Annotated in this window: 52 protein-coding genes and 1 pseudogene (1 of these 53 cut by a window edge); 28 read left to right on the top strand and 25 right to left on the bottom strand. The window is 73.9% G+C overall.

Annotated features, from left to right (window positions below):
- Positions 1-156 precede the first annotated feature (156 nt).
- The 7 genes and pseudogenes from NX794_RS26990 to mgrA form a co-directional block, all read right to left on the bottom strand.
- The gene (locus NX794_RS26990) at positions 157-330 is read right to left on the bottom strand and encodes a CsbD family protein (RefSeq protein WP_258781639.1); all 174 of its coding nucleotides are present in this window, start codon (positions 328-330) and stop codon (positions 157-159) included.
- A gap of 6 nt (positions 331-336) precedes the next feature.
- A pseudogene (locus tag NX794_RS26995) lies at positions 337-1,109 on the bottom strand (endonuclease/exonuclease/phosphatase family protein); the annotation flags it as partial.
- A 364-nt stretch (positions 1,110-1,473) separates the two neighbouring features.
- Positions 1,474-2,094: a DedA family protein gene (locus NX794_RS27000; protein WP_258781640.1), complete on the bottom strand. Its 621-nt coding sequence runs from the start codon at positions 2,092-2,094 to the stop codon at positions 1,474-1,476.
- 23 nt (positions 2,095-2,117) lie between these two features.
- A complete protein-coding gene (locus tag NX794_RS27005; RefSeq protein ID WP_258781642.1) occupies positions 2,118-3,347 on the bottom strand; it encodes a cation:proton antiporter in 1,230 nt (409 codons plus the stop codon).
- Positions 3,348-3,352: 5 nt separating this feature from the next.
- The gene (locus NX794_RS27010) at positions 3,353-3,838 is read right to left on the bottom strand and encodes a cation:proton antiporter regulatory subunit (RefSeq protein ID WP_258781643.1); all 486 of its coding nucleotides are present in this window, start codon (positions 3,836-3,838) and stop codon (positions 3,353-3,355) included.
- A 69-nt stretch (positions 3,839-3,907) separates the two neighbouring features.
- Positions 3,908-4,090 carry a hypothetical protein gene (locus NX794_RS27015; protein WP_258781645.1) on the bottom strand — a complete coding sequence of 61 codons (183 nt, stop codon included), beginning with the start codon at positions 4,088-4,090 and terminating at the stop codon, positions 3,908-3,910.
- 116 nt (positions 4,091-4,206) lie between these two features.
- Positions 4,207-5,250, bottom strand: coding sequence for an L-glyceraldehyde 3-phosphate reductase (gene mgrA, locus NX794_RS27020; protein WP_258781646.1), 1,044 nt, complete (start codon positions 5,248-5,250; stop codon positions 4,207-4,209).
- 180 nt (positions 5,251-5,430) lie between these two features.
- On the opposite strand from mgrA, the gene proP reads away from it, so the two are divergent.
- From proP to pgm, 3 genes are all read left to right on the top strand, one after another.
- The gene (gene proP, locus NX794_RS27025) at positions 5,431-6,969 is read left to right on the top strand and encodes a glycine betaine/L-proline transporter ProP (protein ID WP_428985965.1); all 1,539 of its coding nucleotides are present in this window, start codon (positions 5,431-5,433) and stop codon (positions 6,967-6,969) included.
- 135 nt (positions 6,970-7,104) lie between these two features.
- Complete coding sequence (locus NX794_RS27030; protein WP_258781648.1) at positions 7,105-7,944, top strand: chitosanase; 840 nt, start codon at positions 7,105-7,107, stop codon at positions 7,942-7,944.
- A 138-nt stretch (positions 7,945-8,082) separates the two neighbouring features.
- Positions 8,083-9,723, top strand: a complete 1,641-nt coding sequence (pgm, locus tag NX794_RS27035; protein ID WP_258781649.1) for a phosphoglucomutase (alpha-D-glucose-1,6-bisphosphate-dependent) — start codon at positions 8,083-8,085, stop codon at positions 9,721-9,723.
- A 52-nt stretch (positions 9,724-9,775) separates the two neighbouring features.
- Here pgm and NX794_RS27040 read toward each other — a convergent pair whose 3' ends face one another.
- Together NX794_RS27040 and NX794_RS27045 are read right to left on the bottom strand one after the other, a co-directional pair.
- Complete coding sequence (locus NX794_RS27040) at positions 9,776-10,687, bottom strand: SGNH/GDSL hydrolase family protein (protein ID WP_258781650.1); 912 nt, start codon at positions 10,685-10,687, stop codon at positions 9,776-9,778.
- 141 nt (positions 10,688-10,828) lie between these two features.
- A complete protein-coding gene (locus NX794_RS27045) occupies positions 10,829-11,098 on the bottom strand; it encodes a DUF5133 domain-containing protein (RefSeq protein WP_258781651.1) in 270 nt (89 codons plus the stop codon).
- A gap of 220 nt (positions 11,099-11,318) precedes the next feature.
- Here NX794_RS27045 and NX794_RS27050 point away from each other — a divergent pair, with 220 nt between their 5' ends.
- The 14 genes from NX794_RS27050 (at position 11,319) to NX794_RS27115 (ending at position 29,646) form a co-directional block, all read left to right on the top strand.
- The gene (locus NX794_RS27050) at positions 11,319-12,938 is read left to right on the top strand and encodes an adenosine deaminase family protein (RefSeq protein ID WP_258781653.1); all 1,620 of its coding nucleotides are present in this window, start codon (positions 11,319-11,321) and stop codon (positions 12,936-12,938) included.
- Positions 12,939-13,248: 310 nt separating this feature from the next.
- Positions 13,249-13,773, top strand: a complete 525-nt coding sequence (locus tag NX794_RS27055) for a hypothetical protein (RefSeq protein WP_258781654.1) — start codon at positions 13,249-13,251, stop codon at positions 13,771-13,773.
- Between the two features lie 397 nt (positions 13,774-14,170).
- A complete protein-coding gene (locus tag NX794_RS27060; protein ID WP_258781655.1) occupies positions 14,171-16,300 on the top strand; it encodes a hypothetical protein in 2,130 nt (709 codons plus the stop codon).
- Positions 16,301-16,443: 143 nt separating this feature from the next.
- Entirely contained in the window at positions 16,444-17,955 is a 1,512-nt protein-coding gene (gene pelF / locus NX794_RS27065; RefSeq protein WP_258781656.1) for a GT4 family glycosyltransferase PelF, read from the top strand.
- Complete coding sequence (locus NX794_RS27070) at positions 17,952-19,349, top strand: hypothetical protein (protein WP_258781658.1); 1,398 nt, start codon at positions 17,952-17,954, stop codon at positions 19,347-19,349. Before pelF ends, NX794_RS27070 begins: the two co-directional genes overlap by 4 nt.
- A 34-nt stretch (positions 19,350-19,383) precedes the next feature.
- Positions 19,384-20,385, top strand: coding sequence for a GDP-mannose 4,6-dehydratase (locus NX794_RS27075; RefSeq protein WP_258781659.1), 1,002 nt, complete (start codon positions 19,384-19,386; stop codon positions 20,383-20,385).
- Positions 20,386-20,515: 130 nt separating this feature from the next.
- The gene (locus tag NX794_RS27080; protein WP_258781660.1) at positions 20,516-21,229 is read left to right on the top strand and encodes a nucleotidyltransferase family protein; all 714 of its coding nucleotides are present in this window, start codon (positions 20,516-20,518) and stop codon (positions 21,227-21,229) included.
- Between the two features lie 7 nt (positions 21,230-21,236).
- On the top strand, positions 21,237-22,142 hold the full coding sequence (locus NX794_RS27085) for an NAD-dependent epimerase/dehydratase family protein (protein WP_258781662.1): 906 nt from the start codon (positions 21,237-21,239) through the stop codon (positions 22,140-22,142).
- Entirely contained in the window at positions 22,139-22,810 is a 672-nt protein-coding gene (locus NX794_RS27090) for a spherulation-specific family 4 protein (protein WP_258781675.1), read from the top strand. The genes NX794_RS27085 and NX794_RS27090 overlap by 4 nt, the downstream gene beginning before the upstream one ends.
- Before the next feature lie 41 nt (positions 22,811-22,851).
- The gene (locus tag NX794_RS27095; protein ID WP_258781676.1) at positions 22,852-23,511 is read left to right on the top strand and encodes a maltokinase N-terminal cap-like domain-containing protein; all 660 of its coding nucleotides are present in this window, start codon (positions 22,852-22,854) and stop codon (positions 23,509-23,511) included.
- 844 nt (positions 23,512-24,355) lie between these two features.
- Positions 24,356-26,212, top strand: a complete 1,857-nt coding sequence (locus tag NX794_RS27100) for a M1 family aminopeptidase (RefSeq protein ID WP_258781677.1) — start codon at positions 24,356-24,358, stop codon at positions 26,210-26,212.
- Between the two features lie 110 nt (positions 26,213-26,322).
- Positions 26,323-27,279, top strand: coding sequence for a lysozyme (locus tag NX794_RS27105; RefSeq protein WP_258781679.1), 957 nt, complete (start codon positions 26,323-26,325; stop codon positions 27,277-27,279).
- A 7-nt stretch (positions 27,280-27,286) separates the two neighbouring features.
- Positions 27,287-28,462, top strand: a complete 1,176-nt coding sequence (locus NX794_RS27110; RefSeq protein ID WP_258781681.1) for a PP2C family protein-serine/threonine phosphatase — start codon at positions 27,287-27,289, stop codon at positions 28,460-28,462.
- Positions 28,463-29,145: 683 nt separating this feature from the next.
- The gene (locus NX794_RS27115) at positions 29,146-29,646 is read left to right on the top strand and encodes a molybdenum cofactor biosysynthesis protein (protein WP_258781682.1); all 501 of its coding nucleotides are present in this window, start codon (positions 29,146-29,148) and stop codon (positions 29,644-29,646) included.
- A gap of 8 nt (positions 29,647-29,654) precedes the next feature.
- On the opposite strand, the gene NX794_RS27120 is transcribed toward NX794_RS27115, so the two are convergent.
- Complete coding sequence (locus tag NX794_RS27120) at positions 29,655-30,785, bottom strand: FUSC family protein (RefSeq protein ID WP_258781683.1); 1,131 nt, start codon at positions 30,783-30,785, stop codon at positions 29,655-29,657.
- A gap of 99 nt (positions 30,786-30,884) precedes the next feature.
- Positions 30,885-32,057, bottom strand: a complete 1,173-nt coding sequence (locus tag NX794_RS27125) for an AI-2E family transporter (protein WP_258781684.1) — start codon at positions 32,055-32,057, stop codon at positions 30,885-30,887.
- Between the two features lie 285 nt (positions 32,058-32,342).
- Between NX794_RS27125 and NX794_RS27130 the strand changes: the two genes are divergently transcribed.
- The 8 genes from NX794_RS27130 (at position 32,343) to hypE (ending at position 40,033) form a co-directional block, all read left to right on the top strand.
- Entirely contained in the window at positions 32,343-32,492 is a 150-nt protein-coding gene (locus NX794_RS27130) for a hypothetical protein (RefSeq protein ID WP_258781685.1), read from the top strand.
- 198 nt (positions 32,493-32,690) lie between these two features.
- Positions 32,691-33,428 carry an MgtC/SapB family protein gene (locus NX794_RS27135; RefSeq protein WP_258781686.1) on the top strand — a complete coding sequence of 246 codons (738 nt, stop codon included), beginning with the start codon at positions 32,691-32,693 and terminating at the stop codon, positions 33,426-33,428.
- Positions 33,429-33,733: 305 nt separating this feature from the next.
- Entirely contained in the window at positions 33,734-34,360 is a 627-nt protein-coding gene (locus NX794_RS27140; protein WP_258781688.1) for a hydrogenase maturation protease, read from the top strand.
- Positions 34,361-34,421: 61 nt separating this feature from the next.
- The gene (gene hypB / locus NX794_RS27145) at positions 34,422-35,180 is read left to right on the top strand and encodes a hydrogenase nickel incorporation protein HypB (RefSeq protein WP_258781690.1); all 759 of its coding nucleotides are present in this window, start codon (positions 34,422-34,424) and stop codon (positions 35,178-35,180) included.
- Positions 35,177-37,525 carry a carbamoyltransferase HypF gene (hypF, locus tag NX794_RS27150; RefSeq protein ID WP_258781692.1) on the top strand — a complete coding sequence of 783 codons (2,349 nt, stop codon included), beginning with the start codon at positions 35,177-35,179 and terminating at the stop codon, positions 37,523-37,525. The genes hypB and hypF overlap by 4 nt, the downstream gene beginning before the upstream one ends.
- 3 nt (positions 37,526-37,528) lie before the next feature.
- On the top strand, positions 37,529-37,819 hold the full coding sequence (locus NX794_RS27155; protein WP_258781693.1) for a HypC/HybG/HupF family hydrogenase formation chaperone: 291 nt from the start codon (positions 37,529-37,531) through the stop codon (positions 37,817-37,819).
- Positions 37,816-38,958, top strand: a complete 1,143-nt coding sequence (gene hypD / locus NX794_RS27160) for a hydrogenase formation protein HypD (RefSeq protein WP_258781695.1) — start codon at positions 37,816-37,818, stop codon at positions 38,956-38,958. The genes NX794_RS27155 and hypD overlap by 4 nt, the downstream gene beginning before the upstream one ends.
- The gene (gene hypE / locus NX794_RS27165; RefSeq protein WP_309506030.1) at positions 38,951-40,033 is read left to right on the top strand and encodes a hydrogenase expression/formation protein HypE; all 1,083 of its coding nucleotides are present in this window, start codon (positions 38,951-38,953) and stop codon (positions 40,031-40,033) included. The genes hypD and hypE overlap by 8 nt, the downstream gene beginning before the upstream one ends.
- A gap of 25 nt (positions 40,034-40,058) precedes the next feature.
- On the opposite strand, the gene hypA is transcribed toward hypE, so the two are convergent.
- The 9 genes from hypA to NX794_RS27210 form a co-directional block, all read right to left on the bottom strand.
- Positions 40,059-40,415, bottom strand: a complete 357-nt coding sequence (hypA, locus tag NX794_RS27170; RefSeq protein WP_258781697.1) for a hydrogenase maturation nickel metallochaperone HypA — start codon at positions 40,413-40,415, stop codon at positions 40,059-40,061.
- 8 nt (positions 40,416-40,423) lie between these two features.
- Positions 40,424-40,621, bottom strand: a complete 198-nt coding sequence (locus NX794_RS27175; protein WP_258781698.1) for a hypothetical protein — start codon at positions 40,619-40,621, stop codon at positions 40,424-40,426.
- A gap of 11 nt (positions 40,622-40,632) precedes the next feature.
- Positions 40,633-40,839 carry a hypothetical protein gene (locus tag NX794_RS27180; protein ID WP_258781700.1) on the bottom strand — a complete coding sequence of 69 codons (207 nt, stop codon included), beginning with the start codon at positions 40,837-40,839 and terminating at the stop codon, positions 40,633-40,635.
- A 21-nt stretch (positions 40,840-40,860) separates the two neighbouring features.
- Positions 40,861-41,457 carry a DUF5947 family protein gene (locus NX794_RS27185; protein ID WP_258781702.1) on the bottom strand — a complete coding sequence of 199 codons (597 nt, stop codon included), beginning with the start codon at positions 41,455-41,457 and terminating at the stop codon, positions 40,861-40,863.
- Positions 41,454-42,023 carry a NifU family protein gene (locus NX794_RS27190; RefSeq protein ID WP_258781703.1) on the bottom strand — a complete coding sequence of 190 codons (570 nt, stop codon included), beginning with the start codon at positions 42,021-42,023 and terminating at the stop codon, positions 41,454-41,456. The genes NX794_RS27185 and NX794_RS27190 overlap by 4 nt, the downstream gene beginning before the upstream one ends.
- Complete coding sequence (locus NX794_RS27195; protein WP_258781705.1) at positions 42,016-43,797, bottom strand: nickel-dependent hydrogenase large subunit; 1,782 nt, start codon at positions 43,795-43,797, stop codon at positions 42,016-42,018. The genes NX794_RS27190 and NX794_RS27195 overlap by 8 nt, the downstream gene beginning before the upstream one ends.
- A gap of 102 nt (positions 43,798-43,899) precedes the next feature.
- A complete protein-coding gene (locus NX794_RS27200) occupies positions 43,900-44,988 on the bottom strand; it encodes an NADH-quinone oxidoreductase subunit B family protein (RefSeq protein WP_258781706.1) in 1,089 nt (362 codons plus the stop codon).
- Between the two features lie 93 nt (positions 44,989-45,081).
- Positions 45,082-46,614 carry a hypothetical protein gene (locus NX794_RS27205; protein WP_258781708.1) on the bottom strand — a complete coding sequence of 511 codons (1,533 nt, stop codon included), beginning with the start codon at positions 46,612-46,614 and terminating at the stop codon, positions 45,082-45,084.
- 187 nt (positions 46,615-46,801) lie between these two features.
- On the bottom strand, positions 46,802-47,698 hold the full coding sequence (locus tag NX794_RS27210; protein ID WP_258781709.1) for a LysR family transcriptional regulator: 897 nt from the start codon (positions 47,696-47,698) through the stop codon (positions 46,802-46,804).
- Positions 47,699-47,795: 97 nt separating this feature from the next.
- Here NX794_RS27210 and NX794_RS27215 point away from each other — a divergent pair, with 97 nt between their 5' ends.
- Entirely contained in the window at positions 47,796-48,146 is a 351-nt protein-coding gene (locus tag NX794_RS27215; RefSeq protein WP_258781710.1) for a DoxX family protein, read from the top strand.
- Here the strand turns inward: NX794_RS27215 and NX794_RS27220 are convergent.
- The 4 genes from NX794_RS27220 to NX794_RS27235 form a co-directional block, all read right to left on the bottom strand.
- A complete protein-coding gene (locus NX794_RS27220; protein ID WP_258781712.1) occupies positions 48,098-49,333 on the bottom strand; it encodes a PP2C family protein-serine/threonine phosphatase in 1,236 nt (411 codons plus the stop codon). The two genes, NX794_RS27215 and NX794_RS27220, sit on opposite strands and share 49 nt — an antisense overlap.
- Complete coding sequence (locus tag NX794_RS27225; protein WP_258781713.1) at positions 49,330-50,460, bottom strand: aromatic acid exporter family protein; 1,131 nt, start codon at positions 50,458-50,460, stop codon at positions 49,330-49,332. Before NX794_RS27225 ends, NX794_RS27220 begins: the two co-directional genes overlap by 4 nt.
- A gap of 215 nt (positions 50,461-50,675) precedes the next feature.
- Complete coding sequence (locus NX794_RS27230; RefSeq protein ID WP_258781714.1) at positions 50,676-51,968, bottom strand: hypothetical protein; 1,293 nt, start codon at positions 51,966-51,968, stop codon at positions 50,676-50,678.
- Positions 51,969-52,094: 126 nt separating this feature from the next.
- The gene (locus NX794_RS27235) at positions 52,095-52,691 is read right to left on the bottom strand and encodes a TetR/AcrR family transcriptional regulator (protein ID WP_258781715.1); all 597 of its coding nucleotides are present in this window, start codon (positions 52,689-52,691) and stop codon (positions 52,095-52,097) included.
- Between the two features lie 104 nt (positions 52,692-52,795).
- Between NX794_RS27235 and NX794_RS27240 the strand changes: the two genes are divergently transcribed.
- Both NX794_RS27240 and NX794_RS27245 read left to right on the top strand, forming a co-directional pair.
- Entirely contained in the window at positions 52,796-53,221 is a 426-nt protein-coding gene (locus NX794_RS27240; protein ID WP_258781717.1) for a nuclear transport factor 2 family protein, read from the top strand.
- Complete coding sequence (locus tag NX794_RS27245; protein WP_258781718.1) at positions 53,218-54,054, top strand: NAD(P)H-binding protein; 837 nt, start codon at positions 53,218-53,220, stop codon at positions 54,052-54,054. Before NX794_RS27240 ends, NX794_RS27245 begins: the two co-directional genes overlap by 4 nt.
- Here NX794_RS27245 and NX794_RS27250 read toward each other — a convergent pair.
- Positions 54,002-56,594: the 3' portion of a molybdopterin-dependent oxidoreductase gene (locus NX794_RS27250; RefSeq protein WP_258781719.1), read on the bottom strand. 176 nt of this gene lie beyond the right edge of the window; the window shows 2,593 of its 2,769 coding nt (coding positions 177-2,769); its start codon lies off the right edge, out of view; its stop codon occupies positions 54,002-54,004. The two genes, NX794_RS27245 and NX794_RS27250, sit on opposite strands and share 53 nt — an antisense overlap.

Here is a 56,594-nt window from a genome sequence, read left to right on the forward strand (position 1 = left end):
GTCCGCGAGGATTCCTCCGGTTGCACGGGAACTCGAACCGGCGGTACGGGGTCCGGCGGCGGTGCGCCGCGCGATGTCGCCCGTACACAGCGGAACGGGTCCGGGAAATCAGCTTCCGCTGCATTTCCCGGACCCGTTCGCAATCCGGCGGACAATTCAGTGCTTGAAGGTGTCCTTGGCCTTCTCCTTGGCCTGGCGGGCGTCACCGCGCGCGCCTTCCATACGGCCCTCGGCCTCCATGCGCTCATTTCCTACGGTGCGGCCCGCGGCCTCCTTGGCCTTGCCCTTGGCCTGCTCCACCTTGCCCTTGGCCTTCTGGTCGCCTGCCATCGGGTTTCACATCCCAACGTCGTCGTGGTCATCGTTCCACCATTCGACTTGCCGTCCTCGCGCCGCCCAAACGCAGTGGCGGAAATGACTCCGGGAAGAGCGGGCCCGCCTCACGTCAGCCGACGGGTCGTCCGGGTAGCGGCCCCGGGCGATGGAATTCTCCCGTGTGTCGAACGAGTAGGGGTGCCCGGTGCGGGCGTCGGCGCCGACGAGCCCGCCGTCGGCCAGCATCGAGGCGTACTCGGCGCTCCGGGAATCGACGTTGAGGTCACCCGCGAGCAGTACCTCCTCGTCCGCCGGGATGTTCTTCGCGTCGAGGAAGGCGTCGATCGCCTTGAACTGCCGGCTGCGGTCCCGCGCCGCCTCGCCCGCGGCGCACCCCGAGTCGGTGGACTGCGTGTGCGTGCCGACGACGTGCACCTTGACGCCGCCGACGTTCAGCACGACGTAGGCGAACCCCTTGTTCGACCACCAGTCCGAGCCGCACGCGTCCTGGTAGACGTACTGCTCCTGGTGCACGATCGGCCACTTGCTCAGCACGGTGACCCCGCCGTCCTCCGGCGTGGTCGACGCGTACGCCCCACCGGTCGCGTCCCAGCCGGTGCGACCGCGCCCCACCAACGGCGTCTGGTACGGGTACCGGTCCGCCTTCGGTATCTCGGCGGCCCGGGGCTCCGGCTCATCAGGAACGTGTTGTACGTCAGTACCCTGAGCGCCGGCGTGGGAAGGGCGAGTGCCGCGGCGGGCAGGGCGACGGCGGGCACGGCGGCCGCGAGGGCGCGGAGTGGCGCCGCACATCAAACCATCCGGGATTACCCGCAGGTAACACCGAGGAGCGCCCAGGGGAGGGGGAGGGGAAGAGAAGCGGAGGCCCGAAGACTCCCCCAGCACTTGGCCGAACCGGGGGAGCCCCGCACCGTCGGCCCCGCAGGTCCGGCGGTCCGTCTCGCGGGGCGGGCCCGCTGACCGTCGAGTACCACGGCACCGCCGGATCGCACCTACGGGATCCGCCCGGTGGGTTCCCGGGCAGGCGCCGGACGCCGGTGCGGGGCGGTCGGGGTGTCCCGTACGGGCAGCCGAGTGACGGGTCTGGCGGCCAGGGGTCTCCCGTAGGGGCGGCCGAGTGACGGTCCGCGGCCGGGGTCAGCGCTCGTGGCGGCGCCGCAGCAGGTGCCGGGTCACGAGGGCGGCCAGGAGGGCGGCCACGGATGCGACGACGTAGAGCTGGTAGTGCTTGATCTCGTCGTAGACGGTCGTGATGTGGTCGCCCGCCAGATAGGCCAGCGTCGCCCAGACGCCGACCCACAGGGCGGCGCCGAGGGCGTTGAAGGCGAGGAAGCGGCGCCAGCGCATGCCCGAGGTGCCGGCGATGATGCCGTTGGCCTGGCGCAGCCCCTCCACGAACCGGGCCACGGTGACGATCTTGCCGCCGTGCCGGCCGAAGAACGCCTCGGCCGCCGCGAACCGCTTCGGCGTCAGGAAGACGTACCGGCCCCAGCGGTGCACGAAGGCGCGCCCGCCGGCCCGGCCGACCAGATAGCCGATGTTGTCGCCGACGACCGCCGCGGCGAACGCGACGGCCGCCACGGCCACGATGTCCAGCCGTCCCGCGCCCGCGTACACCCCGGCCGCGAGCAGGATCGTCTCGCCGGGCGCGGGCACCCCGAAGTCCTCGACGAGGACCACGGCACCCACGGCCCAGTAGCCGTAGTGGCCGAGCAGCGGCGCCAAGTGCTCCAGCGGTCCCGGCAGCGGAGTGGACATGCCCCCACGGTACGGCGGCCGGATCAGGGCAGGCCGACCGTGTCCTCCTCGCGCAGCACGGCCTCACCGTCGCCGGCCGGTACGGCCCGACGGGTACGCCGGCCGGTCAGGCGCCGCGCGAGCGGCTCGGTGTAGCGGGCGGTGAGCGGGCCGAGAACGACCAGGATCAGCACGTACGCCGTGGCCAGCGGACCGAGGTCGGAGTCGACGCCGGAGGTGACGGCGAGCCCGGCGATGACGATGGAGAACTCGCCGCGCGCCACCAGGGTGCCGCCGGCCCGCCAGCGGCCCTTGGCCGAGATCCCGGCGCGGCGGGCCGCCCAGTAACCGGTGGCGATCTTGGTGAGCGCGGTGACGACGGCCAGCGCCAGCGCGGGCAGCAGGACCGGCGGGATGCTCGCGGGGTCGGTGTGCAGCCCGAAGAAGACGAAGAACACCGCCGCGAACAGGTCGCGCAGCGGGGCCAGCAGGTTGTGGGCGCCCTCGGCGACCTCCCCGGACAGCGCGATGCCGACCAGGAACGCGCCGACCGCCGCCGACACCTGGAGCTGCTGCGCGACCCCGGCGACCAGCAGGGTCAGGCCGAGCACCACCAGCAGCAGCTTCTCGGGGTCGTCGGAGGAGACGAAGCGGGAGATGTGGCGGCCGTAGCGCACCGCCAGCAGCAGGACCAGGCCGGCCACGCCGAGCGCGATGGCCAGCGTGACGCTGCCGGCGGCGAGCCCGGTCCCGGCCAGCAGTGCCGTGACGACCGGCAGGTAGACCGCCATCGACAGGTCCTCCAGCACCAGGATGCTGAGGATCACCGGGGTCTCGCGGTTGCCGATCCGGCCGAGGTCGCCGAGCACCTTGGCGATGACACCGGAGGAGGAGATCCAGGTGATGCCGGCCAGGACGACGGCCGCGATCGGCCCCCAGCCCAGCAGCAGCGCCGCCACGGCACCGGGCAGCGCGTTGAGGGTGGCGTCGACGATGCCGGCCGGGTACTGCGTCCTGAGGTTGGAGACCAGGTCGCTGGCCGTGTACTCCAGGCCCAGCATGAGCAGCAGCAGGACGACGCCGATCTCGGCGCCGATCGCGACGAACTCCTCGCTGGCGCCGAGCGGCAGCAGCCCGCCCTCGCCGAAGGCCAGGCCGGCGAGCAGATACAGCGGGATGGGGGAGAAGCTCAGCCGGGCGGCGAGCCGGCCCAGCAGGCCGAGGCCCAGGATGATGGCGCCGAACTCGATGAGGAAGACTGCGGAGGAATGCATCCGCGTCACTCCCGGCCGAGTATCGCGGCGGCGGCGTCGACGCCCTCGCGGGTGCCGATCACGATGAGGGTGTCCCCGCCGGCCAGCCGGAAGTCGGGGCCGGGGGACGGGATGGCTTCCGCCCGGCGCAGCACGGCCACGATGGACACGCCCGTCTCGGTGCGCATCCGGGTCTCTCCGAGCAGCCGGCCGTTCCAGTGGGAGGCCGCGGACAGCTTGATCCGCTCGGCGACCAGGCCCAGTTCCGTCGTGGACAGCAGGGTGGGACTGTGGTGCGTCGGCTTGAGCACGTCTACCAGCGCCTCCGCCTCCCCGCCGGTGAGCCGCAGCGACAGCGCGCAGGCGTCGGGGTCGTCGCCCCGGTAGGCGCTGAGGGTGCGTGACCCGTCCCGGTGCGCCACCACCGACAGACGGCGGTCCTCGCGCGTGGTGAGGTCGTAACGGACGCCGATCCCCGGCAACGGCGTACTACTCGTGCGCACGGCACCCATGGCCGCCCCCCTGCCCGACTTGAAGGTTTCTTGGTGGAACCATTACCGGAACCCTACCGTGCGGAAAACCTAGGGACCGGTGGGGTCGGTGCCCTCGTCGTCGGCGGCGTCGGGCTGGCAGCTGCGGCACAGTTCGTGCGCGCCGTCGCGGGTGACGACGGTTCCCCAGCCGAGGCACTGCTCGCAGTCGCGGGCCGCCGTCAGGTCGGGGTGGGGAGGGAGAAGGGGGCTGCGGTGGGCTCCGTGCGCCATGCGGAGAGCGGCTCCTCGAAGTCGCGGGCGAATGCACCAATTATGTCCGACTTTTGCCTTATGTCCAGAGGTGCAAGCCACTCGGTGCCGCACTTCCGCGGCACCGAGTGCCATGCTCACCCCAGGGTGCCGAGCCGGGCCTCGCGCCACAGGTCGACGCCGCCGTCGGTGGCGTGCTTGTCGATCTCGGCCAGCTCCTCGGCACTGAAGTCCGTGTTCTCCAGCGCGGCCACGTTCTGCTCCAGCTGCTCGACCCGGGAGGCCCCGATGACCAGCGAGGTCACCCGCTCGTCGCGCAGCGCCCAGGCCAGTGCGAGCTGGGCGAGGCTCTGCCCGCGGCGGGCCGCGACCTCGTTCAGCGCGCGCAGCCGCCCGCGCATGTCGTCCGTCAGCCACGCCGGGTCGAAGGACGTGCCTTGCGCCGCCCGGGAGTCCTCCGGCACACCTTCCAGATAGCGCCCGGTCAGCAGCCCCTGGGCGAGCGCGGTGAACCCGATGACCCCGAAGCCCTCCTCCTCGGCCGCGTCCAGCAGTCCGTCGGTCTCGATCCAGCGGTTGAGCATGCTGTACGACGGCTGGTGGATCAGCAGCGGCGTGCCCAGCTCCCGCAGGATCGCCGCGGCCTGCCGGGTGCGCTCGGCGTCGTAGGAGGAGATGCCGACGTACAGCGCCTTGCCCTGGCATACTGCGGTGTCGAGCGCGCCCATCGTCTCCTCCAGCGGCGTGCTCGCGTCGAGACGGTGGGAGTAGAAGACGTCCACGTAGTCCACGCCCAGCCGGCGCAGCGACTGGTCCAGTGAGGCCAGCACGTACTTGCGCGAGCCGCCGCCCTGCCCGTAGGGGCCGGGCCACATGTCCCAGCCGGCCTTGGTGGAGATCACCAGCTCGTCCCGGTAGGGAGCCAGGTCCTGCCGCAGCAGCCGGCCGAAGTTCTCCTCGGCCGAGCCGTAGGGCGGCCCGTAGTTGTTGGCCAGGTCGTGGTGGGTGATCCCGAGGTCGAAGGCGCGCAGGGCGATCTCGCGCTGCGTCTCGAAGGGGCGGTCGTCGCCGAAGTTGTGCCAGTAGCCCAGCGACAGGACGGGCAGGTCCAGTCCCGAGCGGCCGGTGCGCCGGTAGCGCATGGTGCCGTCGTAGCGAGCGGGGTCCGCGACGTACGTCATCTGGTTCTTCTCCGGGAGGTGCCGTAGGGGTGCCCGTACGGGTGCGCGCGGGCCTTTCCAGCCTCCGCCGCGTGCGGGCGCAAGTCCAACCGTCACCGTGGATGGGATTGTGCCGTTCCGTTTCTGAATCGGCCGCCGGGGCAGGCGGTGATCAGTGGTACGAGAGATACGGAGGCCCTCGTGAGCGGTACGACACCCGAGGGAGAACAGCAGACCAGGCACCGGGTACCCGGTGCCGTCGGGCGCCTGCCGCGCCAGGTCCGCGAAGAACTGACCCGCAGGCTGCGGCGCAACCGCCGGGCCTTCGGCAAGGACGACGTCCAGGTCGTCGAACCCCCGCTGCTGCGGCGTGCCGTGGGCGCGTCCGCGCTCGGGAACTGCATGGAGTGGTTCGACTTCGGCGTCTACAGTTACCTCGCCGCCACCATCGGCAAGGTCTTCTTCCCGGGCGCCTCCCCGGCCGCCCAGCTCATCTCGTCCTTCGCGACCTTCGCCGCCGCCTTCGTCGTGCGGCCCCTCGGCGGACTGGTGTTCGGGCCGCTCGGCGACCGGATCGGCCGGCAGAAGGTGCTCGCCACCACCATGATCATGATGGCGGCCGGCACCTTCGCCATCGGCTTGATCCCCAGCTACGCGACGATCGGCATCGCCGCGCCGGTGCTGCTCCTGCTGGCCCGGATGGTCCAGGGCTTCTCCACCGGCGGCGAGTACGGCGGCGCCACCACGTTCGTCGCCGAGTACTCGCCCGACCGCCGGCGTGGATTCCTCTCCAGCTGGCTCGACTTCGGCACCTTCGTCGGGTACGCGCTCGGCTCGGCGCTGGTCACCGTGCTCAACCTGGCGCTGACGGACGGCCAGATGCTCTCCTGGGGCTGGCGCATCCCCTTCCTGATCGCCGGTCCGCTCGGGGCCATCGGCCTCTACATGCGGCTCAAGCTGGAGGAGTCCCCGGCCTTCCAGCAGCAGCTGGACGAGCACGAGAAGAGCCTCGCGCAGGAGTCGGCGGGCAGCGAGTTCAAGGACATCGTCCGCAAGCACTGGCGTCCGCTGCTCATCTGCATGGGTCTGGTGCTGCTCTACAACGTCACCAACTACATGGTCACCGGCTACCTGCCGACCTATCAGACCGAGACCCTCAACCGCTCCAGCGGATCGGCCGACGTCCTGGTGCTCATCGGCATGGTGTGGATCGTCGTGCTCATCACGTTCATCGGCCGGCTCAGTGACCGGGTCGGGCGGCGGCCCGTCTACGGCGTCGCCGCCGCCGCGATGATCGTACTCGCCGTACCGTCCTTCCTGCTGATCAAGGCGCACGGCACCTGGCTGCCGATCCTCGGCGTGCTGCTGCTGTCCACGCTGCTCGCCTGCTTCGCGGCGCCCAGCGCGGCGACCCTGCCCGCGCTCTTCCCGACCGCCGTGCGGTACGCGGCCATGGGCATCGGCTTCAACATCGCCGTCGCCGCGTTCGGCGGCACCACACCGCTGGTCACCACCGCGCTGGTCGACGCCACCGGGAACGACCTGATGCCCGCCTACTACCTGATGCTGGCCGGTGTCATCGGCCTGGTGACCGTCAAGTTCCTCCCCGAGAGCGCCCAGGTGCCGCTCAAGGGCTCGCAGCCGATGGTCGGCTCGCGCGAGGAGCGGCGCGAACTCATCAGCACCTCGAAGGAGTTGTACGCCCTCGCGAAGCGGCGGGAGGAGGCGCGGCACCACTGACCGCACCGGCCGCTGTCCGATCCCACGAACTTCTCGCGTGCCGGGTTACCGGTCCGTCCCGGCTCTGATAGGAAACTTTCCTACCAGTGTCGGTACGGACCAACCACCCGCCCCCCACACTCCCCTGGAGCCCCCGTGGCGCACGCAGACCGCGACACAGCAGCCCCCGCACCCCTCTCCCGCCGCTCGGCCGTCGCCGCGCTCGGCGTCATCGTCGTCGGCGCCTTCTTCACCGGCCGGCGTGCCATCGCCGCACCGGCGGCGGCACCGGGCCTGGACGACCCGGCGAAGAAGGAGACGGCGATGAAGCTCGTGTCGAGCGCGGAGAACTCCTCGCTCGACTGGAAGGCTCAGTACCGGTACATCGAGGACATCGGCGATGGCCGCGGCTACACCGCCGGCATCATCGGCTTCTGCTCCGGCACCGGCGACATGCTCGACCTGGTCCAGCTCTACGCCGACCGCAGGCCGGGCAACGTCCTCGCCCGGTACCTGCCCGCCCTGCGCGAGGTGAACGGCACCGACTCCCACACCGGGCTCGACCCCGACTACCCCGGGGACTGGCGCAGGGCCGCTGAGGACACCGCCTTCCAGCAGGCCCAGAACGACGAACGGGACCGCGTCTACTTCAACCCCGCCGTCGCCCGGGGCAAGACCGACGGACTGCGCGCGCTCGGCCAGTTCGCCTACTACGACGCCCTCGTCATGCACGGCGACGGCGACGACCCCACCAGCTTCCGCGGCATCCGGGCCCGCGCCCTGCGCACCGCCAGGCCACCGGCCCAGGGCGGCGGCGAGACGGCGTACCTCAACGCCTTCCTGGACGCCCGGGTGTGGGCGATGAGGCAGGAGGAGGCACACAGCGACACCAGCCGCGTCGACACCGCCCAGCGGGTCTTCCTGCGCGACGGCAACCTCGACCTGAACACTCCGCTGGACTGGAAGGTGTACGGCGACAGCTACCACCTCGGCTGAGCGGGCGACCAGGACCCGGGAAGCGCGCGGGAAGACCGCAGCCCTGGATCACCGGGCGGGGCGCACTCGCATGGCACCGGCCTGACGAGGAAAGATGGACGGTGAGTGTTCGAACTGACGATGCGGAGGAGCGGACTCATGCCGCACGAGCGAGCCGGCCGGCCGGCCGGTCCCGAGGACCTTGTCGACGTGGCCCGGCTGGTCACGGCGTACTACGCGCTGCACCCGGACCCGGCCGATCCGGGACAGCGGGTGGCGTTCGGCACCTCCGGGCACCGGGGCTCGTCCCTGGCGACGGCCTTCAACGAGGACCACATCGCCGCCACCAGCCAGGCCATCTGCGAGTACCGCGCGGAACAGGGCACCGACGGCCCGCTGTTCCTCGGCGCCGACACACACGCGCTGTCGGAGCCCGCGAGGACCACCGCGCTGGAGGTGTTCGCGGCCAACGGGGTCCACGTCCTGGTCGACAGCGAGGACGGCTACACGCCCACCCCCGCCGTCTCACACGCGATCCTCGCCCACAACCGGGGCCGCGCCGGCCACCGCGCGGACGGCGTGGTCGTCACCCCCTCGCACAACCCGCCCGCCGACGGCGGCTTCAAGTACAACCCGCCGAGCGGCGGCCCCGCGGCCTCCGACGCCACCTCCTGGATCCAGGACCGCGCCAACCAGATCATCGCCGGCGGTCTGAAGGACGTACGCCGGGTGCCCTACGCCCGCGCGCTCGCCGCCGACACGACCGGCCGCTACGATTTCCTCGGCAGCTACGTCGCCGACCTGCCGAGCGTGCTGGACCTCGACGCGATCCGCGCCGCCGGGGTGCGCATCGGCGCCGATCCGCTCGGCGGCGCCTCGGTGGCCTACTGGGGCCGGATCGCCGAGCAGCACGGCATCGACCTCACGGTGGTCAACCCGCGCACCGACCCGACCTGGCGGTTCATGACGCTGGACTGGGACGGCCAGATCCGGATGGACTGTTCCTCGCCCTACGCGATGGCCTCCCTGATCGAGCAGCGCGACCGGTTCCGCATCGCCACCGGCAACGACGCCGACGCCGACCGGCACGGCATCGTCACCCCGGACGCCGGCCTGATGAACCCCAACCACTACCTGGCCGTCGCCATCTCCTACCTCTTCCGGCACCGCGAGCAGTGGCCGCAGGCGGCGGGCGTCGGCAAGACCCTGGTGTCCTCCACGATGATCGACCGGGTCGCCGCCGACCTCGGCCGCCGGCTGGTCGAGGTGCCGGTCGGCTTCAAGTGGTTCGTGGACGGACTGGTCACCGGCGACCTCGGGTTCGGCGGCGAGGAGTCGGCCGGCGCGTCCTTCCTGCGCCGGGACGGCTCGGTGTGGACCACCGACAAGGACGGGATCATCCTGGCCCTGCTCGCCTCGGAGATCACGGCCGTCACCGACCGCACGCCCTCGGAGCACTACGCCGATCTGACCGAGCGCTTCGGCGCCCCCGCCTACGCCCGCATCGACGCTCCCGCCACCCGCGAGGAGAAGGCGCTGCTCGGCAAGCTGTCCCCGGCGCAGGTCACCGCCGACACCCTGGCCGGCGAGGCCGTCACCGCCGTCCTCACCGAGGCGCCCGGCAACGGCGCGGCCATCGGCGGCATCAAGGTCAGCACCGAGAACGCCTGGTTCGCCGCCCGGCCCTCCGGCACCGAGGACGTCTACAAGGTGTACGCCGAGTCCTTCCTCGGCGCCGACCACCTGGCCCGGGTGCAGGAGGAGGCCCAGGCGGTGGTGTCGGCGGCGCTCGGCGGCTGACACCCGGTCACGGCGGCCTCCGTCACAGGAGTGCGGGGAGGCCGCCGTCCGGTCAGCGGTGGTGCCCGCGCCCCCGGTCCAGCACCGCCCGAGCCATGGCCGCCTCGCCGGTGGCGTTGGGGTGGGCCGGGGCGGCGGGCGCGGCCGGCTGGAGCGGCTCGATCCAGCGGTCACCGGGCGCCTTGCACATGTCGTGGCCGACCGTCGGGCCGTAGGTGTCGACGTAGTCGGCGCGGTTCACCCCGGCCACCAGGCGCAGCATCAGGTTCAGCCGCTTCTCGGTGTCGCGCAGGTAGGGGAAGTCGCCCCGGGCGAACGGGACTTGCGGGAAGCATCCGCTGCCGTCGTCGGGCAGCAGGTCCGGGTAGCCGACGACGACCACCCGGGCGTGCGGGGCGCGGGCGCGTACGGCCCGCAGCACCCGGTCGACCTTCGGCGCGGTCCGCGCGATCGTCCGGGTCAGCTCGTCGTACCCGGACGCCTGGTACGAGCGCTCGCAGGGGTTGCCCGCCGGGTCCCGCGCGGCGAGTCCGGCGCAGGTGGCGATGATCGTGCCGAAGCCGACGTCGTTGCCGCCGATCTGCACCGTCACCAGGTCCGTGTTCCTGCGCAGCGCGTCGAGCTGCGGGCCGTTGCCGCCCTGTGCCCGCCACATCTCCGCTGTCGTGGCGCCGCCGCAGCTGACGTCCGTGAACGACGTCGCGCGGCGCCGGTCCGCCACCAGGGAGGGGTAGTTGTGGTCCGAGCGGGCGCAGCCGGCGTCCACCTGGGTGGGTATGCCGGGGCCCGAGGTGTAGGAGTCGCCGAGTGCCACGTACGCGAGCCGGTGCCCGGGTCCGCCGGAGTGCGCGGCGGCCGGTACGGCGGAGGCGGCGACGAGCGCGCAGCCGCCCAGCGCCGCCCCGAGTGCGCGGGCCCGCCGCCGGCGTCCCGCCGTACCCGCCGCACCTGTCTCGTCCGCCATGGATCCTCCCCCTTGAGGCCGGTACAGCACCACGCGGGCCGCACCGGTGAGCGGTGCGCACGCGTTCGACTGCGCCTGTATACCGCCCGGCGGACCGCGCCGACCAGAAGCGGGAGGGGACGAGTTGGGGGAGGGGAGGGCTCAGTGAACCGGGACGGGCGCGCTCGCCGACGGTGCCGGGATCTCGGCCCGCAGCAGCGAGTCGTCCTCGGGACGGGCGCCGGAGAGGCGGTGCCGGGCGGCGATCAGGGCCATGTCGACGTCCTTGGTGCCGGTGGCCACACACAGCGTGTAGGAGATGTCCGCGAGCCGCTGCCGCGCCTGCGAGGTGCTCTCCTCGGCGCCGAGCAGCGTCAGGGCCTCGTACTGGGCGATGAGGTCCTGGAGTACCGCGGGGTGTGCCATCAGCATGCGTGCCGCCTTCGGAGAGGACGTGGGACGGGTGAGGTCGGGGCCCGCATACCCCTGCCCGTCACCCACATGCCCCATTGATCGTGCGGATTCGCGGGCCGGCCGGGAGAGGCCCCCGCCCACCCCTGGCCTTCCCCCGGCCTCAGCCGGACGGGTGCTCTCCGGCCGCCGTCCGCCCGGCGCGGCGATCCCGCCGGGTCCCGTCCGTGATCATGCGCGTGTGAGCCCCCAACCCCGAAGTGCCGTGCGCCGCCGCGTCGTTCCGGCCGCGCTCGGCACCCTCAGCGTCCTGTCCCTGCTGTCCGCGTTGCCCGCCCTGCCCGCCGCCGCGCAGCCGGCCCAGCGGGACGACCGGCCCGCCGCGCCCCGCCCGGTCACCGCGGCCGAGTCCCGCACCGACGCCTACCTGAGGTCCGTGCGGCACCGGCCCGCGGCCCTGGTCGACTTCTTCCGGAGGCTGCCCAAGGGCGGCGACCTGCACAACCACCTGTCCGGCGCGGTGACCACCGAGTACCTGATCGAGCTGGCCGCCGAGGACGGCCTCTGCGTCGACACGAAGACCCTGACCGCCGTCGCCCCGCCCTGCGGCGCCGGCACCCGCCCGGCCGCCGACGCCCGCACCGACCGCGCCTTCCGCACCGCGCTCGTGCGGGCCTGGTCCATGCAGGACTTCCCACCGGACGGCAACGGCCACGACCACTTCTTCGACACCTTCGGCAAGTTCGGCGAGGTCACCTGGCGGCACCGGGGCAAGCTGCTCGCCGACGTCGCCGACACCGCCGTACGCGAGAACCAGTTCTACCTGGAGACCATGGTCACCCCGGCCTCCGACGGCGCGAAGAAGCTCGCCGCCGAGATCGGCTGGGACGACGACCTGGCCGCCCTGCACCGGAGACTGGTCGCGGGCGGCAGACTGGACCGGCTCGTCGCCGAGGCGCGTACGGAGGCCGACGACGGCGACGCCGAGTTCCGGTCCGCCGAGCGCTGCGGCACCGCCGACGCCCGGCCCGCCTGCGGGCTCACCGTCCGCTGGATCTCCCAGGCCTCCCGGGGTAGCGCGCCCGAGCGGGTCTTCACCCAACTCGCGCTCGGCATGCGGCTGGCCGAGGCCGACCCCCGGTTCGTCGCCGTCAACCTCGTCCAGCCCGAGGACGGGGAGGTCGCGCTGCGCGACTACCGTCTCCAGATGCGCATGGCCGGCTATCTGCGCACCCAGTACCCGAAGGCCCATGTCACCCTGCACGCGGGCGAGTTGTGGCCGGGACTGGTCAAGCCCGAGGACCTGGCGTTCCACATCGGGGAGGCCGTGGACGTCGCCCGTGCCGAGCGGGTCGGACACGGCGTCGACCTCGTCCACGAGGACGACTGGCGGCGCACCGCCCGCACCATGGCGGCCCGCGGCGTGGCGGTGGAGGTCCCCTTCTCCAGCAACGCCCAGATCCTCGGCGTCCGGGGCGCCGACCACCCCTTCACGGTCTACCGCCGCTACGGCGTCCCGGTGGTCCTGGCCACCGACGACCCGGGAGTCTCCCGGATCGACATCAGCCACGAGTACCGGTACGCCTCCGAGACCTACGGCCTGCGCTACCCCGAGCTGAAGGACCTGGCCCGCGCCTCGCTGGAGTACGGCTTCCTGCCGGGCGCGAGCCTGTGGCAGGACGGCCCGACCGCCGGCGGCTACCGGCCGGTCGCCGCCTGCCGCGCCGAACGCCCCGGCCTGCCGGTGCGCGGGGGCGCCTGCCGACACCTGCTCGCGGACAGCCCGAAGGCCCGTGTCGAATGGCGTCAGGAGGCCGCCTTCGCCGCCTTCGAGTCTTCCCACGAGCGCGCGGTGCGCTGATCCCCTCCCGGCCCGGACCACCCCGACTCCGGGCCGGAAAGCGTTTTTTGGCCGAGAAGGGGACCAGGTCACAAGCGGTAGGTGTCGTTCCGTCGCGTGCGATGCGTCATGTCCGCGCCAATAGCGGCACCGGCGTCCGGATCGCCCTGGGAGCCATCGACACCCTCCGGGGATGTGCGGACGGCACGTGACAAGCCCTCACGGGTTCCTCATGAGTCCTTCACGTAACGATCACTTTCGGCCGATCTCCGTTCCGGGCGGGTCCGGTGGGGCAGACGGCGCCGGGAGCGCGTGCCTAGCCTCCCGGGCCATGCGATCACCTCTGATGAGACGCCTCGGGCTCACCGCCGTCCTCGCCTTCGTCCTCGCCGTGTTCGGCCTGGCCCCCGCCGCCGGCGCCGACCCCGCGCCCGCCGCGCTCACCTTCAGCACCAGCAGTGCCACCACCACCCCGGGTGGCACGGTGCAGCTGTCGATGACGCTCACGAACAACCGGACCTATGACATCTGGTTCGTGTACCAGAGCATCGACCCCACCTGGCTGACCACGCAGCGCCCCGACCTGAAGTACAGCTTCACCGGGTGCAGCCTGGCCACCGCCGCCGGCGCCACCCCCTGTTCGGGCACCGGTCCGAGCAACCTCGGCGGCAACTACGGCGCCACCATCCCGCCCGGTCAGAGCCGTACCGTCACGCTGACCCTCCAGGTCGCCGCCGACTCCGGCTGCAACGGCAACATCGGCTTCTACTCGTACTACTACGCCGAGTTCAGCGACAGCGGCAACACCAACGGCGGGCCCGTCTACACGCCCGAGACCCGCGTGCTCTGCGCCTGACGGACCCCGCGACGGCGGGGTGGCGACGATCCGAAACCGGCCTCCCCGCCACCCTCCGCCACCCTGCCGGGCACCGGCACCCCGCTCGGCACCCCGCCCGGTCAACCGGGCGGGGTGCCGCCGCCGGACCAGCGGTCCGAGCCCCCCGCCGTCGCCGCGACCCCCTCGCGGGACGACGGAGGAACGGCCTTCCGGGTTGCCTCCGAAGGCGACCGGACACCTGCACTTTTCCGTCAGGTTTCGTAACACGACCACAAAAGCTGCACACAGCCATCACCATGTGTCGCGACGGATGGACGACGACCGGCTTCTGAGGGGGACGCCGGCGCCGTGCAAGGGGGTGCGTCCGCTCCACTGGAGCCGTGCTCACCCCTGCCCGGGGAGGGGACTTCACCGCATGAAGCGGACCACACGCACCACCGTCCTGACGGTGGGCGCGCTCATCGCCGCGCTCGGCCTGGGGGCCGCACCGGCCCAGGCCGACACCACGACACCGCGCATCGACCTCAGGGTCCTCGTGGTGAGCGACGGCGGACCGGCCACCGCCGCCATCACCGCCGAACTCGACGCCGACGGCACGCCCTACACGAAGGTCGACCTCGGCAGCGCCGGGCGGCCCGTCATCGACGCCGCCTTCCTCGCGGACACCGTCGACGGGCGCCCCCGCGCCAAGTTCCAGGCCGTCGTGCTGCCCAACGACAACCCGTTCGCGGCCGGCAGCGCCGAGATGGCCGCGCTCGCCGCCTACGAGCAGACGTACGCGATCCCGCAGGTCGACGCCTACACCTACGCCCGCCCCCAGACCGGCCTCCAGGTGCCCGCGTCCGGCGGCTACGCGGGCAGTGTCGACGGCACCACGGCCCAGGTCACCGCCGCCGGAAAGGCCGGCGCCTTCGGCTACCTGGACGGCTCGGTGCCCTTCGAGGACAACTCGCCTTCGGTCGGCGAGAGTTACGCCTACCTCTCCACCCCGGCACCCGGCGCCGACTTCACCCCGTACGTCCAGGCCACCATCCCCGGCACCACCCGGCAGGGCTCCCTGGTCGGCGAGTACCGGCACGACGGGCGCCGCGAACTGGTCGTCACCTTCGTCTACAACCAGTACCAGCAGCAGTTCCGGTTGCTGGCCCGCGGCATCGTGGAGTGGATGACCGGCGGGGTGCACCTCGGCGCCTCCCGCAACTACTTCGCCGTACACGTGGACGACGTGTTCGCCGCCGACGACCGCTGGGACACCCAGCTCAACTGCACCCCGGGGGACGTGGACTGCGTCAACGGCTCCGGCACCCCCGACCCGATCCGGATGACCCCGGCCGACGTGGACCACGCCACCGCCTGGCAGGCCGGCCACCACTTCACCCTCGACATGGTCTACAACGGCGCCGGCAGCGTCGACCAGCGCGAGGACAACGGCGGTGTCGACCTGCTCGCCGACAAGCTCATCGCCGACCGGAACCAGTTCCGCTGGGTCAACCACACCTACACGCACGCCTTCCTCGGCTGCGAGCAGAACGTCACCGTCGTGCCCTGGACCTGCGAGACCAACGCCGACGGCAGCACCAAGTGGGTCAGCCGGGCCACCATCAACGACGAGATCGCCACCAACCGCGCCTGGGGCCAGGCCGCCGGACTCCCCTTGGACACCCAGGAGTTGGTCACCGGCGAGCACTCGGGCCTGCGCATCCTGCCGCAGCAGCCCCAGGACAACCCCAACCTGGCGCTCGCCCTCACCGACGACGGCGTCAAGTGGCTCGCCTCGGACAACTCACGCGACCCCGAACAGCGCCAGGTCGGCCCCGCCACCACGGTCGCCCGCTACCCGATGAACGTCTTCTACAACGCGGGCCGGGCCGGCGAACAGGTCGACGAGTACAACTGGCTCTACACCAGCCGCGCCCAGGGCGGCAGCGGCGTCTGCGAGGACAACCCCGCGACCACCACCTGCCTGCCGGCCCCGCTGGACACCAGCACCGGGTACACCGACTACATCGTGCCGCTGGAGACCCGGACCGCCCTCGGCCACGTCCTGTCCAACGACCCCAAGCCGCACTTCATCCACCAGTCCAACCTCGCCGAGGACCGCCTCGCCTACCCGGTCCTGGACGGCGTACTCGACGGCTACGACGCCCTGTTCGCGGCCAACACCCCCGTGGTGAATCTGCGCATGAAGGACATCGGCGTGGAACTCCAGCGCCGCGCCGCCTGGAAGAGCGCCCTGAACGCCGGACAGGTCACCGCCTACCGCATCGGCACGGCCGTCACCGTCCAGGCGCCGAACGGCACCGCCGTCACCGCGACCCTGCCCACCGGCACCACCCGGGGCGGCACCGCCTTCGGCAGCGCCTACGCGGGCGCGGTCTCCGGCTGGACCGCCTCCGCCGGCAGCCCGCTCACCTTCACCCTGCCCGCCGCGGCGACCGCACCCGCCGCCACCACCGGGGGCGGGGCGAAGGCCACCGGCCCCGCCCCGCGCGCCAAGGTCCCGGCCGGCATGACGAAGCAGGTCCCGTACACCCCGGACAACTGAGCGACGCACCGACCTCGGGGCCCCTTCGGCCGCCGCCCGCCACCCCGCGGCGGGCGGCGGCCGGGCGGGCCCGCGTCCCCGGCTGCCCACCGGCGCCCGGGGACCGCACGACCACCCCACACTCCGGCCGTGGAGCACAATCGATGCACGTTCAGCACGGCGCGCGCCGTCCCGGCGCCGCGCACGTCACCCTGCTCACCGAGGGCACCTATCCGCACAGCCATGGCGGCGTCAGCGTCTGGTGCGACCAGCTCGTCCAGGGCATGCCCGACCTGGACTTCGACGTCGTCGCCGTCACCGGCACCGGACGCGAACCCGTCGTCTGGGACCTGCCCGCCCACGTCCGCCAGGTGCGGTCCGTCCCCATGTGGGGCGCCCCGCCGGACGGCCGCCCGCCCCGGGGCCGGGCCCTCGCCCGGCTGGCCGACGCCTACGAACGCTTCCTGACGGCGCTGCTCGACCCGGCCGCCGAGGGCCGGTTCGCCCCCGCGCTCTACGCGATGGCGCGCGCCGCCGCCGACGGCGCCCTGAGCCCGTTCCTGCGCGGCGACCGGGCCGTCTCGCTGCTCGCCGCCGTCTGGAACCGCCCCGGACTGGCGGTCCGCGAGGCCCGGCCCACCCTGCACGACGCGGTCACCGCCACCGCCCTGCTCGAACACGCCCTGCGCCCGCTCGCCGCGCCGCCGCCCCGGCACGGTGTCGCCCACGCGGTCAGCGGCGGCGTCGCCGTGCTGCCCGGACTCGCCGGCCTGGCCCGCCACGGGGTCCCGCTGCTGCTCACCGAGCACGGCGTCTACCTGCGCGAACGCTATCTGGGCTACCGCACCGCGCCGTACCGCTGGCCGGTGAAGGCCCTGGTGCTCGGCTTCTTCCGGCTGCTGGCCGAGGAGAGCTACCGGCGGGCCGCCCTGATCACCCCGGGCAACCGCTACAACCGGCTCTGGGAGGAACAGGGCGGCGCCGACCCCGAGTCGATCCGCACCGTCTACAACGGCGTGGACCCCGGCGCCTTCCCGCCCGCCGGACCCGAACCGGACGTGCCCACCCTCAGCTGGGCCGGCCGGGTCGACCCCATCAAGGACCTGGAGACCCTGATCCGTGCCTTCGGCCTGGTCCGCGCCGAGATACCCGAGGCCCGGCTCAGGCTGTTCGGCGGCACACCGCGCGGCGGCGAGGCCTACCGGGAGCGCTGCGAGGCGCTGGCGGCCGAGCTGGGCCACGCGGATGCCGTCACCTTCGAGGGCCGGGTCGACGACATCAAGGACGCCTACGCGGCCGGCAACGTCGTGATGCTCTCCAGCATCAGCGAGGGCTTCCCGTTCACCCTCATCGAGGCCATGTCCTGCGGACGCGCCACCGTCTCCACCGACGTCGGCGGGGTCCGGGAGGCGGTCGGCGACAGCGGGCTCGTCGTACCGCCGCGCGACCCGGCCCGGATGGCCGCCGCCGCGCTGGAGCTGCTGGACGACGCCGAGCGGCGCCGGGCGATGGGGGAGGCCGCCCGGCTGCGCGTGATCGAGCAGTTCACCCTGCGCCAGACCATCGACACCTTCCGCTCCATCTACCTCGAACTGCCCGCCCACACCCGGCCGTGCACCGCACCCGCCGAGCCGGGACCGGACCTCCGGATCGCCGCGGGGAGCCTGGCCGGATGAGCGGACCCATGGCCCTCGAACCCGGCGGCACCGAACAGGACACCCTCGCGCTCCGGCTCGCCGAGGCACCCGCCCGCCGCGACGACCACACCCTCACCCTGCGGCTGCCCGGCCACGGCGTCGACGAGGCGGCGGTGAGCCGGCTGGCCGCCGAACTCGCCGACCGCGTCGGCCCCGCCGTCCACCCCTACGAGGTGGCCGCCCTGCTGGAGGCCGAGGGCCTGACGGCCGGCCAGATCACCGAACGCTACGGCCACCCGAACCTGTTCTCCCTGGCCACCGCGCTGTATGAACAGGTGCCGCGCACCTTCCCGGAACCGGTACCGGCCGCCGACCCCTGGCGCCCGGACACCGTCCGCTGCCTGCTGCGCGGGGTGCTGTTCGCCCTGCCCGGCCTCGCCTACCTGCTCACCGCCCCGCTCTGGCACCCCGGCCGGCACGCCGCCGCCCTGGTCGTCGCCGGCGTCGTCTCCTGGGCGTGGGGGCAGGGCCTCGGCCACCGCGCGCACCTCCGGATGGCGGCCGGCCGCCGGGAGGCCGCCCGGGCCCTGCTCACCGGCGCCCCGCTCGGCGCGGCCCTCGCCACCGCCACCGCCCTGCCGCTCACCGGCGGCGCCCCGGCGCTGCTGGCGGCCACCGCCCAGTCCCTGTACCTCGCGGCGGCCGGCGTCCTGCTGGTCCTGGCGCGGGAACGGCTGCTGCTGGCCGCGCTCACCCCGCTCCTCGTGGGCGCCGCCGCCCTGCCCTGGTGGGACCCCGGCGTCCCGCTGCGCACCGGCCTCACCCTGCTGGCCCTGCTCGCCACCCTCGCCGTCACCGGATACGTCCTGCGCGGCGCCCTCGCCACCCCGGCCGCCGCCGACGGCAAGCGGCCGCCCCTGCTGTGGTCGCTGCCGTACGGGCTGTTCGGGCTCGCCGCCGCACTGCTCGTGCTCCTCGAAGGGCGCCGGGAGCCGTACGCCGTGATCGTGCTGACCCTCAGCATGGGACCCGCCGAATGGCTGCTCTACCGCTACCGGGGCCTGTCCGTCGCCGCCCTGCGCGCGACCGCCACCCCCGCCGGCTTCCTGCTGCGCTCCACGGCCGTCCTCGGTCTGTGCCTGCTGGCCTACCTGCTGCCGCTGCTGCCCGCCGCCTACCTCACCGGCGCCCCGCCGGCCGGCCTGCTGGCGCTCGCGGCCACCCTGTGGACCGCGCTGCTGCTCCAGGCCTTCGGCACCGCCTGGCCACCGGCCGTGATCTGTCTGGCCGCCGCCGCCACGGCCGGCGCGGTCACCCTCCTGCACCTGCCACCGGGCCCGGCCGGGGCACTCCCGCTCGCCTGCGCCGGCGCCGCCTTGTGTCTCGTGGCGTGCGCGCTGCGGCTGCTCGGCCGCCCCGCCCGGCACGCCTGACCCCGCGATCCCACCCACCGGAAGGAACGTTCACGTGACCACCCGACCGCTCGCCGCCGTCACCGGAGCCGAGGGCTTCATCGGCTCCCACCTCACCGAGGCCCTCGTCGCCGCCGGGCACCGGGTCAGAGCCATGGCCCAGTACAACTCCTTCTCCTCCTACGGCTGGCTGGAGACCCTCGCCCCCGACGTCCTGGACCATGTCGAGATCGTCCTCGGCGACGTCCGCGACCCCGGCTCGGTGCGCGGCCTGCTCGACGGCGCCGACGTCGCCTACCACCTGGCCGCCCTGATCGCGATCCCGTACTCCTACCAGGCCCCGCACAGCTACGTGGACACCAACGTCACCGGCACCCTCAACGTGCTGGAAGCCGTCCGCGCCCTCGGCACCCCCCGGCTCGTGCACACCTCCACCAGCGAGACCTACGGCACCGCGCGGACCGTCCCCATCACCGAGGACCACCCCATCAACACCCAGTCCCCGTACGCCGCTTCGAAGGCCGGCGGGGACCGGCTGGCCGACAGCTACCACGCCAGCTTCGACACCCCCGTCGTCACCCTCAGGCCCTTCAACACCTTCGGGCCCCGCCAGTCCATGCGCGCGGTCATCCCGACCGTCATCGGCCAGGTGGCGGCGGGGGAGCGCGTCATCACCCTCGGGGACCTGCGGCCCACCCGGGACTTCACCTTCGTCCGGGACACGGCACAGGCCTTCCTCGCCGTCGGCACCGCGCCCGCCGAGCGGGTCGTCGGCCGCACCTTCAACGCCGGGACCGGTGGCGAGATCTCCGTCGGCGACCTCGTCGCCCTGATCGGCAAGGTCATGGACACCGCCCTCGACGTCCGCGAGGACACCGCGCGCCTGCGGCCCGCGGCCTCCGAGGTGATGCGGCTCGTCGCGGACGCCGGCCGACTCACCGCCGCCACCGGCTGGGAACCGGCCCACTCCCTGGAGCAGGGCCTCGCGCACACCGTGGAGTTCTTCCGCGACCCCGCCAACCTGGCGCGCTACAAGACCGGCATCTACAACATCTGACCCGTCCGGCACGACATCTGACGCGTCCTGCACGACATCCGACCCGTCCGGCACGACATCCGACCCGTCCGGCACGAACATCCGACCCGTCCGGTACGTCACGGCACGACTTCTTCGAAGGAGAAGCCCCATGCACGCAGTGATCCTCGCGGGTGGCAAGGGCGTCCGGCTGCGGCCCTACACCACCGCGCTGCCCAAGCCGCTGGTCCCGATCGGCGACCAGCACGCCATCCTGGAGATCGTGCTGCGCCAGCTCAGCGCCGCCGGCTTCACCCGCTGCACCATCGCCATAGGCCACCTCGGCGAGATCATCCGCGCCTACGTCGGCGACGGCGCCCAGTGGGGCATGCGCGTCGACTACGCCACCGAGGAGAGCCCGCTGGGCACCATGGGCCCGCTGCTGAACCTGAGAGACCGGCTGCCCGAGACCTTCCTCGTGATGAACGGCGACGTCCTCACCGACCTCGACTACGCCGACGTCCTGCACCGGCACCGGCAGTCCGGAGCGCCCCTGACCATCGCCACCTACGCCCGCAAGGTGCACATCGACTTCGGCGTCCTGACCACCGCCGCCAGCAAGGTGGTCGCCTTCACCGAGAAGCCCAGCATGGACTACCGGGTCTCGATGGGCGTCTACGGCCTCAGCCGCGCCACCCTCGACGGCTACACGCCGGGCCTGCCGCTCGGCTTCGACGAGCTCGTCCTCGACCTGCTGCGGGACCAGAACCCGCCGCACGCCTACGACTTCGACGGCTACTGGCTCGACATCGGCCGCCCCGACGACTACGACCGGGCCAACGCCGAGTTCACCAGCCGCAAGTCCCTGCTGCTCAAGGGAGCCTGAGTCCCGCATGCGCATTCTCGTCCTGGGCGGCACCGGATACCTGGGCCGCCACGTGGCCGCGCGGCTGCGCGCCCTGCCGGACACGCGGATCCTGGCCGCCGGCCGCTCCTCGGCGGCCGACTTCCGGATCGACCTCGCCGGTGACCGTCCGGAACAGCTCGCCAAGACGCTCGCGGCCGCCGCGCCCGACGCCGTGGTGAACTGCGCGGGCGCCACCGGCGGCGACGCCGTGACCCTGGCCGAGGCCAACGCCCGGGGGCCCGCCGCGCTGTGCGCCGCGCTGCGCGAGGCGGCGCCCACGGCCCGCCTGGTGCACCTCGGCTCCGCCGCCGAGTACGGGCCCGGCACCCCGGGCGTCCCGGTCACGGAGACGGCGCCCGCCTGCCCGGTCACCCCGTACGGCGCGACGAAGCTGGCCGGCACCGTCGCGGTGACCTCCGCCGCCCTGGACGCGGTGGTGCTCCGGATCGGCAACCCGGTCGGACCCGGAGCACCCCGGGCCGGCCTGCCCGGCCGGATGGCCGCGCTGCTGCGCTCCGCCGGGACGGACCCCGAGGCGGTGCTGCGGCTCGGGGACCTGTCCGCCCACCGCGACTTCGTGGACGTACGGGACGTCGCCGACGCCGCCGCGCTGGCCGCCACCCGTCCCGGAATCCTGCCGCCGGTCCTGAACATCGGCGGCGGAACGGCCGTACCGGTACGGGAGTTGGTCCAGGGCCTCGCCCGGCGGGCCGGGTTCCGGGGGCGGGTGGCGGAGGACACGCGCGGCTCGGCCCGCTCCGCCGCCGTGTCCTGGCAGTGCTCCGACATCACCGCCGCCGCACGCGCCCTCGGCTGGCGCCCCGCCCACGACCTGGACGCCGCCCTCGACGCGCTGTGGGCGGCCGGGGCGGGGAACGGGCCCCTGCCGTGAGCCTGTTGATACCGCTCTACGTGCACCCGGCCGAGGACCCCGGCGCCTGGCACCGCCTGATCACCTCGGCCGCCCGCACCTACGCCGTCGTCCTCAACCCCGCGAGCGGACCGGGCGCCGCGCCCGACCCCGCCTTCGCGGCGGCGGCCCGGGCCCTGCGCGCGGCCGGCGCGCGGGTGCTCGGGTACGTCGACACCGACTACGGCGTCCGGGAGCGGGCGGCGATCGCCGAGGACGTGCGCCGCCACCAGGACTGGTACGCGACCGACGGCTGCTTCCTCGACCGCGTCACCGCCACGGCGGCGGGCCTGCCGGCCTGCCGCCGCCTGGTGCGGGACCTGCGCCGGCTCGGGACGCCCACGGTCGTCCTCAACCCGGGCGTCCACCCCGATCCCGGGTACGTCCGCCTCGCCGATCTGACCGTCACCTTCGAGGGCCACTGGACGACGTACGTCTCGGCGTTCACCCGGCCCACCTGGACGGCACGCCATCCGCCCGAGCGCTTCTGCCACCTGGTCTACGGCGTGCCCGGGGCCCTCGTGCCGCTCGCGGTGCGCACCGCGCACGAGCGGGGCGCGGCGGTGTGCGGGCCGGTCACCGGCGAACCCCCCAATCCCTGGGCCGGGTTGAGTCCGGCGCTGCCCGGCGCGGACAGTGTGGAAGGCTGAGCGGCGGCACACGTCCGCACCACGGGGAGGCAGAGCACGGCATGGCCGTCATCCACCGCACCACCCTCAAGCCCACCAAGGTCGAACTGCTCGCCGGCTGGCTGCCGACCCGCCCCTGGTACCGGGGCTCCGCGGCCCCGGTGCTGGAGCGGTCCGGCGGTTTCCGCCTGGACGACCCGGCCGGTGAGGTCGGCATCGAGTTCCTGGTGGCCACCGACACCACCAGCCCCGAGCACACCGCCTACCTGGTGCCGCTGACCTATCGCGGGGCGCCGCTGGAGGGCGCCGAGCACGCCCTCGTCGGCACCATGGAGCACGGGGTGCTGGGCAAGCGCTGGGCCTACGACGGCTTGCACGACCCGGTGCTGGTCACCGAGGTGCTGGCGCTGATCGAGGGCCGCGCACCGGCGATGGCCCAGAGCATCACCGACACCCCCGACCACGAGGTGACCCGCGCCTTCACGGGCCCCGCCCACACGGCGGCCGACCCGGCCCCGGCCCCGGCACCGACGGACGACGCCGCCGGCACCCACCTCCCCACCCCCGACGGCACGGTCCTGCATCTCCACCGGGTGCTCACCCCCGTCGACCAGAACCCGCCCCTGCCACCCGAGCCCACCCTCGGCCACGTGGCCACGGGCTGGCAGGGCCCGGCGGACACGCGTCTGCGGGCGGTACTGATGACCCTGCGCAAGGCCTGACCCCAGCCGCCGCCCACCGAGGGACGGCAGGCGGCGGCTTACGACCCCTCGCCGGGCGCCGCCGCCTTGGCTGCCCTGCCGGACTCCGCTCCTCGGCGCGGCGGCCGCCGGCGCGGGCCGGGCCGCCGCCCGGCCTCCGCATCCCGCCGAGCTGTCGGAGACGTCTGGCGGGTGGCATGCGGTGACTGTCGGCACCCGCTTTCCGGCGCTGCGGCCCGCCTGGCGCCATCGCCCTGCCTGCGCTGCCTATCCCGCCTGCGCTGTCTATCCCGCCTGCCCCGATCGCCCGACCGCCCGCCTGCCCCGACCGCCCCGCCTGCCCCGCCGGGCTCCGCTCCGCGCGGTCGCCCGGCGGCCGGAACCCTGCCGTGCCGCGCTTCGATCCGCCGCCCGGCCGGGTGGCCGCCCTGTGCGGGCGCACGCTCCGCCCCGTCCCCGCCCGGCACACCGCCGCCCACCCGGCGCCGGACGGCCCACCGGCACACCACCCAGACGCGAACCGGCGCCCGTCGCCCGACAGGGGCGGCGGGCGGCATACGCGTGCGCCCAGCACCCCGCACCCAGCACCCCGCACCCCGCACCCAGCAACCCCGCACCCGGAACCCAGCACCCCGGCCCCCCCATCCCGCCGAACCGTCGGAGACGTCTGGCATGGACCGGTCAAATCTGGCAGTCTTTGGCAGTCGTCCCGGCAGTCGTCGCCCCGACCCCAGAGGAGTGCGACGGCACCCGGGCACGGCACGGCACCGCGCAAGCCCCACCCCCGGCCGCCACCGGCGCACCCCAGCCGGCCCGGCGGCCTCCGAGCCGGCCGGGATCCCGGCCGCCGCAGAAGGAGTAGCGTGTGAGACCGACCCCCCACAAGGCCCTCGGCATCGGTGCGCTCACCGTCGCCGCCGTGGCCGCCCTGGTACTCCCCGGCAGCCCCGCCGCCGCCCGTCCCGACACCGCCCCGGCCGCCTGCACCCCGGCCCAGGTCGTCGGCAACGGCGGCTTCGAGAGCGGGACTTCACCCTGGACCGCGTCCACGTCCAGCGTGATCACCAGCCGTTCCGGACAGACCCCGCACGGCGGCAGCGCCTACGCGTGGCTGGACGGCACCGGCGGCACCCGCACCGACACCCTGACCCAGAGCGTCGCGATCCCCTCCGGGTGCTCCACCGCCACCCTGAGCTACTGGCTGCACATCGACACCGCCGAGACGACCTCCTCGACGGCGTACGACAAGCTGACCGTGAAGCTCGGCGGCAGCACGCTGGCCACCTACTCGAACCTGAACAAGAACACCGGCTACGTCCAGAAGACGGTCGACGTGTCCTCGTTCGCCGGCCAGACCGTGAACCTGTCCTTCACCGGCACCGAGGACTCCAGCCTCCAGACCAGCTTCGTCCTCGACGACGTCGCCCTGGACACCTCCGGCGGCGGCACGACCCCGCCGGGCGACTCCACCCGCACCCCGGCGGCACCCGCGTACACCGTCAGCCTCAGCAGCGACACCGCCGGCACCAACTGGACCGGCCACGAGAGCGTCACCTTCACCAACGCCTCCGCCACCGCGCTCAGCGAGGTCTACCTGCGGCTGTGGGACAACTACCACGGCACCTGCGACGCGATGCCGATCAAGGTCAGCAACGTCACCGGCGGCACCGCCGGCGCCCTCTCGGTGGCCTGCACCGCCCTGAAGATCGACCTGCCGTCCCCGCTCGCCCAGGGCCAGAGCGCCACCGTCGGCTTCGACCTCGGCATCACCGTGCCCAGCGGCGCCGACCGGTTCGGCCACGACGGCGCGTTCAGCTTCATCGGGAACGCCCTGCCCGTCCTCGCCGTCCGCGACAGCGCCGGCTGGCACCTGGACCCGTACACCAACAACGGCGAGTCCTTCTACTCCCTGGCCGCCGACTTCAAGGTGACCCTCGACCACCCCACCAGCCTGCTGGTCCCGGCCACCGGCACCTCCACCGACACCCCCGGCTCCAGCGGCCGTACGGTCACCACGGCCACCGCCTCCAAGGTGCGCGACTTCGCCTGGGCCGCCGGCCCCTTCAGCAAGATCTCCGGCACCTCGCCCGGCGGCGTCCCGGTGAACGTGTACTCCGTCTCCGGCATCAGCTCCTCCAACGCCCAGTCGATGCTGAGCACCGCGAAGAGCGCGGTGGACGCCCACGCGTCCCGCTTCGGCGCCTACCCCTACGGCGAACTGGACGCCGTCATCGACAACAACTTCTGGTTCGGCGGCATGGAGTACCCCGGCTTCGTCCTCGACCTGGTCAGCACCACCGCGCTGACCCACGAGATCGGCCACCAGTGGTGGTACGGCATCGTCGGCGACGACGAGTACAACAGCCCCTGGCTGGACGAGGCGTTCACCGACTACGCCACCGACCTGGCCCAGGGCATCACCGGCGCCAACTGCTGGAACAGCGTCTCCTGGGCCTCCAGCGGCGAGAAGATCACCAACTCGATGGCCTACTGGGACGCCCACTCCTCGCGCTACTCCACCGTCGTCTACGGCTACGGCAAGTGCGCCCTGCACGATCTGCGCCGGCTCATCGGCGAGGGCGCGATGACGAAGCTCCTGAAGGACTACGCCACCGCGCACTGGTACGGCGTCTCGACCACGGCCGAGTTCAAGGCGGCGGCCCAGGCGGCCACCACCACGGACCTCACCTCCTTCTGGACCCAGCACCGCATCGACGGCTGACCGGAGACGGCTGACCGGACCGGGCCGGTGCCCCCGGACGGATGAAAGTCGGGCGGCAGCGGCATCGTCGGGCGGTACCCGGAATGCGGTGCCGCCCGACCCCGGGTCAGATGGAACCCGTGCGACACCTCATACGCCTTCACCGCAGCAGCCGCTCGCGCCTGGCCGTCACGGCCGCGCTGACCGGCCTCCTGATCGCCCTCTCCGCCCCGGCGGCCCCGGCCGACGACGCCGACCCGCCCCAGCCGTCCACCTCCCCGTCCACCTCCCCATCTCCCTCGCCCACCCCCTCCACCGCGTCCACCCCGACGACTCCGGCCGTTCCGGCCATCCCCGCCCTGCCCGCACGCGGCGACGCCTACATGGGCATGGGCGTCCTGACCCACGACGGCAGCCTCCCGGACACCGACACCGCACCCTCGGACACCGTCAGCCGCGCCACCCAGACGGAGGGCGTGGACGTCTCCAGCTACCAGGGCAACGTCGACTGGAAGGCCCTGTGGGGCGACGGCGTCAAGTGGGCCTACACCAAGGCCACCGAGGGGACGTACTACACCAACCCCTACTTCACCCAGCAGTACGACGGCTCCTACGACGCCGGCCTGATCCGGGGCTCCTACCACTTCGCGACGCCCGACACGACGGGCGGCGCCAAGCAGGCCGACTACTTCGTGGACCACGGCGGGGGCTGGTCCAAGGACGGCAAGACCCTCCCCGGCGTCCTCGACATCGAGTGGAACCCCTACGGCGACGCCTGCTACGGCAAGTCCAAGAGCGGGATGGTCACCTGGGTCCGCGACTTCCTGAACCGCTACAAGGCCCGCACCGGCCGCGCCGCCGTCGTCTACACGGCGACCAGCTGGTGGACCCAGTGCACCGGCAACAGCGGGGCCTTCGGCGCCACCAACCCGCTGTGGATCGCCCGCTACGCCTCCACCCCCGGCACCCTCCCGTCGGGCTGGTCGGCGTACACCATGTGGCAGTACACCTCCACCGGCAAGAGGGTCGGCGACCACGACCGCTTCAACGGCACGACCACCCAGTTGAAGGACTTCGCGACCGGATGACGGCGAGATGACGGCAGAGCCGGGCGGGGCGCCGCTGGAGGAGTTCCTGGCCGACCCCGCCAACGGCGACCTGGACTTCTCCACCACCGTGGCCCGCTGCGTGCGGCTGCTCGGGCTGCGGCACGCCGTGGTCTACCTGGCCGACCTGCAACAGCGTCACCTCGTGCCGCTCACCGACGTCGCCGCCAGCATCCCCATCGACGACTCGCTCGCCGGCTGGTGCTACCGCACCCAGACCCTGCGTGTGGAGGAGACCGACCGGGACGGCGTCACCGCCTGGTTCCCGCTGCTGGACGGCGGCGAACGGCTCGGGGTACTCGCCGTGCACACCTACGCGCTGACCCCCCTGTCGCTCCGCCAGGGCCGCGCTTTCGCCGCCCTGCTGGCGATGATGATCACCTCGAAGCGGGCCTCCAAGGACTCCTTCGTCCGGCGCACCCGCACCGCCGCCATGAGCCTGCCCGCCGAGATGCTGCGCGCCTTCCTGCCGCCGCGCACCATCCGCAACGCCCACGCCCTGTCCACCGCCGTCGTCGAACCTGCCTACGACATCGGCGGCGATGCCTTCGACCACTCCCTGACCGGCGACACCCTGCACACCGTCGTCCTGGACGCCATGGGACACAACCTGCTGTCCGGACTGACCAGCGCGGTCGCCCTCGCCGCCTGCCGCAACGGCCGCCGCACCGACGCGGACCTGCGCTCCCTCGTGACCAGCGTGGACGAGGCGCTCACCCGGTGGCTCCCCGACCAGTTCTGCACCGGCATCCTCGCCGAACTCGACGTCACCACCGGCCTGTTGCGCTGGAGCAACTGCGGCCATCCGGCACCCCTGCTGATCCGCGACCAGCAGCTGATCGTGGACGCGCTGACCCGGGAGGCCGACCCCCCGATGGGCCTGCGCGCCCTGCTGTCCGCCCGGGACCGCCAGGTGCACGAGGCCCGGCTCCAGCCGGGCGACCGGGTGCTGCTGTACACCGACGGCGTCACCGAGGCCCGGATGGCCGACGGCAGGCTGCTCGGCCTGGAGCGGTTCGCCGACTACGTCATCCGGGCCAGCGCCACCGGCCAGATCGCCCCCGAGACCCTGCGCCGCCTGATCCACTCGCTGCTGGACTCCCAGGACAGCCGGCTCCGCGACGACGCCACCATCCTCATGTTCGAGTGGAAACCGGTGAGGTGAGCCCACGGCACGCGGGCCGCGCTGTGCGGGTTCGCCGGCGCCATCGCTGATCCGCGGATGACGACCTCGTCCTACCCGGGTACGGCGGGCCTGCGCAGCCGGCCGGCCGTCCCGGAGTTGCCCCGAGGCGATCGCCGTGCGTCCGCGGAGTGGCAGCGCCCGTCGCCGCGGTCGCCGTGACCGCCGTCTGCCTGTGGTGTGCGCCACTCGCGATGACCGAACTGCGGTCGTAGGCCCTGCCGGGCAGGCCCGCGCCGGCTCCGGGCCGCCCGCGCCCCGCACCGCCCCGCTGCCCGGCTGGGCCAAGCCACCGCCGGCGGTGCTCGGTTCGTCCTGGCTCGGCATCGGCACCGGACCGCTCGTGCGGCCCGGTCTCCGGGCCGGCTTCGTGCCCCGGCTCACCGACCGCGTGGGCGCGCAGGCGCTCGGCGTCCGGGCGCTCGTCCTCGGCGTCGGGGTGCTCGGCTCGCCGGCCGAGGACGACCTCGTCCGGACCCGCCCGGCCCTGCCGGCACGGCCCGGGACGGCCCTCGCGATGGCCGTCGTGCCGGCCGCGCGAGCCGCCGACGCCGATGGGGCGTCCGGGCCCGGTCCGAGCCCGGCCGTCAGGGTCGCCGGGCTGCCGGCCGCCGGGCCGGCGGCCGCTTCCTGCTGTGGTCCGCCCGGCTGGTTAGGCTCGATGCGTGGCCCGCGTCGACATCCTCCAGCTCCTGGTCTCCCCGGTGCACCGGCTCGCCGGCCGGCCCGGCGCCGGCCCGCCCGAGCTGCCGGCCGCCGAGCTGGTGGCGAAGGCGGAGGTGCGCGCGGGCCTGGGCATCGTCGGCGACCGGTACTTCAACCACCCCGCCCACCGGGCCGCCTCGATCACCCTCATCGCCGCCGAACGCATCCCGCTCCAGGGCCCGGACGACGAGCCCGACCTACTGCGGACCCGCCGCAACGTCCTGCTGCGCGGTGTCGACATCGACGCCTGCGTCGGGAGGACCGTCCTCCTCGACTGCGGCGCCGGTCCGGTCGAGCTGGAGGTGCGCAGCGCCGCCCGGCCGTGCGCCTGGATGGACACCACGCTCGGCCCCGGCGCCCAGCGCGCGCTGCGCGGCGGCGGGGGAGTGCGCTGCCGCCCGCTGACGGACGGCGTCCTGACCGTGGGCCCGGCCGAGTTCACCGTCCGGGACCCGGCGTAGCCCCCCGCTCAGGTCCCCGAGACGGCCAGCTGGTCGGTCAGCCGGTGGGCCTGGGCGAGCAGGGCGCCGTACGTGGCCAGCTCGTCGGGATCGTCCGTCCGGGAGCGGACCAGGTCCCGGCGCAGGCCGCCGAGACTCTCGCGCAGCTCCGTCACGGCCGTGCGCAGTTCGTCCTCGCGCTCGTCGTCGAACCGGCTGTGGCTGTAGAGCCGCAGTGCGTGGGCCGTCTGGCGCAGGAAGTCCGCGTACCGCCGGGCGAGCCGGACATCGGAGAGGCCGGCCGTACCGTCCTCGGCGGCGATCGCCCGCACGGTCCGGGTGACGCCCGCGGTGTGGACGGCCGCGTAGTCGAGGACGACCACCGCGTCGTCGTACTCCTTGCCGGCCGGCGCCACCTTGCCCCTGCGCAGGCGCGGGTTGGCCCGCAGGCTCTCCCGGCCCCAGGCGACCGCCGAGTGGGCCTCCTGGACCCGCTGGTGCAGTCGCAGCGCCCGGTCGTGCCAGGAGCCGGCCTCCTCGGGGTCCCAGCGTCCCCCGGCCAGTCCGTCGGCGACGTCCCGCAGGATGTCGTAAGCCTCCTCGGTCGCGTCCCGCAGTACGGCACGGCTGTCGCGCAGATACACCGGCGGCCGGACGAGCGCGTTGATCGTGATGCCGACCACCGCCCCGAACAGCGCCTCGCCGAGCCGGGCCGCCGAGGTGGCGACGGTCACCGGGCCGCCGGTCAGCACGAAGAGGGCGCCCGTGGCGGCGTAGACGCCCTGGCTGCCGAGCCGGCTCCACTGGCCGAGCAGCATCACGAGGGGCAGTACCAGCACCATCGCGCCGACGGCGCTGTGCAGCAGCAGCCCGACCGCGGTCGCCAGGACCGTACCGGCCGCGATCGCCCCGAGCTGCTGGAGCCCGTGCGCGATCGACCGGTACACGGTCGACTCCACCAGCACCAGCGCCACCCACGGCGCGACGAACGCGACCGGCGCGTGCAGCCACCAGCCGGCCACGGCCCAGGCCACCCACGCGGCCAGCGCCCCCTTCGCCGCCTGCACGACCAGATCGCGCTCCCGGCACGGCCCTGCCCACGCCCGGCGCACCCCGTTCGCCGCGGCGGACAGATCCCGCCACAGCCCCTGTCCTGCCACTCGTATCCCACGCACAGCGCCCCGAGTGCCACCGAGACCGCCCACCCATGCCACCGGCCCACCGGGAGACCGCCCGGTGACCTGCGCGGACTGCGCCCGTCACGGCGGTACGGCACGTAGCGCGCCCAGGACCGCCCACACCACCGAGACCAGCGGGACGGCCACCACGGCACCGATCACGCCGGCGACGATGCTGCCCGCGATGACGGACACCGCCACCACGAGCGGATGCAGCCGCACCGCCCAGCTGAGCACGAGCGGATGCAGGACGTGCCCCTCCAGCTGGCCGATCACGACGATGAGCACGAGCACCGCGACAGCCGTGAGGGGCCCGCGTCCCGCGAGCGCGACGATCGTCGCGATGCCCAGCGCGACCGGCGAGCCCACCAGGGGGACGAACGCGGCGAAGAACTCCAGCAGGGTCAGCGGCAGCGCGAGCGGCACCCGCAGCACGAACAGGGCGACGCCCACGAGCACGGCGTTGGTGGCGGCGACGATGATGATGCCCCGGGTGTATCCGGCGAAGGTCCGCCAGGCCGCCCGTCCCGCCCGGTCCCAGGCCGGCCGGGCGCCGCTCGGCAGCAGCCGGTCGCGGGCCCAGCCCCACAGCCGCTCCCCGGAGTGGATGAAGAACACCGACGCGAACAGCGCCAGCGCACCGCCCGTGACCACCTCCACCAGCCGGCCCAGACCGCTGACCGCGCTGTCGAGCAGATCCGAACGGTGCGCGGAGAGGTAGTGCGCGAGCTGCTGCTGGAGACCGGAGAGCGTGCCGGGTGCGAGGCGGAACGGCGGTCGCCGCAGCCACTCCTCGATACGGTGCACACCACCGCGGAACTCGCCCGCCAGCCGGCCCGACTCGCCCGCCACCGCGTTGCCGACCAGGGCGAGCAGCGCCAACAGCAGCAGCAGGCTGCCCACCAGGGCGACGGCCACGCTCAGCGGTCTGGGCAGGGCCCGGTCGAGCAGGTCGGCGAGCGGCCGCAGCACGGACGTGACGACCAGCGCGAGGAACAGGGCGACGGCGATGAGCTGGAAGCTGCCGAGGATGCTGAAGACGCCGTAGACGACGATGCCGACGAGGATGAGCCGCCAGGCGTAGCCCGCGGCGACCCGCAGCCAGGGCACCGTCCGGTCGTCCGGCGGCGCCTGCGGTCCCCGCCGGGCGGTGGCCGGGAGCCGCACGGAGTACGCGGGCCGGCTGCCCAGCACCGGGCCGCCCGCCCGGCGTCCACCCGCCGCCCGGACCGCCCGCCGCCGCGCGTCGCCCACCGCTGCTCCCGCCTGCTTCCCGCCCCGACTGCTGACGGCCGGTCAGATCCAGAGAAGAAGGTAAGCGCAAGCCGGGGGCGCACCCGCGCAACGCGCCCGAGGGCCCGACGGCCCCCGCCGGACCGGCCGCCCTTCATGATCCACATGGCAGGGTGGTGGGCCCCGGAAGCCGAGGAACGGGGAAGGGACCCCTGTCCGGTCACAGGACCTTCACGGTGCGCCGAGGGTGCCGGGCGCCGGTCCGGGCACCCGGGAGACGTTGCCGGCCCGGAGGGGGAACCTCCAGTGATCATTGTCGCGGTGCTGCTGCTCCCCGTGCTCAGCGCCCTGCTGTACGGACTCGACCAGGTCGAGAACCGCTGGGTCGTCCGGCCCCCGGGCGCCCGGCACGCGCGCCCCCGCAGACGCCGTCGCCTCGGGGCGGGCCGTCACTGACCCGCCGCCGTCGCCGTCTCCTCCGCAGAGGTCCGCCCAAGGAGGAGGACCTGTCGCAGCGCGCCGGCCCGGCACCTGGGCGAGCGCCTGGACCGCGCCCGTGATTTCGTCGTGGAGGCACGAGACCGGTGGCGTCACGCCCCCGCCCGCGGGGTAGGCGTCGCGGCGGAGCGACACGGAACCAGGAGTGAGGTGTGCATGACGGGAGCGGGGCTCGCGGCGCCGTTGTGGGACGTCGGCAACGGGCAGGGACTGCGGCAGCTGGCCGAACTGGGCTTCGCGTTGCTGCTGTCCAGCCTGATCGGCTGGGAGCGGGCGGCCCAGCAGAAGAGCGCCGGCCTGCGCACGCACACCCTGGTCGGCATCGCGAGCGCGCTGATGATGGAGGTGTCCCAGCACGGCTTCACCGCCGTCCTCGGCCTGGAGAACGTCTCCTTCGACCCCTCCCGGGTCGCCGCGCAGATCGTCTCCGGCATCGGGTTCATCGGCGGCGGTCTGATCTTCGTACGCCGGGACGCGGTACGGGGCCTGACGACGGCCGCCACCATCTGGCTGACCGCCGCCGTCGGCATGGCCTGCGGAGGAGGGCTGCCGGTCCTCGCGGCAGCGGCCACCGCGCTGCACTTCCTGGTGGTGCGGGGCTACCCCCGCTTCGCCTCCCGCCTGATCCCCGGGACGGCCGCCGCCACCTTCGAGGCCCGGCTGACGTACCGGACGGGCACCGCGCTGCTGCCCCGGCTGCTGGAGACCTGCACCGGGCGCGGCTTCCGGATCGTGCAGCTCAAGGTCGAACGGCTGCCCGGCCGCACCGACGACGCGGCCCGCGTGGTGCTCGAACTGGAGGGCACCGACGATCCCACGCGGCTGACGTCCGAACTGTTCCAGGCGGAAGGGGTGCTGGACGTGGAGATGACGGCGGCGACGGACGACGAGTAGCCGGCCGCCGCCCCGGGGCGCTCGGTCCTCGGCGTTCCGCCGCGTCCACGTCCGGGCGTACGGGAGCCGGTCCGACACGGTCACCGCCGAGGCCGCCGCAGGCCAGGCGCGTGAACCGGGGCGCCGCCGCGCGCGGACACGGACGTGAGCACGGCGTAGCCGCTCAGGCGACCCGCGCGCGAGCCGCGGCCCCGCTCCACGGCGGGCGCGGGACGGTCCGGATGGCGCAGGCGGCCTGACCCGGGCGGAGGACATCCGGCCGCGCCTGCGCACGGTGCCCCGGACACCCGTCAGCATGCCGTCTCGTGGACATCCAGCCCGACCGACTTCCCCGCCCCGGCGCCGCACCCGCCAGCGACCGCCTGCTGGTGGCCGGTGTCGGCAACATCTTCCTCGGCGACGACGCGTTCGGGCCCGAGGTGATCCGCGCCCTCGCCGAGCGCCCGCTGCCGCCCGGCGTCCGCGTGCGCGACTACGGCATCCGGGGCATGGACCTCGCCTACGACCTGCTGGCCGGCTGTGCCACCGCCGTGCTGGTCGACGCGGCCGAACGCGGCCACGCCCCCGGCACCCTCACCCTCATCGAGGCCGAACCCCCGCAGGGCACCGTCGCACCCGAGGCCCACGGCATGGACCCGGCGAAGGTGCTGGCGCTGGCCACCCACCTGGGCGACGAGCCACTGCCCCGGGTCCTGGTCCTCGCCTGCGAACCCGAGCTGCTGCCGAGCGGCGACGCGGACGTCCTGCCCGACCTGAGCACACCCGTTCGGGACGCCGTCGGCCGGGCCGTCGACGCCCTGCACCGGCTCGTGCCCGCGCTGCTCGCCGACCCCGCCGGGCCCGTGCCCGCGTTGGGCCGCCCGAGGGAATCCGGCCCCGCGCACCCGGCTGCGCTGCACGCCGGCGCGCCCGGCGCGGCCGAAGATCGGTGAGTCCCCGGAGCCGCACCGGACCCGAACCGGGCTCCACCGAACCATCCGAGGAGCAGCCCCCATGTGCCGGTCCGATGTCCGACAGGCCGTCCTGGCGAAGAACGACGACCTCGCCGCCACCCTGCGCGACGACCTCGCCCGGCAGGGCGTCACCGTGGTCAACCTGCTGTCCAGCCCGGGCAGCGGCAAGACCGAACTCCTCGGCCGGGTCCTGGCCCGCGCGGTGGAGCGCGAGGTGCCGGTCGCCGCGCTGACCGCCGACCTCGCCACCGAGAACGACGCCGTGCGGCTGGCCCGCTCCGGCGCCCCCGTCCAGCAGGTGCTCACCGACGGGCTCTGCCACCTGGAGGCCCGCCAGGTCCGTGCCCGCCTGGAGGGCTGGCTGCCGGCGGAGACCTCGGTGCTCTTCGTGGAGAACGTCGGCAACCTGGTCTGCCCGGCCTCCTACGACCTCGGCGAGACCCTGCGGATCGTGCTGATGGCCGTCACCGAGGGCGAGGACAAACCGCTGAAGTACCCCACCGCCTTCGGCTCCGCCCACCTCGTCGTCATCACCAAGACCGACCTCGCCGAGCCCGCCGGCTTCGACGAGGACGCCTTCCTGGCCAACGTGCGGCGGGTCAACCCGGGCGTGGAGGTCGTACGGTCCTGCGCCCGCACCGGCGACGGCGTCGACACCCTCCTGGAGCGCGCCCTCGCCGCCCGCGACGGCGCCCCGGCGCACCGGCCGCCCCTCGCCCCGCACCCGCACGGCCACCATCACCACGAGCACGAGGACCGTCATCACGAGCACGAGCACGAGTCCGCGCCCGTCGTATGACCACCCCCGCCCCCGCCCCCGGCCCCGTGCGGCGCCGGCTCACCGTGCGCGGCACCGTGCAGGGTGTCGGCTTCCGCCCGCACGTGCACCGGCTGGCCGCCGGGCGGCTGCTGGCCGGGTTCGTCGGCAACACCGGGGACGGCGTCGTCATCGAGGTGGAGGGGCCGGCGGCGGAGGTGGCCGGTTTCTGCGACCGGCTCGCCCGCGAGACGCCGCCGCTCGCCGCCGTCACCGGCATCGTCGGCGAGGACCTGCCCGCCACCGGCGACACCGGCCCCTTCACCATCCGGCCCAGCGAGCGCGCCACCGGCCGCACCCAGCTGCCGCCCGACACCGCGACCTGCGCCGACTGCCTGCGCGAGCTGTCCGACCCGGCCGACCGCCGGTACCGGCACCCCTTCGTCACCTGCACCCACTGCGGCCCCCGCTTCACCATCGCCACCGGCATGCCGTACGACCGCGCGGCCACGACCATGGCCGGCTTCCCGATGTGCCCCGCCTGCGCCCGGGAGTACGGCGATCCGGCCGACCGGCGCTTCCACGCCCAGCCCGTCGCCTGCCCCGACTGCGGCCCCCGCCTCACCCTGGTCCCGGCCGCCGGCCTCGGTGTCCGCCCGGCCCGGGACGCCGAAGCGCTCGCGACCGCCCGCGCCCTGCTCGCGGCCGGGCGGATCGTCGCGGTCAAGGGCGTCGGCGGCTACCACCTGGCCTGCGACGCCACCGACCCCCGGGCCGTCGCCGCGCTGCGCGCCCGCAAGGAACGCGGCGGCAAGGCCTTCGCGGTGATGTGCGCCGACCTCGCCACGGCCGAACGGCTCGCGGACCCCACCGACGCCGAACGCGACGCCCTCACCGCCGCCCGCCGCCCGATCGTCCTGCTGCGCCGCCGGCCGGCCCCCGGTATCGCCCTCGCCGACCAGGTCTGCCCGGGCAGCCCGCACGTCGGCGTCATGCTGCCCTACACCCCCGTGCACACCCTGCTTTTCGGACTGCTCGGCGACCCGCCAGGACCCCAGGTCCTGGTCATGACCAGCGGCAACCGCTCCGGTGAGCCCATCGTCACCGACGACGCCGACGCGCTCACCCGGCTGGCCGGCCTCGCCGACGCCTGGCTGAGCCACGACCGGCCCATCGCCTCCCCCTGCGACGACTCCCTGCTCCGGGTCCGTCCCGACGGCACCGCACAGGTGCTGCGCCGCTCGCGCGGGTACGTCCCGCGTCCGCTGCGGCTGCCGGTGCCGGTCCGGCCCACGCTCGCGGTCGGCGGGGACCTCAAGAACGTGCCCTGTCTGGGCGAGGGCGACCTGGCCTGGTTCGGGCCGCACATCGGGGACATGGGCGAGCTTGCCACCCTGGAGGCCGCGCGGCGCGCCGAGACGCACCTCACCCGCCTGAGCGGCGTCACCCCCGCGTTGGTCGCCGCCGACCGGCACCCCGGCTACCACTCGACCGCCCTCGCCCGCCGGCGCGCCGAAGACCTCCCGCTGCGGCTGGTCCAGCACCACCACGCCCACATCGCCGCCGCGATGGCCGAACACGGCCTCGACGGCCGCACCCCGGTGATCGGTGTCGCCTTCGACGGCACCGGGTACGGCGACGACGGCACGGTGTGGGGCGGCGAGATCCTCCTCGCCGACTACACCGGCCACCGGCGCTTCGCCCGGCTGAGCCCCGCCCCGCTGCCCGGCGGCGACGCGGGCGTGGCCAACCCCTGCCGGCTGGCACTGGCCCGGCTCTGGGCGGCGGGCCTGCCGTGGGACCCGGACCTGCCCAGCACCGCCGCCTGCTCGGACGTCGAACGCGCCGTACTGCGACGGCAGTTGGAGCGTCAGGTGGCCTGCGCCCCGACCTCCAGCGCCGGACGCCTCTTCGACGCGGTGGCCTCGCTGCTCGGCCTCTGCCACCGCGCGGCGTACGAGGCGCAGGCGGCGCTGGAACTGGAGGCGGCGGCGGCCGAGGGGTGGCACGCGGACAGCGGGGCGCACCCCTTCGGGATCAGCGAGGGGCACGGGGTGCCGTGGGAGTTCACGCCGCCGTTGGCCGCCCTGCTGGCCGACCTGCGCCGGGGCACCCCGGCCCCGGTGCTCGCCGCCCGCTTCCACCGGGGGCTCGCCCGCGCCGTCGCCGGGATCTGCCGGCGGGCCCGGACGGCCACCGGTCTCACCACCGTCGCCCTCACCGGGGGCGTCTTCGCCAACGCCCTGCTGGAGGAGGAGGCCACCGCCCTGCTCGCCGGCGACGGCTTCACGGTGCTGCGGCACCGGGAGGTGCCGCCCAACGACGGCGGCCTGGCGCTCGGCCAGCTGATGGTCGCGGGATCAGCAACCCACCGAGAGACGGAGTGACCCATGTGTCTGGCAGTGCCCGGCAAGGTCGTGTCCATCGACCACAGCGCCGACCCCCTGACCGGGCTGATCGACTTCGGCGGGGTGAGCAAACAGGCGTGTCTTGAGTACCTGCCCGACGTCAAGGTGGGGGAGTACGTGATCGTGCACGTCGGCTTCGCCCTCCAGCGCCTGGACGAGGAGTCGGCCCGTGCCTCCCTGGAACTGTTCGAGCAACTTGGCCTGCTGGAAGAGGAGTTCGGGGACGCCTGGCAGCAGGCGGCCCGGCAGGAGAGCGGGAGTGAGGCACCGTGAAGTACCTCGACGAGTTCAACGACCCGGCCCTCGCCCGCCGGCTGCTGGACGAGATCCGCGCCACGGTCACCCGGCCCTGGGCCCTGATGGAGGTGTGCGGCGGCCAGACCCACTCCATCATCCGGCACGGCATCGACCAACTCCTGCCCGAAGAGGTGGAGTTGATCCACGGGCCCGGCTGCCCGGTGTGCGTCACTCCGCTCGACGTCATCGACCAGGCCCTGGAGATCGCCGCCCGGCCCGGTGTGATCTTCTGCTCCTTCGGTGACATGCTGCGGGTGCCCGGCACCGGCCGGGACCTGTTCCGGGTCAAGGGCGAGGGCGGTGACGTCCGCGTCGTGTACTCGCCGATGGACGCCCTGGACCTCGCCCGCAGGCATCCGGACCGGCAGGTGGTGTTCTTCGCCATCGGCTTCGAGACCACCGCCCCCGCCAACGCCATGGCCGTCCACCAGGCCCGCCGGCTCGGCCTGGACAACTTCAGCCTGCTGGTCTCCCACGTCCGGGTCCCCCCGGCCGTCGAGGCCATCATGACCGCCCCCGAGTGCCGGGTGCAGGGCTTCCTCGCCGCCGGTCACGTGTGCAGCGTGATGGGCACCGCCGAATACCCGGAACTGGCCGAGCGGCACCGGGTGCCGATCGTCGTGACCGGCTTCGAACCGCTGGACATCCTCGAAGGCATCCGCCGCGCCGTCCGCCAGCTGGAACGCGGCGAGCACCGGCTGGAGAACGCCTACGCGCGCGCCGTACGCGACGAGGGCAATCCGGCGGCCCTCCGGATGATCGAGGAGGTCTTCGAGGTCACCGACCGCAACTGGCGCGGCATCGGCCCCATCCCGGGCAGCGGCTGGCGGCTCACCGAGGCCTACCGCGCGCACGACGCCGGGCACCGCTTCGACGTCACCGGCATCCGCACCGAGGAACCCGCCGCGTGCCGGGCCGGCGAGGTCCTCCAGGGCCTGATCAAGCCGACCGAGTGCGAGGCGTTCGGCACCGCCTGCACCCCGCGCACCCCGCTCGGCGCCACCATGGTCTCCAGCGAGGGCGCCTGCGCCGCCTACTACCTGTACCGCCGGATGAACAACCCGGCCCCGCAGGGATCCCGCATCCCGCAGGAGGAGATGAACCCCGTTGGCTGACCTCGCCACCGACGTCCGAGAGACCGCCGTCGACCCCGCGAACCGGACCTGCCCCGCCCCCCTGCGCGACCAGCCCGTGGTCGTCATGGGCCACGGGGGCGGCGGCGCCCTGTCCGCCGAACTGATCGAGCAGGTCTTCACCCCCGCCTACGGCAACCCCACCCTCGCCGCGCTCGCCGACTCCGCCGTCCTGGAACTGGGCGGGGCGCGGCTGGCCTTCTCCACCGACTCCTACGTCGTACGGCCGCTGTTCTTCCCCGGCGGCAGCCTCGGCGACCTCGCCGTCAACGGCACCGTCAACGACCTCGCCATGAGCGGCGCCAGCCCCGCCTACCTCTCCACCGCGTTCATCCTGGAGGAGGGCGTGCCGCTGGACACCGTGGAGCGGGTCGCCCGGGCCGTCGGCGCGGCGGCAAGGGAGGCGGAGGTCACCGTCGCCACCGGGGACACCAAGGTCGTGGAGTCCGGGCACGGCGACGGCGTCTACGTCACCACCGCCGGCGTCGGCCTGGTGCCCGAGGGCGTCGACATCCGCCCGCAGCGCGCCCGGCCCGGCGACGCCGTCCTGGTCAGCGGGCCGATCGGCCTGCACGGCGTGGCGATCATGAGCGTGCGCGAGGGCCTGGAGTTCGGGACCGAGATCGCCTCCGACACCGCGCCCCTCGCCGGTCTCGTCGCGGCCATGCTCGCGGTCACCCGGGACATCCATGTGCTGCGCGACCCCACCCGGGGCGGCCTCGGCGCCTCGCTCAACGAGATCGCCCGCGCCTCCGGCACCGGCGTCCGGCTGCGCGAGCGCGCCATCCCGGTCCCCGAGGACGTCGCGAACGCCTGCGGCTTCCTCGGCCTGGACCCGCTGTACGTGGCCAACGAGGGCCGGCTGGTCGCCTTCGTGCCCCCGGAGCACGCCGAGGCCGTCCTCGCGGCCATGCGCGCCCATCCGCAGGGGGCGGGCGCCGCGCTCATCGGGGAGTGCGTGGCCGAGCATCCGGGCATGGTCGTCGTCGCCACCGGGCTCGGCGGCAGCCGCGTCCTCGACCTGCCGCTCGGCGAGCAACTGCCCCGCATCTGCTGAACCTCCCCGCCCCCCGGCCCCGCCGTCAGGTCGGGGCCGGGACGGGCTCCACGCCGGTGATCTCCAACTCCCGTCCGCTGCGCAGCTCCCGCGAGGGACGGTCGCACGCCGGGCACCAGAAGAACGGCGGCATGCCGACCGCGAACTCCTCGGCACACCCGCCGCACCAGGCCAGCGCGGGGACCTGCTCCACCACCAGGCTCGCCCCGGACAGCGCCGTACCCTCCCGCGCCACCTCGAACGCGAAGTGCAGGGCGTCCGGGACGACACCGGCCAGCTCGCCCACCCGGACGGTCACCGACGACACGCCGTCCGCGCCGTCCGTGCGGGCGATCTCCTCGGCCTGTTCCACGATCGCGGTCGCGATCGACAGCTCGTGCACGGCGCGGCTCAGGGGTAGCGGCGGTTGGCACGGGGCCCACCGGTCATCCGGTAGATCCGCAACTCCCGTACCACCCCGGGCAGTTCCTTCATGACCAGGGCCAGGGCCAGACCGCCGGCCAGGGCGGCCTGGGCGATCAGCACCTGCCGCCCGGACACCACCGACCTCGTCGTCCCGGCTCCGCGCCGGCGCTTGTTCCGGTTCACTTCGCGCCCTCTCATCCCGGTGAGATGTTCGGCATGACGTCCAGCAGGGCGTCGTGCCGCTTCCATTGGATCCCGGTGGAGCGGCGCGCGTCGGAGGTGCCGTCCCGGTGGAATCCGGTCTGATGGTCGTGCGGGCCCTTGTTGCCCTGGTGCAGACCGCGTATGTGGGTGAGTGCGTCGGGCTTCGCCTGGGGGCGGCCCACTCGGATGGTGCCCATGATCGATCTCCTTCCCGGTCCTCACGACCGCTCGGTCAGCTCCGCGAAGAACCGTTCCACGGCCGGCCAGACCCGGGAGCCGCCGGACAGGCCCCGCCACTCGCGGCGGATCAGGGCGACCATCCGGTAGCAGTCGTCGACCGGCACGATCCAGTGCTCGTCGAGGCCGCGCACGGTGTTCACCAGCAGCGCCTCCACGTCGGGTGCCACGGAGGCGAGCCGCGGACACATCGCCGCCAGCTTCTCCCAGGCCCCCGCGTCCACCTCCCAGCGCATCGCACCGGCCGGGCTCGGACCCTGCGCGGTGACGGTGCCGTCGGCACGCGGCACGAAGAACACCAGCCCCACCGGCACCCCGAGCACCCCGGTGTCCACGGCCGGCAGCCGCACCCGGCGCCGGGGCACCAGCCGGTACCGGCCCTGGCCCGCGCCGTCCCCGGCGAACAGCACCGAGCAGGGCCGGCACACGCACCGCACCTCGCCGTCCGGGGTGTCGTACAGGTGCGGGTGTCCGCCGGGCACCGGGGCGGCGCACAGCTCGCAGCGCTCGACGCCGGCCGCCGCCGTGCGGTCGGCGGCCGAGCGGATGACCCGGGCCAGCGCTCCGTCCATGGTCACCGCGCTCCCTGCGGCCGGGCCTCGGTGCGGCGGGTCAGCGTGGCCAGCGGTACGAAGGCGGGGGCCGCCCGGCGCTCGTCCTCGCCCGGTACCGTCTCCACCCCGGTCAGCTCCGGCGCGGCGGCCAGTACCGCCTCCCGCACCGCCGCCGCGATGTCGGCCCCGCCCCCGGCGCCACAGCCGCTCCCGCAGCCGCCGCCGCCCGTGCTCAGCCGCACCCGCGCCACCTCGCCGTCCACACCGGCCCACTCCACGTCGCCGCCGCGCTCGCGCACGGCCGGCCGCAGCCGCTCCACGGCCCGGGCCGCCCGCTGCTCCGGGGACTCGGGGTGCAGGGAGTGCAGCACGAGCAGGTGCCCGACCAGTTCGTCCTCGGTGAGGCGCGCGCGCAGCGACGCGTCGGCGCCGTCCAGGACCCGGGCCAGGGCCTCGCCGTACACCTCGGTGAGCAGACCCACCGCCTCCAGCGCCGGTCCGGGCGCCGGCTCCAGCTCGGCCAGCAGCTCGTCGAGCCGGCCCAGCCGCGCCTCCACGGCCGGGTCGGACAGCCGGGCGCCGTCAGCCATGGTTCGCCCCGTAGGTCGGCGAGTGCACGGTGGTCAGCGTTTTGCCCTTGCCCATGTACATGTGCACACCGCAGGGCAGACAGGGGTCGAAGCTGCGCACGGTGCGCATGATGTCGACGCCCTTGAAGTCGTCCGGGCCGTTCTCCTCGAAGATCGGCTGCCCCTGCACCGCGTCCTCGTACGGGCCCGGGGTGCCGTAGATGTCGCGGGGACTGGCGTTCCACGGCGTGGGCGGGTACGGGTGGTAGTTCGCGATCTTCTTGTCCCGGATCACCAGGTGGTGGGAGAGGACACCGCGCACGGCCTCGTGGAAGCCGCAGCCGATCGCCTCGTCGGGCACCTCGAAGTTCTGGAAGACCTTGGTGTCGCCGTCGCGGAGCATGCCCATCGCCTCCTCCAGGAACTGCAGGGCCATGGCGGCGGCGTAGGCGACGAAGTACGGCCGGGCACGGTCCCTCTCAATGGTGTTGCTCCACTTCGGGATGTGCCACTCCAGCGTGGTCTCCGGCAGCGACTCGCCCTTGGGCAGGGAGATCTTCACACTGCTGCCGGTGGCCTTCACGTACGGCGTGTCGACCAGGCCGCTCAGCGCGGTCGACCAGAGCCGGGCGAGCGGGCCGCCGCCGGTGTCGAGCGCCAGGTGCTCGTCGCCGGCCGGGTTGTACCAGCGCGGGCTCATCACCCAGCTGTAGTTCCCGTCGAAGTCGCGCTTCTGCGGCACCGGCACCGTCGTCTGGTTCCACGGGTGCCGCATGTCGACGGGGTTGCCGAGCGGATCGTGGGTGACGAAGGGCTGCTCGTTGACCCAGTCCTCGTAGAAGGACGAGCCGAGCATGATCCGCAGGCCGAGGTTGATGTCGATCAGGTTGTTGGTGACCAGCTTGCCGTCCACGATGATGCCCGGGGTGACATACATCGCCTTGCCCCACTCGTTCATCGTCGAGTAGCGGTAGTCGACCACGTCCGGGTTCTGCCAGGCGCCCCAGCAGCCCAGCATGATGCGGCGCTTGCCGACCTCCTCGTAGCCCGGCAGCGCCTCGTAGAAGAAGTCGAAGACGTCGTCGTTCATCGCCACCGCCTTCTTCACGAAGTCGATGACGCGCATCAGCCGGGACAGGTAGTCGGTGAAGGTGTTGGGCTGCGGCATCGTGCCGACACCGCCCGGGTACAGCGTGGAGGGGTGCACGTGCCGCCCCTCCATCAGGCAGAACATCTCCCGCGTCACCCGGCTGACCTTCAGCGCCTCCTTGTAGACCTCGCCCTCGAAGGGGTTGAAGGCCTTCATGATGTCGGCGATCGTCCGGTACCCGTGGATGTCGCCGCGCGGGGCGTCGGTGCGCTCGGCGCGGGCCAGCACCCCGGGGTTGGTGGCCTTGACCATCGCCTCGCAGAAGTCCACGAAGACCAGGTTGTCCTGGAAGATCGTGTGGTCGAACATGTACTCGGCGGCCTCGCCGAGGTTGGTGATGTGCTCGGCCAGCTTCGGCGGTTTGACGCCGTAGGCCATCTGCTGGGCGTAGTTGGAGCAGGTGGTGTGGTTGTCGCCGCAGATCCCGCAGATGCGGGAGGTGATGAAGCCGGCGTCGCGCGGGTCCTTGCCCTTCATGAACACCGAGTAGCCCCGGAAGAGCGACGAGGTGCTGTGGCACTCGACCACTTCCCGGTTGGCGAAGTCGATCTTCGTGTAGATGCCCAGGTTGCCGATGATCCGGGTGATCGGATCCCATGACATGTCGACGATCTGGGCGGGTTTGCGGGACTCGGTGGTGGTCATGTGCGGTGCTGCCCCTCGCTCTTCGGAATCTGCGGGATCTGCTGGATCTGCGGGATCTGCGGTTCGGAGGCTCTTCCTGGGCGGGCGGTCGGCCCGGTGGTGTCAGGCGCGCCAGCGCGGGTCGAAGCCGCTGGTCAGCTTCTGCTTGTTGTGGCGCCACTTGGGCTCGTGGTTGACCATGTCGTTGGTCAGGCCGCGCAGCCGGCGGATGACCGCGCCGTACGGCTTGATGACCATGGACGACAGGGTGCCGCCGGGCGGCTCGTCCATGAACGGCATGAAGGCGTCCGGGAAGCCGGGCATGGTGCAGCCGATGCAGATGCCGCCCACGTTGGGACAGCCGCCGATCCCGGCCATCCAGCCCCGCTTGGGCACGTTGCAGTTGACGACCGGACCCCAGCAGCCGGTCTTCACCAGGCACTTGGGCGAGTTGTAGTCAAGGCCGAAGTCTGCCTGCTCGTAGTACGAGCCCCGGTCGCAGCCCTCGTGCACGGTCTTCCCGAACAGCCACTGCGGGCGCAGCATGTGGTCCAGCGGCGGCGGGGGAGCGGCGCCGGCCGCGTGCTGGAGCACCCAGATCAGGGTCTCCATGAAGTTCTCCGGCTGGATGGGACAGCCCGGCACGTTCACCACGGGCAGCCCGGCCACCGACGTGTAGTCCCAGCCGAGGTAGTCGGCGAGGCCCATGCAGCCGGTGGGGTTGCCGGCCATGGCGTGGATGCCGCCGTAGGTCGCGCAGGTCCCGGCCGCCACCACCGCCCACGCCTTCGGCGCGAGCTGGTCGATCCAGTCGTTCAGGGTCTGCGGCTCGCCGGTCTCCGGGTCGTTGCCGAACGACGTCCAGTAGCCGTCGCCGTCGATGATGTTCTGGTTCGGGATGGAGCCCTCGATCACCAGGATGAAGGGGCTCAGCTCGCCCCGGGCCGCCGCCCGGTAGGGGGCGAGGAAGTCCTCGCCGCCCAGGCTCGGTGACAGCACCTTGTTGACGAGGTTCACCTTGGGCAGGCCCGGGATGAGACCGAGCACCACGTCCTCGATGGAGGGCTGGTCGGCCGCGGTCAGCGACACGGTGTCGCCGTCGCAGCTCATGCCCTCGGAGATCCACAGGATGGTGATCTCGTCGATGCCCTCGCGTACCTCGGACCGGCTGGGCTCGCCGCTCACCTCGGTCGTACCGCTCTGCGTGGTCATGTCCGCTGCCTCCGTCGCTTCCGGGGTCGGAGTCGGTCGTGGGCCGCGGCCGGGTGGGCCGCGGGCGTCGTACGGGGGTCGGGCGCCGGCACGTCACGGGCGTCCATCGCACCGTCCCTCCTCCGACCGGTCGGCCGGGCGGGCGGGCCGCGGGGAGTGCGGCCGGGGCGAGCGGTCCGGGCCCGGCGCGTCGCCGCCCGCGAGCGGTTCGACCTCGTCGGGCCGGAAGTAGTGGAAGCGGCCGTACCACTCGTGCAGTTCGGCCGCGGGGTCGTCGTCCACGGTGACGGCGAGACGGACTCCGCCGTCCACGTCGTGGAAGACGGCGGCGACGTGGGCGGTCCGGCCGGCGAGGAACATGTCCTGCGCGTCGGCGCCCCGGCCGCGCGGGCGCAGCCGCACCGGGCTGCCGCCGCCGACCGGCACGCCGGCCACGAACACCGTGTCGGTCGCGGGGGAGAGCCCGTCGTCCGCGCCCTCCCGCCACCAGGCGGGCCGCGCGGCGGCGGGGCGGGGCTCTGCCGGGGTCAGGGAGCGGATGGTGCCGTGCAGGCGGGCGAGGACCTCCGGGGGCATGGTGTCCACCCGGTCGAGGATCTCGGCGGCGCGCGCGTCGGTGGCACGGGCCTCGGCCTTCTCCTCGTCGGTGAGCAGCATCGTGCGCAGGGTGAGGATCTCGTCGATCTCGGCCGCGTCGTGCAGGTCGCCGGGGCTCTCCGGGGCCACCTGGGGCCGGTCGGGGAGGATGATCGGCGCCGAGAGCACGACGGTCCCGGTTCCGGCGGGCGCGTCGCCGAGCACCGGGAAGGTGAAGGCGTTGCGGCACGCGCGGGTCCGCTCGGCCAGTTCGGCGGGCGGATCGATCTGCGACACGAACTCCACGCCCTCCCCGCCGATCAGGGTGTGCGTGGCGATGAGCGCCTGCCGCAGGGCCTCGCCCCGCGGGGCCGCCGGGTCCGCCGCCCGCCCGGTGTTCTCGGTGCGCACCGTCAGCCGGTAGAGGTCCGCGCCGAGCGGCTCGGCCTCGACCGTCGTGGTGGCCCGCACCTCCTGGCGCCGCCGTACGATCCGGCCGGTCCCGTCCGGCAGCGGCTCGCTCTCCTCGCCGCCGGACGCGCCGACGGCCTCGCTGCGGGCGCCCCGCGGCAGCTCCGCCAGCGGCACCGTCAGCTCGCCCTCGCGGGCGACGGCCTCCTCGAACGACAGATGGACGGCGCCGTCGGCGGTCCGCAGGGACTCCACCGCGCGGTACGCCCCGTCCGGGCCGGCCGCCTCCACCCGCTTGTCCTGCGTCTGGAGGTAGCGGACCCGCACCCGTACGACCGCGTCCCCGCCCGGCGCCCGCACCAGGCACTGCGTCCGCTGGTACCAGGAGTCCGCGGACCCGGAGATCCCGGGCGTGACCGGCCCGTCGCGCTCCACCCAGTCCCGGGGCAGCAGCACCCCGAACTGCCAGCGCACCCGGTTCTTCGGTGAGGACCGGCGGTACGGGTAGAGCAGGTAGCCCTCGTACAGCACGGCGTCCGCGACGGCGCTGATCCGGGCGAAGACACCGCCGGGCCGGTCGGGGGCCGGGCCGGCGCCGTCCACCACGAGCGCGCCCGCCGTGCCGACTGGGTCCGCCATGCCGCCTCCTCGTCCTCGGTGCACACGTCCGTCGTCCTCGGCGCACGCGTCCGTCCGCTGTGCACGCGCGGACGTCCGCTGTGCACGCGCGGATTCCTTCCACCACGGTCGCTCCCGTCACCGGACATCGCCCCTCAGGCGCACCCTCATTGGGCCGGTCAGGCGAATCGCGGCGCGTCGCCCCAGGTCAGGAGGCCCGGGCGAGAGCGAGGCAGCAGTGTACGAACGTCTGTACGACCGGATTGCGGTCGTCGGCCGGTGCCCAGGCCACCCCGACCCGGCTGGGGCTCACCCCGGTGACCGGCCGGTAGACGACACCGGGACGGGCGTAGAAGCGGGCGGCGGACTCGGGGGCGAGGGCGATGCCGTAGCCGCCGGCGATGGCGGTCAGCCATTCGTCGGGCTGCTCGGTGACCGCGCCCACGCGGACCGGATGCCCCTCGCGCTCGTCGGCGGCCAGCCAGTAGTCCCGCCAGGCGCCGGTCTGTTCGGGCGCGGCGACGAACGGCTCGTCCCACAGCTCGCGGAAGTCGAGCTGCGTGCGCTCCGCGAGCGGGTGCGCTGCGGACAGCGCCACCAGGCGCGGCTCGGTGAACAGCACCTCGACGCGCAGCGCCGACCGGCCGGGGAACGGCAGCCGCAGCAGCGCGACGTCCACGTCGCCGTCGGCCAGCCCGGTGCTCGGGTTGGTCCAGGCGGCCTGCCGCAGCTCCGCGCGCCAGCCGGGCCGGCGGCGGGCGAACTCGGCGACGATGGCCTGGGTCGCCTCGTTGGCCGCGCTCGCCATGAACCCCACCCGCAGCACCCGCGCCGACCGCCGCTCGGCGCGCTTCGTCGCCCGCACCGCGCCGTCCCAGGCCGCGAGCACCTCGGGCGCCCGCCGCGCCAGCTCACGGCCCGCCTCCGTGAGCGCCATCCCGCTGCGCGACCGGTCGAAGAGCCGCACCCCGAGCTGGGTCTCCAACTGCCGGATCTGCTTGGTCAGGGCCGGCTGGGAGACGTACACCCGCTCGGCGGCGCGGGTCAGGCTGCCGTCCTCGGCGACGGCGAGGAAGGACCGCAGGAGACGGGTGTCGGCGTCCATTCCTCCAGGTTATAGACGCAGGTATTGGACGGCGCGGTGGACGCTCGGCGAGCCTGGAGACGTCCTCGGGGGAGTAGGCGAGAGGGAGAGGCGCGCTGTGGGAATCGTCTGGGTGACCGTCATCTGTGCGGCCGTCCTGGCCAATGCCGGGATCGCCGCCGCCGACCTGGCGAAGGCGCGGGTCGTGCTCGCCAACTCCGCCGAGGTGGGGGTGGCGCCCGCCTGGATACCGGTACTGGCCCTGCTGAAGGCGGCCGGGGCGGTGGGCCTGCTCCTCGGGCTGGCCGGCGTCCGGCCGCTGGGGATCGCGGCCGGCACCGGGCTGGTGCTCTTCTACGTCGGCGCGGTGGGCGCCCATGTGCGGGCCCGGGTCCTCCACAACATCGCCTTCCCTGCCCTCTACCTCGCGCTGGCCGTGGGCGCGCTGGTGTCGGCGCTGGAGCGCTGAGGGGCGGTGGGATCACGGCCGTCCGTCGACCGGTCCTCTTCCTCATCGGGCAGGCGTTCGATCGCGACCAGGGCCGCGTCGTCGTCGAGGTCGACCCGGACGTGGTGCAGGAGGTCCCGGCGGAGGGCGGTGACCATCGTCTCCAGCGGCCGGTCCGCATGGGCGCGGACCTGCGCGGCGAGGTCGTGGAACCGGCCGCCGCGGTCCCGGGCCTCGATGAAACCGTCGGTGTACAGCACCAGCCGGTCGCCGGGGGCGAACGGAACGGTCTCGGCGACCGGCCGGGCGTCGAGCAGGTCGCCGAGCCCCAGCGGCGCGCCCGGCTGGTGCGGCTCGTGGGGCCGTACCGCGCCCGCGCGCAGGACGTACGGTTCCGGGTGACCGCAGTGCACGATCCGGGCCACGGGCTCGCCGGGCGGGAACTCCACGAGGAGCGCGGTCGCGAACCGTTCCGCGAACAGGGCGCCCACGCCGTCCTGGTGCGGTGTCCCGTCCAGCGCGGCGATCTGGCGCCGGGCCCGCTCGTCCAGTTGTTCCGCCACCCGCGTCAACTCGGGTTCCCGGTAGGCGAGTTCACGGAACGCGCCGAGCAGGGTCGCCGAGGCGTCCACGGCCGTCAGGCCCTTGCCCCGGACGTCGCCGATGAGCACGCGCGGGCCGAACGGGGTGCGCAGCGCCTCGTAGAAGTCGCCGCCGATCCGCGCCTCCGACTCGGCCGGCAGATACACCCCGCGCAGCTCCAGCGGGCCGATCCGGGGCGGGAGCGGGTGCATCAACGCGCGCTGCGCGGTCTCGGCGACGGAACGGACCCGCCGCAGCTGGGCCTCCCGGCGCTGCCGCAGGGAGCACGCGGCGAGCGAGGCGAGCCCGGCCACGACCAGCGTGACGAGGGTGACGTCCCCGTCCGGACGCCCCCACCGCCCCGAGTCCGTCTGGAGCAGCGCGGTGACGGCGAGAGTGGCCGCGCCGAGCGCCGCCGTCGCCCGGCAGGACAGCAGCGCGGCGGCCAGCACCGGCACGCCCGCCATCACCGGGAGGACGTGCAGCCAGTCGGGGGTCAGCAGGTCGGTCACGGCGACGACCAGCAGGAGCAGCACGGGTGCCGTGCCGGGGAGCAGGGGCGGGTGACGGTGGTCGTGCTCGGTGCCGGTGTCGAGGGGGCGCGTGGTGGTGTGCTGTGAGGTCATCGTCTTGGGGAGAGCCGGTGGCGGGCGGATGGGTGGTGGGGCCGGGCGGGCGGCGCGGGCGCGGGGGCCGCGAGGCGGTCCAGGACCGCCCCGAGGTGCTCCAGCAGGCGCGGGTCCCCGGCGGTGCCGGCGGGCGGACCGCCATCCGCCGTGTCCAGCCGGGCGAGGGCGTGCCGGGCGGCGGGCAGGGCCGGGTGCGGGCGACCGCCCCGGCAGGAGTAGACGCAGAGGGCGGCCGTGCGCAGCAGCCGTGGGTAGGGCTCAGTGCGGGGGGTGCCGGCTCCCGGCGCGGACTCCCCGGCGGCGGGGGCCGAGGGCGCGGTCTCCCCGGTGGTGGCCGCCGGGTGCGCGTCCAGGAGGCGGCCCGTCGCGGCGGCGCGGTGGGCCACCTCGGTCAGGGTGCGCAGTACCCGCCGGTCCAGATGCCAGCGGCGCCGGCGGGCCGTCGGGCGGACGTTCCAGCGCAGGCTCTCATGGGCCTCCTCCACGGCCCCGCGGGCGCGCTCCAGCGCCCTGTCGAGGTCGTCCTGCCAGGTCGGTCCGAGGAGGTCGCGCGGACGCTCGTGCCGGGCGACGGCGGCGGCCAGGCCGTCCAGGGACCGGGCGGTGAGCAGGCGCAGGTCGTCCAGGGCCCGCTCGGCGGACCGTACACGCACGGCCGGGAACAGCAGCGCGCCGCAGGCCAGGCCGAAGGCGATGCCGAGCACGATCTCCGCGAGGTGGGAGACCACCTCACCGGAGTGGCGGCCCCGGACCATGGCGTAGGTGAGCAGCGCGGTCGTCGGCACGTGCAGGCCGTAATGACCGAGGAAGCCCTGCCGGGCCAGCAGCACGGAGGCGAACGCGACCAGTCCGAGACCGGCCGTCGCGGGCTCGACGTAGAGCGCGCCGGGCACGGCGACGAGGACCCCGAGCAGACAGCCGGCGGCGTAGCGCAGGGCGGCGCCGGCGGTGCCCACCACGGTGGTCTCCACGATGAGCACCGCCGCGACGGCGCCCGCGTAGGGGGCGGACGTGTGCAGCAGCGCCGTACAGGTCTGCCAGGTCAGCCCGGCGGCCACCGCGGCCCGGGCGGCCTCGGCGCCACCGAGGTGCCGGAAGCGCGCGGAGAGCCGGGTGCCGTGCATGCCTCGTCCGCCTCCTTCGCCCGTCGCGCGATCACCGTCCGGTCGCCGGGGCCCTCACCGGGCCCGGGCACGGCCGCCAAGAGTAATCGGACATATGGGGCAGGAGGCGAATAAGGGATACGTAGGGGGCGTCTGGCCAAGCCTTCACCATGGAGCGGTTCGCCACGGAAGGACGACAGCCCGAACGATCTCACCGTGCGACCACGCGGCGGGGCTCAGCGGCGGCGCCGTACGACGATGATCGCCCCGGCGCCGACGACCACGGCGGCGGCCGCCGCGGCGGCGACGGGCAGCATCGGTCCGGAGCCGGTGTTCGCCAGGTTGCCGCCCGTGGCGGCGGACCCGGTGCTGCCGGTCGAACCGCTCGCCGCTGAGCCGGAGGTGCCGGTGCCGCCCGTGCTCCCCGTGCCCCCGGTGGACGAGCCGCCGGCTGCGGAGCCGGACGTGCCGGTGCCGCCCGTCGTGCTCGCGCCGCCCGTGCCGCCGGACGTCGACGTGGACCCGCCGCCGCCCGTGGAGTCCTGCACGTCCAGGGTGACGCGGGCGGTGTCGTTCGTCTTCTCGTGGTCGAACGGACGCGTCGCGCCCGTGAGCGCCACCGAACCGGCGGCGCCCGTCACGGCCTTGTCGACGCGCAGGGTGAAGTGGTAGGTCTCCCCGGCGTTCTCGTTCACCCAGCGCTGGCTGGTGCCGCAGTCGTAGGAGCGGGCGGAGACCTTGTCGCAGAAGCCGTCGGCCTTCGTCACGGAGGTGCCTTCGGGGAGCTTCACCAGGACGTGCGTGGCCGGCTTGTCGAGGCCCCGGAGCACCCAACCCGGTCCCGCGTTGGTGAACGTCACCTTCAGTGGCACGCTCTGCCCGACCCGGCCCTCCAACTCGGCGCCGGTCACCTGGAAGTCGGCCGTGTTGTCGGCCGTCACCGCGACGGTCGCCGCGTCCCAGCCGTCGTGCCGCGCCGAGCCGGGAGCCGCCGGGGTGTCCCCGGGCCGCTCGACCAGGCCGACCGCGGGAGCCGTGCCGCGCACCGGCTCGCCGGCACCCTCCTCCGGCGCGGGGTCGTGGGTGTCGACGGTCACCCGCAACTCGTCGTAGAGGGCGTGGTCGAGGGCCTTCAGGGTCAGCGGCTTCGCGGTGCCGTAGACGACGCCTGGCTGCACCGCCTGGTCGAACTCGCAGACCACGTCGGACCGGCCGGGCGCCTCGTCGGCGGGGGCGACCTCGTAGCGCAGGCAGTTGGCGGGCACCTCGGTGTGGCTCAGGCCGCGGGTGACGGAGTACGACAGGTAGACCTTGGCCAGCGCCGAGCCGGCCGTGTTGGTGAAGGTGGCCGACACCGGGACCTGGGCGCCCGGTTTCACCCCGTCGACCGGCGCGATGCCGCCCAGCACCGGACCGGTCGCGGCGTCGTCGGCGACGGCCGGCGCGGCGCCCAGGGCGAGCAGGGCGAGGGCGCCGATCGCGCCGGCGGACTGCCTCAGTGCACGGGGGCCGGGGGCGGTGAAAGGCATGGGTTCCTCTCCGGAGGACAGCGGTGGGGGACAAAAGCGCTGTGGGGAAAGGCGGTTGAACACCCGTTCCCGCAACTCAAGACCGTCGGCGGGACGGAAGGGTTGTACAGGGCACGTATATCTTTGTCAGCCGGTCCCGGGGGCCGTGCCCAGGACGCGGGCGGTGAACTCCGCCAGTCGCTCCCGCATCCTCTCGCGCGGCATCCGCTCCCGCCCGGCCAGATGCTCCACGAGATCGGCGCGTACGGCGGCCAGCAGGGCGTGGGCGGCGAAGTCGCCGTCGGGCAGCCCGGGGACCTGTTCCAGCACACCGCGCAGCAGGCCGTGCCACCGCTGGTAATGCGCCGCCTGGTAGGGGCTGTTGGTGCCGCTCTCCTCCAGGGCCACCGCCAGGCGCCGGTTGTCGAGCTTGAAGCACAGGACGGCGTCGAGCAGGGCGGGCACCCGCTCCCGTGGCGGGGTGGCGGGTCCGAGTGGCGGCGGGCCGGACTCGATCGCCTCCCTGACCGGCGCGAGCCGTGCCTCGTACAGCGCGCGGAGCAGTCCGGGGCGGTCGCCGAAGGCCCGGAAGAGGGTGGCCTTGCCGACGCCGGCCGCCGCCGCGACATCCGCCATGGTGACGTCGTCGGGGCTCCCCTCGCGCGCGAACAGGGCGTCGGCTGCCGCGAGGACGGCCTCCCGGTTGCGGGCGGCGTCCTTGCGGGGCTTGCGCTCGGTCGTCATGCCTGGTCCTCCGTCATGCCTCGTCCTCCGTTTGCAAAGCGGACCCCGGGTCCGTATCGTTGAAGCGGACCTCGGGTCCGTATTCTATGAGAGGGAGGATTCCCGTGTCCGCACCCGTTTCCCCGCCCGACCTCTACCGCCACAGTCTGCGGCTGCTCCTCGACAAGGACATCGCCGGCTGGGTCGGCCTGTGGGCCGAGGACGGCGTCATGGAGTTCCCCTTCGCCCCCGAGGGCCGGCCCCGGCGGCTGGCGGGGCGGGCGGCCGTCGCCGCCTACATGCGCCCGTACCCCGACCACATCGACCTGCACGACTTCCCCGATGTGCTGATCCACGAGACCACCGACCCCGAGACCATCGTGGTGGAGATGCGCGCCGTCGGCCGTCTGGTGGCGACCGGCGGCCCCTTCGAGATGACGTACATCGCCGTCGTGACCGTCCGGGACGGGCTGATCACCTCCTACCGCGACTACTGGAACCCCCTCGCGGTGCTCGAACCGGGCACCGACTTCACCCGGAGCAGCCGATGACCACCACCCCCGCCACGCTCGTCGTCGGCGCCACCGGAACCACCGGCAGCCGTGTCACCGCGCGGCTGACGGCCACCGGACACCGCGTCAAGGCCGCGAGCCGGAACGCCACACCGGTGCCCGGCGCGGAGCCGGTCGCCTTCGACTGGTACGAGCCCGGCACCCACGCCGCCGCCCTCGACGGCGTCGACCGCCTCTACCTCGTCCCGCCCGTGGGCGACAGCGACCCGGCTGCGGTCATGCTGCCGTTTCTCCGGCGGGCCCGCGCCGCCGGGGTGCGGCGCGCGGTGCTGCTCAGCTCCTCGGCGGTCCCGGCGGGCGGCCCGGCCGTGGGCGTGGTGCACGAGGCCCTGCCCGGCCTGTTCGCCGAGTGGGCGGTCCTGCGGCCCTCGTGGTTCATGCAGAACTTCACCGGCACGCACCTGCACGCCCGCGGCATCCGGGACGAGGGCGTCATCCGGAGCGCGGCCGGCGGCGGGCGGGTCGGCTTCGTGGACGCCGAGGACATCGCGGCCGTCGCCTGCCACGCGCTGACCGACGACCACGTCCCCGGCCCCGACCTCGTCCTCACCGGCCCCGAAGCCCTCGGCTACGACGACATCGCCGCGATCACCACCGAGGTCACCGGCCGGAGCGTGGTCCACCACCGGCTGTCGTACGAGCAGTTGCGCGACCGGCTCGCGGCGCTGATGCCGGCGGAGTTCGCCGCCCTGCTGGCCGGCCTGGACCGGGCCGTCGCGCAGGGGGCGGAGGACCGGGTCACCGACACCGTCCGGCGTGTCACCGGCCGCCCGCCCGGCTCCTTCCGCGCCCTGCTGGAGCGGGAGGAGTGACGGCACGGCCGGCGTCCCGCAGGGCCAGCCACACCCGGTCGCGGGTCAGCGGGAGTTCCGTGAAGCGGACGCCGGTGGCGTCCCGCAGGGCGTTGGCGAGGGCGGGCGCCACCGGGTTGAAGGGGCTCTCGCTCATCGACTTGGCGCCGAGCGGCCCGATCGCGTCCGCCGTCTCCATGAAGTGCACTTCCGTGCGCGGCACGTCGGCGTACTGCGGCAGCCGGTAACGGCGGAACGCGGCCGTCTCGACCGCCCCCCGCGCGTCGATCCGGACGTTCTCGAAGAGGGTCGCGCCGAGCGCCTGCGCGACACCGCCCTCGACCTGCCCCCGGCACTGCATCGGGTTCATCACCTTGCCCGCGTCGGCGGCGTGCACACTGCGCAGGATGCGGATCTCGCCGCTGTCCGGGTCGACGGCGACCTTGAACCACTGGGCGTTGAAGGCGACCGAGCGGGGGGTGCCGCCGAAGTGCCCGTCGGCGGCGAACCCGACGCCCACCGCCCGGCCGGCCGCGTACAGCTCCTTCAGCGGCAGCCGGCCACCGGGGTGCAGGACGGCCTCCTCGGTGAGCCGGCAGTCCGCGCGCGGCACCCGCAGGTGGGCGGCGGCGAAGTCGAACAGCAGGTCGGCCAGGGCCCGGGAGGCGCGCAGGGTGGCCTTGCCCGCGACGACCGTGCCCGTGGAGGCGAAGGCGCCCGTGTCGTGCCGTACGACGTCGGTGTCGGACTGGCGGACCGCGATCCGGTCGACGGTGGTGCCGAGTTCACCGGCCGCGATCTGCCGGTGCACGGTCGTCGTCCCGTTGCCGAACTCGGCGGTGCCGACGGCGAGATCGAAGCCGCCGTCGGGCAGCAGCGCGGCCCGGGCGTCCGCGATGTGCCCGCCGGGCGGCCCGGTGGCGATCATGGCGAGCGCGGCCCCCTCGCCGACCAGCCAGCCCTCCGGCGCGGGCGGGGCCCCCTCCGTCCGCGCCCGGCGCACGACGGCGAGGCACTGGTCGAGGCCGTAGCTCGCGATGTGCAGGTCCTCCTCGTGCCCGCCCGGGGTGACCATCGCCTCGCCCGGACCGATGATGTTGCGTGCCTTGAACTCCAGCGGGTCCAGGCCCAGCCGGCGCGCGAGTTCGTCGAAGGCCGACTCGACGGCGAACGACACCTGGCCGAGCCCGTAGCCGCGGAAGGCGCCCGCCGGGACGGTGTGCGTGTACACCGAATAGGCGTCGACCTTCTTGTGCGGGGCGCGGTAGACCGCCATGGACTCGCCGACGCTGTGGAACATCACCGCCGGGCCGTGGTTGCCGTACGCCCCGGTGTTGGACACCACCCGCAGCCGCAGCGCGGTGAGCGTGCCGTCGCGCCGGGCGCCCGCCTTGATCTCGATGGTGAACGGGTGCCGGGTGGTGGCGCCGTAGAACTGCTCGGCGCGGGTGTACTCCAGCTTCACCGGCCGGCGCAGCCGCAGCACGGCCAGCGCCACGACGTCCTCGACCAGCATCTCCTGCTTGCCGCCGAACCCGCCGCCGACCCGGCCCGCGACCACCCGCACCTCCTCCAGCGGCAGGTCGAAGAGCGCGCACAGGGCCCGGCGGGTCAGGAACGGGGTCTGGGAGCTGGTGCGCACGGTGAGCCGGCCGTCCTCGTCGATCCAGGCGACCGCGCCGTGCGTCTCCAGACTGGCGTGCTGCGCCCGCTGGGTGCGGAAGGTGCCCTCGTACACGGCGTCGGCCTCGGCGAAACCCGCCGCCACGTCGCCGATCTCGCCGTGCGCCTCGCCCACGACGTTGTCGCGCGGGCGGGAGATCCGGGCGGTGACCGCGTCCTTGTCGTGCACGACGGGCGCCCCCGGCCGCATCGCCTCCTCCGGGTCCAGTACGGCGGGCAGCACCTCGTACGTCACCTCGATCCGCCGGCAGGCCTCCTCGGCGATCCCCTCGCTGTCGGCGACCACGGCCGCGACCCGCTGCCCGACGTGGCGGACCGTGTCGTCGAGGACCCGGGTGTCGGCCGGATCCTCCTCGGGGTGCTCGTGGCGGGCGGTGGAGAAGTGCCGTCCGGGCGCGTCGTGATGGGTGAACACGGCGTGCACGCCGGGCAGCCGCAGCGCGGCCGAGGTGTCGACCGCGAGGACCCGGGCGTGCGCGTGCGGCGACCGCAGCAGCTTCATGTGCAGCAGGCCGGGCACCTCGATGTCGAAGGTGTAGCGGGCCGTACCGGTGACGACCTGCGGTCCGGCCGGCGCGGGCAGACTCCGGCCGACGGACTCGCCGGGCGCGGGTTCCTCCACATTCCGCACCCCGCGTACGGCGTCCTCGATGGCCCGGTACCCGGTGCAGCGACACAGGTTGCCCTTGAACGCCCGGGGCAGGTCGGCGAGTTGCTCCTCGTCGAGGGCGGCCGTGGTCATCAGGAACCCGGCCGTGCAGAAACCGCACTGGAAGCCCTGGGCGTCCAGGAACCGGCGCTGCACGGGATGCAGGTCGCCCTCCGGCGCGGCCAGGCCCTCCACCGTGGTGACCGCCCGGCCGTCCGCCCGGAACGCC

This window comes from Streptomyces pyxinicus (assembly GCF_024753135.1).
In the GTDB taxonomy this organism is placed as follows: domain Bacteria; phylum Actinomycetota; class Actinomycetes; order Streptomycetales; family Streptomycetaceae; genus Streptomyces; species Streptomyces pyxinicus.

What these genes read in the sequence shown, in the direction of transcription:
- NX794_RS26990 (WP_258781639.1), bottom strand. Translation starts at nt 330, where the DNA reads ATGGCAGGCGACCAGAAGGCCAAGGGCAAGGTGGAGCAGGCCAAGGGC.
- NX794_RS27000 (WP_258781640.1), bottom strand. Translation starts at nt 2,094, where the DNA reads ATGTCCACTCCGCTGCCGGGACCGCTGGAGCACTTGGCGCCGCTGCTC.
- NX794_RS27005 (WP_258781642.1), bottom strand. Translation starts at nt 3,347, where the DNA reads ATGCATTCCTCCGCAGTCTTCCTCATCGAGTTCGGCGCCATCATCCTG.
- NX794_RS27010 (WP_258781643.1), bottom strand. Translation starts at nt 3,838, where the DNA reads ATGGGTGCCGTGCGCACGAGTAGTACGCCGTTGCCGGGGATCGGCGTC.
- NX794_RS27015 (WP_258781645.1), bottom strand. Translation starts at nt 4,090, where the DNA reads ATGGCGCACGGAGCCCACCGCAGCCCCCTTCTCCCTCCCCACCCCGAC.
- mgrA (WP_258781646.1), bottom strand. Translation starts at nt 5,250, where the DNA reads ATGACGTACGTCGCGGACCCCGCTCGCTACGACGGCACCATGCGCTAC.
- pgm (WP_258781649.1), top strand. Translation starts at nt 8,083, where the DNA reads ATGCCGCACGAGCGAGCCGGCCGGCCGGCCGGTCCCGAGGACCTTGTC.
- NX794_RS27040 (WP_258781650.1), bottom strand. Translation starts at nt 10,687, where the DNA reads ATGGCGGACGAGACAGGTGCGGCGGGTACGGCGGGACGCCGGCGGCGG.
- NX794_RS27045 (WP_258781651.1), bottom strand. Translation starts at nt 11,098, where the DNA reads ATGCTGATGGCACACCCCGCGGTACTCCAGGACCTCATCGCCCAGTAC.
- NX794_RS27055 (WP_258781654.1), top strand. Translation starts at nt 13,249, where the DNA reads ATGCGATCACCTCTGATGAGACGCCTCGGGCTCACCGCCGTCCTCGCC.
- NX794_RS27060 (WP_258781655.1), top strand. Translation starts at nt 14,171, where the DNA reads ATGAAGCGGACCACACGCACCACCGTCCTGACGGTGGGCGCGCTCATC.
- pelF (WP_258781656.1), top strand. Translation starts at nt 16,444, where the DNA reads ATGCACGTTCAGCACGGCGCGCGCCGTCCCGGCGCCGCGCACGTCACC.
- NX794_RS27070 (WP_258781658.1), top strand. Translation starts at nt 17,952, where the DNA reads ATGAGCGGACCCATGGCCCTCGAACCCGGCGGCACCGAACAGGACACC.
- NX794_RS27080 (WP_258781660.1), top strand. Translation starts at nt 20,516, where the DNA reads ATGCACGCAGTGATCCTCGCGGGTGGCAAGGGCGTCCGGCTGCGGCCC.
- NX794_RS27085 (WP_258781662.1), top strand. Translation starts at nt 21,237, where the DNA reads ATGCGCATTCTCGTCCTGGGCGGCACCGGATACCTGGGCCGCCACGTG.
- NX794_RS27095 (WP_258781676.1), top strand. Translation starts at nt 22,852, where the DNA reads ATGGCCGTCATCCACCGCACCACCCTCAAGCCCACCAAGGTCGAACTG.
- NX794_RS27105 (WP_258781679.1), top strand. Translation starts at nt 26,323, where the DNA reads ATGGAACCCGTGCGACACCTCATACGCCTTCACCGCAGCAGCCGCTCG.
- NX794_RS27110 (WP_258781681.1), top strand. Translation starts at nt 27,287, where the DNA reads ATGACGGCAGAGCCGGGCGGGGCGCCGCTGGAGGAGTTCCTGGCCGAC.
- NX794_RS27135 (WP_258781686.1), top strand. Translation starts at nt 32,691, where the DNA reads ATGACGGGAGCGGGGCTCGCGGCGCCGTTGTGGGACGTCGGCAACGGG.
- hypB (WP_258781690.1), top strand. Translation starts at nt 34,422, where the DNA reads ATGTGCCGGTCCGATGTCCGACAGGCCGTCCTGGCGAAGAACGACGAC.
- hypF (WP_258781692.1), top strand. Translation starts at nt 35,177, where the DNA reads ATGACCACCCCCGCCCCCGCCCCCGGCCCCGTGCGGCGCCGGCTCACC.
- NX794_RS27155 (WP_258781693.1), top strand. Translation starts at nt 37,529, where the DNA reads ATGTGTCTGGCAGTGCCCGGCAAGGTCGTGTCCATCGACCACAGCGCC.
- NX794_RS27180 (WP_258781700.1), bottom strand. Translation starts at nt 40,839, where the DNA reads ATGGGCACCATCCGAGTGGGCCGCCCCCAGGCGAAGCCCGACGCACTC.
- NX794_RS27190 (WP_258781703.1), bottom strand. Translation starts at nt 42,023, where the DNA reads ATGGCTGACGGCGCCCGGCTGTCCGACCCGGCCGTGGAGGCGCGGCTG.
- NX794_RS27195 (WP_258781705.1), bottom strand. Translation starts at nt 43,797, where the DNA reads ATGACCACCACCGAGTCCCGCAAACCCGCCCAGATCGTCGACATGTCA.
- NX794_RS27200 (WP_258781706.1), bottom strand. Translation starts at nt 44,988, where the DNA reads ATGACCACGCAGAGCGGTACGACCGAGGTGAGCGGCGAGCCCAGCCGG.
- NX794_RS27205 (WP_258781708.1), bottom strand. Translation starts at nt 46,614, where the DNA reads ATGGCGGACCCAGTCGGCACGGCGGGCGCGCTCGTGGTGGACGGCGCC.
- NX794_RS27210 (WP_258781709.1), bottom strand. Translation starts at nt 47,698, where the DNA reads ATGGACGCCGACACCCGTCTCCTGCGGTCCTTCCTCGCCGTCGCCGAG.
- NX794_RS27220 (WP_258781712.1), bottom strand. Translation starts at nt 49,333, where the DNA reads ATGACCTCACAGCACACCACCACGCGCCCCCTCGACACCGGCACCGAG.
- NX794_RS27225 (WP_258781713.1), bottom strand. Translation starts at nt 50,460, where the DNA reads ATGCACGGCACCCGGCTCTCCGCGCGCTTCCGGCACCTCGGTGGCGCC.
- NX794_RS27230 (WP_258781714.1), bottom strand. Translation starts at nt 51,968, where the DNA reads ATGCCTTTCACCGCCCCCGGCCCCCGTGCACTGAGGCAGTCCGCCGGC.
- NX794_RS27235 (WP_258781715.1), bottom strand. Translation starts at nt 52,691, where the DNA reads ATGACGACCGAGCGCAAGCCCCGCAAGGACGCCGCCCGCAACCGGGAG.
- NX794_RS27245 (WP_258781718.1), top strand. Translation starts at nt 53,218, where the DNA reads ATGACCACCACCCCCGCCACGCTCGTCGTCGGCGCCACCGGAACCACC.